Source organism: Brevundimonas vancanneytii, from assembly GCF_901421975.1.
Lineage (GTDB): Bacteria > Pseudomonadota > Alphaproteobacteria > Caulobacterales > Caulobacteraceae > Brevundimonas > Brevundimonas diminuta.
Genome location: NZ_LR588407.1, coordinates 835974 through 891737, shown reverse-complemented (window position 1 = coordinate 891737; position 55764 = coordinate 835974). Strand labels below are relative to the sequence as shown.

Below are 55764 nucleotides of genomic sequence, written 5' to 3'. Positions count from 1 at the left end.
AGCGCGTGGTCGTGGTCATGGAGCACGCCAACAAGCACGGCCAGTCCAAGGTGCTGAAGGCCTGCACCCTGCCGCTGACCGGCACGGGGCGTGGTCAGCCGCATCATCACCGATCTGGCGACCTTCGACGTCAAGCCGGACGGTTCGGGGCTGGAGCTAATCGAACTGGCCGACGGCGTCACGCTGGACGAGGTCGCGGCCAAGACCGAGGCCGACTACACGGTGGCGGCGGGCGTGGCTGACCGCCCTCGCCCCTCTGTAAAAACACAAACCCCGGCGACCGCGAGGCCGCCGGGGTTTTTCATGTCTTCCTTCTCCCCTTGAGGGAGAAGGAATTTAGTCCCGGGTCGCCTGGAAGCCCTGCTGGTCGGTCCAGAGGACGATCTGACGGCTGGTCTCGGCCGTGGCGCGGTCAAAGGCGGCGACGATGGCCGACTGGCGGTTCACGCCTGCGTTCTCGCTGACCGTGATGCGGTCCTCGGCCACGATCGAACGATCGCCCGGCCGGACCAGACGCAGCAGCACGACGATGGTCGCATCCGGCACGGCGCCCGGCGCGACGTAGGACGCCTCGAACCGGCGCACGTCCACGCTCAGCAACAGGCCGTCGCGCGTCAGCGGACCGCTGCTCAGCACGGTGCACGTCCCGCCGTCGAGGAAGGCGTTGCGCAGGGCTTCCTCAAACAGGGTCTCGGCCGGAGACACCCAGCGCGCGCCCTTGATATAGGCCGCCTCGGTCCCCGTCACGGCCAGGATGCGGTCGCCGCGCGCCGCTTCGGGAAAGTCCACCCGGCGCATGGAGACATGGACATCCGGGCAGGCCGAGGTCGCGCCCGTTCCGGCATAGGCCGAGGCGCCCCCGAAACGATACAGCTGAACCGGGTCCGGCGACGACAGCAAAGCGCAGCCAGACAGGGCGACCGACGCCCCCGCAATCATCAGTGTGGAACGGATCACGGCTGCACCTCGATTTCCTTGGACGGCGCCTTGGCGATGAACTCACGCGGACTGTCGCGCACGTTGTCAATGAGCGACTGCAGCGAGCGGGTCGCCCGATCCAACTGGCGAATGGTGTCGTTCAGCTGCGGCACGGTCTGCGTGCCGAATTCGCCCAATGGCCCTTCCAGTCCGGTCGCAGAACGGTTGATCGAGGCGATGGCGGCCTGCGCCTCGCGCGTCGCCTGGTTGATGTTGGCGATGGCCTGCTTGCCGTCGGTGTCGACCATCTGGCGCGCGCTGGCGCCCAGGGCCTGATATTCGCCGACAGCGGCGTTGGCCTTGGTGATGGTCTCTTCCAACTGCTGGAACATGCCCTTGCGGGCCTCCAGTTCGGCGGTCAGGGCCTCGACGTTCTTCACGCTGGTCGAGAAGCTGCGGATGTTGTCGTCCGACATCACGCGGTTGATGCGGTTCAAGGCGTCCACCGTCTGGGCCAGCACCGTGCCCGATCCGCTCAGCAGTTCGGCGATGGGGCTGGGCTGGCTCTGGATCACCGGCACGACGTTGTCCGGATACTGGTCCTTCAGCAGCGGGCTGTCCGGGGCGCCGGCGGTGATCTGGATGTAGTTCAGGCCGGTGATGCCCTGCGGCTCCAACTGGGCGCGCGAGGTCACGCGCACCGGCGTCGTGCCGTTCAGCCGCACGCGGGCGATGACCTGATCGCCCTTCTTCGGATCCAGATTCAGGTTGGTCACCTCGCCGACGCGGATGCCGTTGAAGTGGACCTCTCCCCCCTCCGACAGGCCGCGCACCGGACCGTAGAAGACGATGTCGTAGACGTCGAAATCCTTGTTGAACTGCAGCCGCGCCAACCAGATGGTGAACACCGCCAGCGCCAGCAGAAGGGCGACTGTGGCGATGCCGACGGCGGCGTAATGAGCGTCTCTTTCCATCGTTTCGCGTCCTCCTCAGGCCGCGCTCTTATGGGCGGCGCGTCCGCGCGGCCCCAGGAAGTATTCCTTGATCCAGGGGTGGTCCGAGCGTTCCAGCTCGGCGACCGGCGCCTTGGCCACCACATGCTTGTCCGCCAGCACGGCCACCTGGTCGCAGATGGCGTAAAGGCTGTCGAGATCGTGGGTGATCATGAAGACCGTCAGCCCCAGATCCTCCGACAACTGGCGGATCAGATCGTCGAACGCCGCCGCCCCGATCGGGTCCAGCCCGGCAGTCGGCTCGTCCAGAAAGACCAGTTCGGGGTCCAGAGCCAGGGCGCGGGCAAGGCCCACGCGCTTGCGCATCCCGCCCGACAGCTCAGCCGGCTTCAGATAGAGGGCCTCGGGCTTGAGGCCCACCATGGCCACCTTCATCTCGGCCAACTCGCGGATGGTCGTCCTGGACAGATCGGTGTGCTCGACCAGGGGCGAGGCCACATTGTCCAGCACCGTCAGCGACGAGAACAGCGCGCCCTGCTGAAACAGCACGCCGGTGCGACGCTCGACGGCGGCCGCTTCCTGCTTGGTCATGGCGCTGCGGTCCTGCCCGAACAGGCTGACCTCGCCGCCTTCCGGCTCCTTCAGGCCGATGATGGAGTTCAGCAGCACGGTCTTGCCGGTGCCCGACCCGCCGACGACGCCCAGCACCTCGCCGCGCATCACGTCCAGATCCAGATCCTGATGGATCACCCGCTCGCCGAACTGGCTGAGCAGGCCCCGCACCTGGATGACGGCCTCGCGGTCGTCGGGTTTGCGCGTCTCGGCCGTCATATTTTCAGCTCGATGAAGATCAGGGCGAAGACGGCGTCCAGCAGGATGATGGCGAAGATGGCCTGCACCACCGCCGCCGTCACCCGGCGCCCCAGGCTCTCGACGTCGCCCGCCACCGACATGCCCTGGCGACAGCCGATGGCCGCGACCACCAGGGCGAACACCGGCGCCTTGATCAGACCGACCATCATGTGGGTCGGCATATAGCCGTCCTCGACCAGCCGCTGGAAGAAGAAGGCCGGTCCCAGGTTCAACTGGCTCCATGCCACCAGGACGCCGCCCAGCAGCCCCCCCACCATGGCCAGGAAGGTCAGCAGCGGCAGCATGACCAGCAGCGCCGCCAGACGCGGAATCACCAGGGCCTGAAAGGGATCGACGCCCATCACCTTCATGGCGTCCACCTCCTGCGTCATGCGCATCGAGCCGATCTCGGCGGCGAAGGACGAGGCCGAACGGCCCGCCAGCAGCACGGCGGTGATGACCACGGCGAACTCACGGAAGACGGCGACGCCGATCAGCTGCACCGTGAAGACCCCCGCCCCGAACTGGGTCAGCAGGTCCACGCCGATGAAGGCCACCACGGCGCCGATGAAGAAGTTGGTCACCACCACGATCGGGATGGCGTCCAGGCCGGTGCGTTCCGCCTGGCTGAACCAGGCGGCCCAACGAATGCGGCCGGGGTGTTTCAGCGTGGTCAGCACCGCCGCCATCAGACGGCCCAGGAAGGCTAGGGACAGCATGGCCTCGGCGCCGAAATCATAGACCCCGCGCCCGACCTTGGCGAAGCCGCGCGTCATGGGAGCCGAGCGGCGCGGCGGCTCGGCCGTCATGCAGTCCAGCTTGGCCACCATGCGATACAGGCGCCCGGCTTCGGGGCGTACGGACCAGGCGGATTCCGGGATAGGCCGGCTCATGGCCTGGGCCACGGCCAGGGCGCCGGCGGTATCGAAACGGCCCAGGTCGTTCAGGTCCAGCGCAGTCACGGATCGACCGTCCAGCTCGGCCTTCAGCCGATCACCCATCCGACCGACGGCGACGGTCGACCAGTCGCCGGCCAACCGCAAGCGCGTCTGGCCGTCCTGGCTTTCATCAATCTGGAAGTCCGCCCGATTCATGAATCCGACACTGACACAGGCCCGTCCGCACGCATACGCCGCATAAAGCTCTGCTTTTCGCGTTGTGTCAACGACTGATGACTCCCGATCTCTTCCGGCGCTGCTCGACACACGCCAAGGCCCGCCCGTCACGGCGCAGCTTTCAGAACGTCGACCAGCCATTTTCGTTCAGCGGGCCGCGCCGAACTCAACCTCGGGAACGACCTAACGCAGATAGTCGAGCAGGGAGACCTGGCGAAGCTGGCTGACCACCTGGGCCGAGGCCTGCAGGGAGATCTGCGCCAGCTCCAGTTCGGTGACGGCTTCGGCCATGTTGGCGTCGGTCTTGCCGGACAGGATGGTGTCGATCGAAATCTTGCGCGCCTCCTGGGATTCCAGCAGGCGGTCGACGCGGTTCTGCATCCGCCGTTGGCGGCCTGCAGCTCCACCATCCCCTTCGCCGCCGCCTCGAAGCGGCCCATCTGAGTGGTCAGAAAGGTCTTCTGAGCGTCCGTCATCTTGCCGTCCAGCGGCGTCGTCTGATGCTCCAGCTGGATGTCGCGGAAGATGGCGAACAGCTCCGATCCCATGGCGTCGGCCAGGAAGCCTGTGTCCATCGAGACGTTCTCGTCCAGCCAGGACGACTGCTTCAGCTGGTCGTTGTGGAAAGCCGCGCTCTCATCGGGCAAGGCCGCCAGCTTGGCCATCATGCTGGCCCCAGGCTGACCGGGAATGTCGGGCAGATCCACCGGCGCGCGATCAGTGACCCCGCCGCCGAACAGATACTTGCCCTGATGCTTCATGTTCAGCCCGTCCTGAGCCTCCATGAACAGACTGTTCAGCGTCCCCATCAGGGTGTCCATCCGCCCGGCGGCGATGGCGTCGGCGATGGCCTGACGCGCCGCCGTCGAGGCGTCTGCGACCCGATCCATCGCCAGATCCTGGGTCTCCAGCCGAGCCGTGACGGTCTTGTTGGTGTCGATGAAGGTCTGGATGCGGGTCTGGCTGGTCATCAGCGCGCTGACCGTCTCGGAGCCTCGGCCGAAACCGACCAGGTCCGTGGCGTTCTTCTTGGTGTTCACCTTCTGCTGGGCGTCCGCCATGCGCGACTGGGCCGACATCAGGTCAAGCAGGGCCGACTGATAGTTTCCGTAGGTCGAAACGCGGGTCATCGCACCATTCCCAACAGGATGTCGTACATGTCCTTGGCCGCCTGAACCATGCGGGCCGAGGCGTTAAAGGCTTGCTGATAGGTCGTCATCAGCACCAGTTCCTCGTCCAGGTTGACCCCTTCGACCGAGACGCGGCGCGCCGTCGCCTCCTTGGCCAGGGCCGTGGCGCTGACGGCGTTGTTCTTGGCCATGGCGGCCCGACTGCCGATCTCGCCCGACAGTTCGGATGCATAGCGCGCCAGCGACATGGAGCCGCCCGCCGCCCCGCCCGCTGCCGAGAAGGTGGCGGCGTTCTCGCCCGCGCTGGCCAGCAGGCGCGCGCCGCGCGCGTCGTTCTTGCTGACCACGGCCGCGCCGACCCCGCCCGTCGCGTCGGCCTTGGCGAAGGCCATCAGGGACGGGTCGCGGGCGACGTCGGCCCGGACCGAAAAGGCGTCGGCCCGCGAAGCGCGCGCGCCGCCCAGACCGAACAGCTCGCTCATCGACACGTTCGAGGGAACCTGGGTGGTGCGGTCCTGAAGCACCGACAGGTTCGCGCCCGAGCCGGGTCGCGGCGTGAACGTCATTTCGCCCGTCGAGCTGAGGCTGAACGTCCCCATCCGCCCGGCGCCCGTCATCGGATCGTTCAGCGCGGCCAGCAGGCTGGTCATGTCGCCGCCCGCGGGCACCGCCACCTCGATGTCGCGCAGTTTGGCGCCCGCCGCGTCGCTGAAGCGGAAGGTGATGGTCTCGCCGGGCGTGAAGCCGTGCTGCGACGCGCCCGTCATGCCCGTTTCATAGATCGCCGGCTGCGCGCTGGTGATCAGGTCGTTCAGGCCGAAGAAGTGCGAGAAGCCTCGCCCGCCCTTGTTCGAGGGCGCGGCCGGATCGTCGACCACCACCACCCCCGTGCCGGGCGCGCCTTCTATCTTCAGACGCCCGTCGACGAAGCTGGCGCTGCCGTTGGCCCCCAGCTGGGCGTTCAGGTCGGCCAGGAAGGTCGCCGGATTCAGCGTCGCCAGGTCCAGGTCGATCTTCTGCAGGGCTACGCCCTGGTCATTGGTGATGACGATGGAGGTGCGGCCGGTGAAGCCCTGCAGGGCGGTCTCCAGCGACTGCCCGATGTTGCGGCCCGTCAGGCTGTTGGGCGGCGGCGCGGCGGATGAGGCGTTGTGCGCCCGGTTCAGTTCGTCGGCCAGACGCGACATCAGTTCGGCCAGGCGCTCGGCCGTGGCCGGCGCCTCGCCGTCGCGCAGCTCCAGCAGCCCCTTGATCTCGCCCGAGCCCAAGCCTTCAGCCAGAGAGCGCGCCTTTCCGGCGGGGGGCTCGATGACCATGACCTCGTTGAACACCGTCTCGGCCGAGACGGCGCCGGCGCGCACATAGTCCAGCTTGGCCGCCCCCTGCCCCGCCAGCAGGATGCCGGCGCCGGTGCGGATCTCGACCCCGCCGACCGCACGGCCGGTGATGCGAACGTCCATCAGGCCCGACAACTGATCGATCAAGGCCGCCTGAGCCGTCTGCGCGCCCGAAGAGTCCGCATTGATCACCGTGGCCTTGGCGATCTCGACGTTCAGCTTCTCGATCTGCTCCAGCAGGCTGTTGGCCGTCTCGACCGCACTCTTGATGCGGGCGTCGGCGTCTTCGCGCACCGACTGAATCTGGCTGTTGATGCGGGCGGCTTCATCGAACAGGGCCTGCGTCTTCCAGATGGCGTCCTGGCGAGCGGGGCCGGAGGTGGCGTTCTCGGCCGAAGCGGCGAAGGCGGCGAAGACGCTGTCGATCTGCGAAAAGAAGCCGCTGTTGGAGCCCGGATCGCCGAACATCGACTGGATGCGGTCGTAAAGCTCATAGCGCACCGTCTGACGGCCGGCGTCGGCGCTGGCGTTCAGGCTGGCGGCCTGCAGGAAGCGGTCGGTGGCCAGACGGATGCGGGCGATCTCCACCCCCGCGCCGACGCCCTGACTGGCCCAGGACTGCTGGTCGGCGATCTTGCGGACATAGCCGGGCGTGTTGACGTTGGAGACATTGTCCGAGACCACCCGCAGCTGCGTCTGGGCCGCGCTCATGCCCGAGGTGGCGATGTTCATGATCGAGTTGAGGGACATCAGACGTCTCCCACGCCGGAGCGCACGGGACGGCCGCTCGGCAAGCCTTGCAGGCAAGCGAGCAAATCTTGCCCGGCGAATTGAGCAGGTCTTCTGACCATCTCTTTGATTTTCCTCGACATCGGCGTTCAGCCCCTGTGCATTCGTCAGCAAGAGAGGCAAGCGACGGGCCAAGTCGAACGGCGCCGCCCGCGCCCGGCAAAAAGCGACAAGCGCGGCAAGAAGCGCCCGGCGTCACGTCCCTGCAACGGCGACCCAAAACACATCAATACCATTACATTTCAACGTATTAAGCTCGACACCTACACTTGGCCCAAGGCTTGCGAAGGCCCTGCCGAATGACCCAGGCGCAGCAGGCGCCGCCCCTCACCGACCGAAAGCGCCTGCCGCCCGCATGTCCGCCGTCAGCCTCATGTCCGTCCTGACGCCCGCCGCCCCCGGCGGCGCCAGCGTCGACGCCTCCGTCGAGGCGGCGACGGACAGCGCCGTCTTCGCGGACCTGATGCTGAAGGAAGAGACGCAGGCCGCGCCGCCCGTCGTCTCGGTCGTCCCGGTCGCCCAAGCGTCCGAAACCACCGCCCCGATCGAGGCCGCTCCGGTCGAGCCCGCAAAGGACGACATCGCCGTCGCCCCGGCTCCGCCCGCCTGGTTCGCGCCGCCCCCGCCGGTGCAACAGACTGCAGCTCCGACAGCCCCTGCCGATCCGACGGCGCCGACGACCGAAGCGACTCCTGCTGTCGCCGCCGCACCGTCTCCCGCTCCGTTGGCCGTTTCTGAGGCTGTAGAGGCGGCTCCCGTCGCCCCGACCGCCGAACCAGCAGCCGCCACGACCGCCACGGCTGCGCCCGTCTCAGCCGCGACGACACCCCCAGCAACCATTTCCGCCGCCCTCAAGGCGGCGCTCCCCGCCGTCCTTGCCGAGCCGGATGCGGCGCCCGAGCCCCCGTCAACCGAGAGCGACGAGCCGTTGGACGCGCCGCCGCCGTCGCGCCCTGGAGCGGCCCTTCCTGCACAGGACGCCGCCCTGCTGGGCGTGACCGGCTTCCGGTCGGGCGCGGGCGAACGCCTGGCCTCGGCGCGAGAAGCGATACAGGCCGCAGCCACAGCGACAGGCAACGCCAAAGCGACCGCCAACCGACCCGCCCAGGCCGACGCTCCCATTGATGCTGCAGCGTCAGCGCCCGCCGCCCGCCCGGCCGTTGCGCCCGCCTTGGCCGAAACGCCTGCGGCGGCGACCGTCGCCGCGCCCCCGGTCGACGGCGAAGCCCCGGCCGCGCCGCAACAAGGCGCCGTCGAAGCCCCCTCTCAGGCGCCCGGCGCTCAACGCGATCTGGGCCTGTCCCAGCTGTCGCGCGCCACGGTCGAGACCACGGCCCAGATCGCCGCCCAGATCGTCAAGAAGCTGGACGGCCGCTCGACCCGCTTTGACATGGCCCTGACGCCCGAAGGCCTGGGCCGCGTCGACGTCAGTCTGGAGATCGAGTCCGACGGCCAGGTCACGGCCCGCCTGGCCTTCGACAATCCGGCGGCGGCCGCCGACCTGCGCGCCCGCGCCGACGAACTGCGGCGTCAGCTTCTGGACGCGGGGTTGCAGCTTTCGCGCGATGACCTGGAGTTCGCCGAGCGCGATCCTTCGTCCGGCTTCGGCGGCGGCGCGTTCGAGCGGCAGCCTGACCGCCGCGCCTTCTCCGGCGCCGCCCGCCTGGCCGCCGAGGCCGATTCCGTCGTTTCGCCGCCCAGCGCCTGGACGTCCCTTTCCCTGACGCCTGACCGCGTCGATCTGAAGGTCTGATCGATGGTTGACGCCGTCTCTTCCAACAACGCCGCGGGCCGGGTGAACGCCGGGGGTCAGATGCTGGCCTCCAACTTCCAGACCTTCCTGTCGCTGCTGACCACGCAGTTGAAGAACCAGGATCCGCTGTCGCCGGTGGATTCCAACGAATTCACCGCCCAGCTGACCCAGATGGCGGGCGTCGAGCAGCAGTTGCTGACCAACGACCTGCTGACCGGCCTGCTGAAGGCCCAGCAGGGCGACGGCCTGACCGGCGCGGCGCAGTATATAGGCAAGGACGCCACCGCCGTCTGGGCCGCGACCCGCTTCGAGGATGGCGAGGCCAACTGGAGCTATGAGCTGGCCGCCGACGCGACCGACGCCACGCTTCAGGTGCTGGACGCCTCGGGCAAGGTGGTCTGGAGCGGCCCGGCCCCCGAAAAGACCAACGGCATGCACGACTTCAAGTGGGACGGAAAGACCACCGGAGGCGGCCAGGTCGACGACGGCGGCGTCTATACGCTGAAGGTCGTCGCCAAGGACGGCGCAGGCAAGGCCGTCGACAGCCAGGTGCTGATCCGCGGCCGCGTCACCGGCGTCGAGATGTACGACAACACGCCCTTCGTCATCATCGGCAACTCGATCATGCCGGTGTCCAGCCTGATCGCGCTGGAAGAACAGAAGGCCGCCGCCAAACCCGAGGACGACGCCGGCGCGGCCAGCGCCCTCGCCTCGAAACTCAACCCCTTCAATCTTCTCTCGTAAGGAACCCCAGACATGAGCATCAACGGCGCCATGATGGCCGGCGTGTCCGGTCTGACCGCCAACGCCGCGGCCCTTTCGACGATCTCGCAGAACATCGCCAACGTGAACACGGTCGGCTACAAGCGCGCGTCGACCGAGTTCGCGACCGTGGTCAACGCCCAGACGGCGGGCGTGAACTATTCCGCCGGCGGCGTTCAGGCCGCCGCCCGCCACTTCATCAGCCAGGCGGGCCAGCTTCAGCGCACGACCTCCGGCACCGACCTGGCCATCGCCGGCCAGGGCTTCTTCGTCGTCACCGAAAAGTCCGAGAACCTGACCCTGTCGGACGCGCGCCTGTTCACGCGCGCCGGGGCGTTCAAGATCGACGACCTGGGCTATCTGCAGAACACCTCGGGCCTGTATCTGCAGGGCTGGCCGGTCGACGCCGACGGCGTGGTCAACAGCGATCCGTCCGACATGAGCCGCCTGCGCACCATCAACGTCGGCTCCGTCGGCGGCGCGGCCGAGCCGACCACCCGCGTCGGCCTGAACGCCAACCTGAAATCCAGCCAGCCGGTCAATGAGGCCGCCCAGACCCCGCCCCCGACCGGCGTCACGGCCTATGACCCGGCCACCCACTCCATGTCGATGTACGCCAACGACCCGGCGACGGGCGTGAAGCCCGACTTCGAGATCACCATTCCGGTGTCGGACTCCAAGGGCGGCCAACGCAACATCACCGTCTCCTTCCTGAAGAGCAGCGTCGCCAACGAATGGCACGCCGAAATCCGCGCTCCCGAAGGCACGGTGACCAACACCGACGGCTTGCTGAAGTCCGGCCGCATCGCCTTCACCCAGGACGGGCGTCTGGACGTGGCCAAGATGCAGGGCTGGACCGCGGGCACCGGCCTGTTCGACGACCCCACCAACGCCAGCCTGTCGCTGGGTTCGTCCGACGGGGCGACGCCGGGCGCCGACGGCGCCTGGGATCCGTCGCTAGGCATCGCGGCTCAGACCATCGCCTTCGACCTGAACGCTTCGGCGGGCGGCCTGACGCAGTACGACAGCACCTCCATCGTCCAGGCCACCTATACGAACGGCACGGCCTTCGGGAACCTGACCGAGGTGAAGATCGACGAGACCGGCTTCGTCACCGCCATCTTCGACAACGGCGTGATGCGCAAGATCGCCCAGGTCGCCCTGGCCACCTTCCCCAGCGCCGACAGCCTGACCGAAGTGTCGGGCAACGCCTTCCGCGTCAGCCAGAACTCCGGCACCTTCAACCTGAAGGCCCCCGGCACCGGCGGCGCGGGCCTGCTGGGCGCGCAGCAGCTGGAAGCCTCGACCGTCGACCTGTCGACCGAGTTCACCGGCCTGATCACCACCCAGCGCGCCTATTCGGCCTCGTCCAAGATCATCACCACCGCCGACGAGATGCTGGCGGAGCTGATCAACATCAAGCGCTGATCGGCCAACGGGAATCCATGAGCAAGGTCTCGTTAGACTCGATGAATCCTTCCTTTAGCCGGCGCAGAACGCGCCGGACCGGCCGGATGCGTCTTAGCCATTCCTTCACCACGACGCTTAAACGCCCCTTAGCGGGCGGGGGCCTAGCCTGCGCGTCTATGGTGGTGGTGAGAGAGGCTTAAGCCCATGCTGCAAGAGCGACGCCTTAACAGTAACGGCGAACAGTACGTGGTCGGCCCGACGGGCACGCCCCTGACCCTGCGCGACCTTCCGCCGTCGGATACGAACCGCTGGGTCATCCGCCGCAAGGCCGAGGTCGTGGCCGCCGTCCGCGGCGGGCTGATCAGCCTTGAAGACGCCCTGGCCAAGTACCGTCTGACGGCCGAGGAGTTCATGGCCTGGCAGAAGGCCATCGACAAATGGGGCATGCAGGGGCTGCGCACGACGCGCATCCAGAGCTACCGCGACTAGGCCTTCGCCTGGACGCATGATCATGGGCCGCTCCCTGATGGGGGGCGGTCTTTTTCATTGGCGCACGCCTTCGTTTCGGGCCAGGCCTCGAAATCGCGCGCCTTAAGGCCTAAATGGCGGCGATGACCATGGACGCCCTGACCGACGACATCCTCTGCCCCGTTCCCGACATCGCCCCCATGTCGCAAGCTGACATGGACGCTGCGATCGAGAGCGTGCGACAGGCCGTCGGCCTGCCGCAAGGCGCGCGCGTGGTCGCCGCCATGTCGGGCGGGGTGGATTCCACCGTCGTCGCCGCCCTGCTGCACAAGGCGGGCTATGACGTCGTGGGCGTGACCCTTCAGCTTTACGATCACGGCGAGGCGCTGAAGAAGAAGGGCGCCTGCTGCGCGGGTCAGGACATTCACGACGCCCGCCTGGCCGCCGACCTGATCGGCATTCCGCACTACGTCCTCGACTATGAGAACCGCTTCAAGGACGCGGTGATCGACCAGTTCGCCGATTCCTATCTGAAGGGCCAGACGCCGGTCCCCTGCATCCGCTGCAATCAGACGGTGAAGTTCCGCGACCTGCTGGATGTCGCCCGCGACCTGGGCGCCGAGGCCATGGCCACTGGCCACTACGTCCGCCGCGCGACCCACGGCAACCGCTCGCAGATGCGCAAGGCCGTCGATCACTCGCGCGACCAGTCCTACTTCCTGTTCGCCACGACGCAGGATCAGCTGGACTATCTGCGCTTCCCCCTGGCCGATCTGGAAAAGCCGCAGGTGCGCGGCGTCGCCGCCTCCCTGGGCCTGCGCATCGCCGCCAAGCCGGACAGCCAGGACATCTGCTTCGTGCCGACCGGCGACTATCGCACCCTGATCGACCGCCTGCGGCCCCAGGGGCGCGAGGCGGGCGATATCGTTCACATGGACGGCCGGGTGCTGGGCCGCCATTCGGGCATCACCGACTACACCATCGGCCAGCGCCGGGGACTGAACGTCGCCGTGGGCGAGCCTCTGTTCGTGGTCAAGCTGGACCCTGACCATCGCCGCGTCATCGTCGGCCCGCGCGAAGCCCTGCTGACCGCGCGCCTGACGCTGGAGGAAACCAACTGGCTGGGCGACCAGGCCACGATCGAGGAAGCCGCCCGCGACGGAGCCCCCGTCCTGGCCCGCGTCCGCTCGACCCGCCAGCCCTCGCCCGCCCGCCTCGCTCTTGTGGACGGCGCCGTGCAGGTGGTCTTCGATCAGGGCGAGGAAGGCGTCGCCCCCGGCCAGGCCTGCGTCCTCTACGACCCGGCCGACGACGAGCGCGTGATGGGCGGCGGCTTCATCCATTCGACCGAGGCTGTGGCGGTCTGAAACGACTCACGCCGCCGCATAGACCCGCAGACAGTTGCCGTCGGGATCACGCGCCACAAAGCCGTGGCCGCAGTCCATGTCGGTGGGCGGCAGGACGATGCGCGCGCCCCGGTCCCACCAGTCGATGTGCAGTTCGTCCACCACGGCGGGGGCGGCCATGCGGACGTCCACCTGCGCCCCGCCTCGCCCGCGCCACAGGCTGAGCGTCCGCCCCGGCGCCAGCAGGAAGACCGCATGGTCCGGCCCCGCCTCCAGCGGCCGTCGCCCCAGCAGCCCGGCGTAAAATCGCGTGCTGGCGCCCGGATCGGCCACGTTCAGCAGAATGTCGTCGCTCGTCATCGTGGCCCCTCCGCCTGTCTGAACAGAAGGAGAACCTAGCCTTAGCTGCCGCCAGTTTCTGTCAGCATCAACGCGGCGGCCCGTGCCGCTCGCACGCCTCATGCCATCGTTTCAGCAACACGGCCTTGCGCGTGGGATAGCGGGCCTCAAGCACCTCGGCCTCGACGATGCGGTCGGTGCGGAAACTGCGGAAGTCGCCGCGCAGCTCGCACCAGACGATCAGCAGCCGCACCCGGTCGAAGAAGGCCAGGGCGAAGGGCCAGACAACCCGATCCGACGCCGCCCCCGCCTCGTCGCGATAGTTCAGCCTCAGCTTGCGCTCGATGCGGATCGCCTTGCGCAACTGGGCCGGATCGACCGCATCGGCAGGGATCGGCGCGCCCGGCCCGATGAACAGGGCCGAGGCCTCCATCTCGTCGCGCAGATCCGGCGGCAGCACCGCCGCGATCCGCGCCTGTGCGCTCAACGCCGCATCCCGCAATCGCGCATCCGCCCGCTCGGCCACCCAGCGTGAACCCAGGGCCAGGGCCTCGATCTCCTCCGGCGTGAACATCAGCGGCGGCAGCAGATAGCCGGGCTTCAGCACATAGCCCACGCCCGGCTCGCCCTCGATCGTCGCGCCCTGCGCCTGTAGGCTGGCGATATCGCGATAAAGGGTGCGCAGGGAGACGCCGGTCTCCTCCGCCAGCGCGCGGCCGCTGACCGGCCGACGATGCCGCCGCAGGGTGTTCAGCAGATCGAGAAGGCGTTCGGACCGGGACACGTCGGGAGCGTAGCAGAATTGCTGCCAGAAAACGGCAGCATCGAAGACGCCTTTGCATTAGGGCCGCCGCGCACGACGTAACGACGCTCACTTAATTTTCGACAGACCGCATCCGTACGCGCATGGTGCAGCCTCTATCGACCATCACGCTCCTCATGAGGCTCCGAATGCGCTCCTTCGCCTGCATGGTTTCCGTCCTGGCGCTTGCCGCCGCCGTCCCTGCCCTCGCCGTCGCTGAACCGGCCGCGCCTGCGCCGACGGCGTCGGCCCCGGTCACGCCCTACACCGCCGCGCAATTCTTCGAGACGACCAGCTTCTCCATGGCCAACCCTGACGGCCTGGCTTTCTCAGAGGGACGCACCCACGTCCTGATCTCGTCGGACAAGACGGGGGTGTTCAACGCCTACGCCCTGCCGGTCGCGGGCGGCGATCCCGTGCCGCTGACGGCTTCAACGACCAACGCCACCTTCGCGCAGAGCTATTTTCCCGACGGCCGTCGGGTTCTGGTGGCGGCGGACCAGGGCGGCAACGAACTGACCCACATCTATGTGCGCGAAATCGACGGGACGCTGCGCGACCTGACGCCGGGCGACAAGCTGAAGGCCGGCTTCGTCGGCTTCAGCGACGACGGCCAGACCTTCTGGCTGACCAGCAACGAACGCGACGCCCAGGTCTTCGACCTCTACGCCTATGACGCCGCCACCTACGAGCGCAAGCTGATGTTCCAGAACCCCGGGGGCATGGATGTCGCCGCCGTCTCTGGCGACGGACGGCTGGTCGCCCTGACCAAATCCCATACCAGCGCCAATTCGGATATCTACCTGGCCGACCTGCAGGCAGGGGGCGAGCCTTATCTGATCACCCCGCATACCGGCGACGTCGCCTATGACGTCAGCGGCTTCGGCCCCTTCAACGCCACCCTGATCTACACCAGCAATGAGGACGGCGAGTTCGCTCAGGCCTACGCCTATGACATCGCCGACAAGGCCCACAACCGCACGACCCAGGCCGACTGGGACGTCATGTATGTCTCCTATTCGCCCAACGGCCGCTATCGGGTGACGGCGGTCAACGCCGACGCTTCGACCGAGCTGACCATCGAGGATGCGCAAAACCGCGCGCCCGTGCGCCTGACCGGCCTGCCCCAGGGCGACATCACCGGCGTCCGCTTCGACCCCGGCGCAGGCCTGGCCGCCTTCACCGTGGTGTCCGACACCTCGCCCGCCGACGTCTTCGTCGCCGACCTGTCGACGGGCCAGACCCGCCGCCTGACCCACGCGCTGAACCCGGCCATCCAGGAGAGCGACCTGGTCGAGGCGACGATCGTCCGTTATCCGGGCGAAGGCGGGGTGATGGTCCCGGCGGTCCTCTATCGACCCAAGGGCGCCTCGGCGGCCCACCCGGCCCCGGCGGTCGTCCTCGTCCACGGCGGACCGGGCGGTCAGACGCGGCGAGGCTATTCGGCCATGGTCCAGCACCTGGTCAACCACGGCTATGCCGTTCTGGGGGCCAACAACAGAGGCTCGTCCGGCTACGGCAAGACCTTCTTCCACATGGACGACAAGAAGCACGGCGAAGCCGACCTGCGCGACATCGTCGCCGGCGGCGACTGGCTGCGGGCGCAGGACTGGGTGGCCGACGACCAGGTCGCGGTCATGGGCGGCTCCTACGGCGGCTACATCACCGCCGCGGCCCTGGCCTTCCACCCCGAAAAGTTCGAGGCCGGCATCGACATCTTCGGCGTGACCAATTGGGTCCGCACCCTGCAGTCCATTCCTGCCTGGTGGGGCGCGCAACGCGTGGCTCTGTACGACGAGATGGGCGATCCGGCGGTCGACGCCGAACGCCACCGCGCCATCTCGCCCCTGTTCCACGCCGACAAGATCCGCCGCCCCCTGCTGGTGGTCCAGGGCGCCAACGACCCGCGCGTGCTGCAGGTCGAGAGCGACGAACTGGTCGAGAAGGTCCGCGCCAACAATGTGCCGGTCGAATACGTCGTCTTCCCCGACGAAGGCCACGGCTTCCAGCGTCGCGAAAACCGGGTCACCGCACAGGAGGCCTATCTGGCCTTCCTGAACCGCTACGTACGCAAGGCGAACTGAGACCGCTCAGTCAGGCTGTTTCTTTCGACGTGCAGGACGACCCGGTTGCGGCCTTCCTTCTTGGCGCGATACAGCGCCGCGTCCGCCGCCTGCACCAGGGCGTCGCCGTCACGGTTCATGCCCTTGGACCATTCGGCGACGCCGAAGGACATGGTGCTGCTGCCCAGCGGCTGCTTGCCCAGGCGCAAGGCGATGGCGGCGATGGCCTGTCGCACGGTCTCGACCCGCGGCGCCAAGGTCTCGGCCTTGGTGCCGGGCGCGATCACAATGAACTCTTCGCCGCCGTAGCGGCAGACGATGTCGCCGTCGCGGAAACGGTGGCCCAGTTCGGCGGCGACGGCCTGCAGCACCACATCGCCCGCTTCATGGCCGAACTCGTCGTTGAAGCGCTTGAAGTGGTCGACGTCGCACATGACCACGCATAACGGCGCGCCCGAACGCGCGGCGCGCGCCACCTCCAGCGCCAGCGCCTCCTCCATGTAGCGACGGTTGAACAGGCCGGTCAGCGGGTCGCGGATCGTCTGTTCCTTCAGGTCGCGTTGCAGCTTCTGATTGACCATGGCCGAGGCGATGTTCTCGGCCAGGACGTTGAGGCGGAACTGCGTCTCGGCCTCGACCAGTCCGTCCAGATGCAGGACGCCGATCACCTCGCCAGAGGCCAGCAGCGGCTCGCAGTGATAGGGCGCCGCCAGAGGGCTCACATGGCCGCAGACGACGTCCGCGCCCGGTTCGGACACGAAATGGCTCTGCCCTCGACGCAAGGCCCAGCACTGATCCGGCGCAAAGCCTTCCGTCTCCGCCTCATGCCCGCCCCAGCCAGACAGCGGGACCAGCAGATTGCGTGAGTTGTTGTAGGCGTAGAGCGCCCCCGGCAGCCCCGGCAGGACGCGCGGCACGAAGGCGTGGATGACCTGGGCCAGTTCGTCGTCCGTGCGGGCCGCCTGCATCCGATGGGCCATCCCGCCCAGAAGCTCGATGACCTCGCCCCGCTCCCGCAGGGTCTGGGCGCTGGCCAGCAGTTCCTCATGCACGCGCTTCAGTTCGCGCTCGCTGCGGCTCTGATCTTTCGCCGCCGTCGCCAGACGGTCCGCCATGTCGTTATAGCCGCGCGCCAGCCGGTCGAACTCCCGCGACCCCATACGGCTGTCGATCCTCTGGTTCAGGTCGCCCGCGCCCAGTCCGGTCATGGCGCGTGTGATGACGCGCACCGGCTGGCGGATGCCGCGAATGACCATCAAGGACACCGACAGGGAGAAGAAGGCGATCAACGGCCCGCCGATCAGGGCCAGCCCTCGCACTCGCGCCAGCCGCCGCTCGGCCGCCTCGACGCGGCGCGACTGCACCACCCGCTCTTCGTCCAGAAGTTCTCGCGCCGCCAGCACGAAGGCGCTCATGGAATCGAAACCGCGCCCTTCGGCGATGAGCGCCTCGGCTCTGGCGAAGTCCCCGCTTCGCGCCAAGGTCAAAGGCTGGCGCATCAGTTCGATCCGGCCAGACAGCTGCGCGCCCAGAGCCTGCAGCCGCAGTTGCTGCGACGGGTTGTCCCGCGTCAGTTCCACCAACTCGCTGAACGCCCGCAGGGAGTCTGAAATCCGTGCGTCAAAGGACTGGGCGTAGGCCGCGTTCTGCGTCAGCACATAGGCGCGCTGCCCCGACTCCGCGTCGCGCAGCCCGGCCACGGTCTCTTCCATCGCCTGGATGACCTGGGCGGAGTGCGTCACCCAACGAAAACTCTCGCGGGTCTGCCGCGAAGCGTCGGCCAGGGCGGCCACGAGAACCAGTAAAGCGACCACCACCAGGGCGCTGACGGCGGCGATCCTGGACGTAAGGGACTGAAACATGCCCCACCGTTAACCTTCGACAGTTGACGGAGGTTGAATCGATCAGAGGGTTTTACGCGGCCTCGTCCTTGGCCGGCATGACCTCGCCGACGGTCGGGCGGTTCTCGGTGAAGACGACCTCCACCTCGCGCGGGCGGACCATCTCATTGCAGCAGCCGCAGGCGATGCGGGGCTTCAGGTCGTGCCCGCAGGTCTTGTGACGCAGCACGATGCCCGACGGCTCGTCGCCATAGACGTGCTTCTCGCCCCAGGCGTGCAGGGTGACGAGGACGCCGTACAGATCCTTACCCTTGGCCGTCAGCACATATTCGTTGCGCGGCGGGCGTTCGGAATAGGGGCGCGGCTCCAGCACCCCGTGATGCACCAGGGATTTCAGGCGCGCGGCCAGGACGTTGCGCGCGACGCCCAACCGCTCCTGCCACTGCTCGAAGCGACTGACGCCGTTGAAGGCGTCGCGGATGACCAGCATGGTCCACGGGTCGCCGATCACCTCGAGGGTGGCGGCGACCGAGCAGCTCTGGCGCGAATAGTCGGCGGTGCGTCCCATGAGCGGAAAGTGACCTCGCGTCAGGCTTTTGACAAGGGTTGCCAATCGCGACGGAGTCAGTCAGTTTCTATTTGCAACGGACATGGCCGCTCCCCGGCCGTTTCCTTCCCTCGACTCGGAGGCGGCGCCGTCGCAGGTTCCGCCTCCGCTTTTCGATGAGAGCCATGACCGAACCCGAGCTGATCCACGCCGCCTTCCGCCTGACGCCCGAGGACGATGGGGCCTTGGCCGCCCACCTTTCCGGCGAGTTCTCGAACGGCCCGATCAGCGCCCCGCCCGAGGCGGGCTTCCCTTTCGGCGGCCTGTTGGCGGCCCTGTGCGCCGGGGCCATGCGCCAGGGCCTGGGGATCGAGGCGCCGCTGCGCAGCCTGACGGTCCAGTATCTGGCCGCCGCCCGCTACGGCCAGTCCCTGCACTTCCGGCCCCGGATGCTGCGCGGCGGCCCGCAACGTCGCCTATGCCGTGGTCGAGGGCGGCCAAGGCTCGAAACTGACCCACCACGCCAGCGCCACCTACGGCGCCGACGGCGCGACGCCTGTCCCGTTGACGCCTCTGCTGGCGCCGCCGCCCTCGCTGGACGGCCTGAAGGACGCGCCGGGCATCAGCGGCCCGATGGCGCCGCGCTTCTCGCAGCACGTCGACTATCGCTTCGAGAACGGCCCCAACATCCTGGGCGGCAACGAGGGCAAGCCGGTCGTCGAGCGGGTCTGGATGCGGGTGAAGGACGGCGCGCCGCTGGACGAACTGCGGATGTGTTACCTGCTGGACGCCCTCTATCCGCCCGCCTGGACGGCTTTCAAGGCGCCGCCGATGATGACGACGGTGGACCTGCGCTGCGACTTCCTGGCCGATCCGACGCCGGACAGCGCCCCCGACGGCTGGGTCTTCTTCGAATACCGCCTGCTGGACCACGGCCTGGGCTGGTCGGTGGACGAAGCGATCGCCTGGGGCGCAGACGGCCGCCCCCTCGCCCTGGCGCGCCAGCGCCGCAAGCTGCTGTGAGGCGCCGCTTGCCAGCGGGCCTTCGCCTCCCCTAATCCCCCACGAAACGATTCACTTACGGAAACGCTCGCCATGACCGCCGCTTCTGATCCCGTCGTCATCTGCTCCTTCGCCCGCACCCCGATGGGCGGCTTCCAGGGCGCGCTGTCGCCGGTCAAGGCCACCGACCTGGGCGCCGCTGCGGTGAAAGCCGCCGTCGAACGCGCGGGCGTCGCGCCGGAGAAGATCGAGCAGATCTTCATGGGCTGCGTCCTGCCCGCTGGTCTGGGCCAGGCTCCGGCCCGTCAGGCCGCCATCGGCGCGGGCCTCGGCAAGCACGTCGAGGCGACGACGGTGAACAAGATGTGCGGCTCGGGCCTGCAGTCGGCCATGATGGCGCACGACGCCCTCTTGGCAGGCACGGCCGAGGTCATCGTCGCGGGCGGCATGGAGTCGATGACCGGCGCCCCCTATCTGATGAACAAGCACCGCGGCGGCGCCCGCATCGGCCACGACGTCATCGTCGACAGCATGATGATGGACGGTCTTGAGGACGCCTATTCCCCCGGCAAGGCCATGGGCGTCTTCGCCGAGGATGCGGCCGCCCAGTATCAGTTCACCCGCGAGGCGATGGACGAATACGCCATCGAGAGCCTGACCCGCGCCAAGAACGCCATCGCTTCGGGCGCCTTCAAGGCCGAGATCGTCCCGGTCGAGGTCGCCACCCGCAAGGGCCCGGTGACGGTCAGCGAAGACGAACAGCCCGGCAAGGCAGACGCCGCCAAGATCCCGACGCTGAAGCCCGCCTTCGTCAAGGACGGCGCCGTCACCGCCGCCAACTCCAGCTCCATCTCCGACGGCGCGGCCGCCATGGTCATGACGCGCGAAAGCACGGCCAAGGCCTTGGGCCTGCCCATCGTCGCCCGCGTGGTCAGCCCACGCCGCCCACGCCCATGAGCCGGCCCTGTTCACCACCGCCCCGGTCCCGGCCATGCAGAAGGCCCTGAAGAAGGCCGGCTGGTCGGTCGAGGACGTGGACCTGTGGGAGGTCAACGAGGCCTTCGCCGTCGTCGCCATGATCGCCCAGCAGGAACTGGGCATCGACCGCGCCAAGCTGAACGTCAACGGCGGCGCCACGGCGCTGGGCCACCCCATCGGCGCCTCGGGCGCGCGCATCCTGTCCACCCTGCTGGCGGCGCTTCAGGCGCGCGGCGGCAAGAAGGGCGTGGCCTCGCTGTGCATCGGCGGCGGCGAAGCCGTGGCCATGGCGGTGGAACTGGTCTGAGCCTGCGGCGTTGTCGGCGGCCAAGCTTACTGACTGTGGAGACCTCCCCCTTGAAACTCCCCGCCCTGCTCGCCGCCGGCGTCGCCGCCCTCAGCCTGACCGCCTGCGCCACCGCCCAGGCTGAAGGCGCCATGACCCAGAACAACTCCGCGACCGGCCAGGCCGGGTCCGCCGACCTCAAGGCCTTCCCGGCCGCGACGGCAGGTCAGACCCGCCATGTCATCAACCTGCCCGCCCAGTCGGACGAGGACGCGCTGAAGGTCGAACTGATCCTCGGCAAGACCAAGACCGTCGACTGCAATCGCCAGTTCTTCGGCGGCAGCCTGGAGACCCGCACGGCTCAGGGCTGGGGCTACGACTACTATGTCCTGCCCGCGCTGGGGAATGCGGCCAGCACCCTGATGGGCTGCCCGCCCGGCTCGGAGCGCGAAGCCTTCGTGACGACGCAGGAGCAGCCGCTGATCCGCTATAACTCGCGCCTGCCGGTGGTGGTCTACACCCCGTCGGACGTCGAAGTGCGCTATCGCGTGTGGCGTGCGGGCGAGACCCAGACCGCGCGCTGATCCGCGCCGTTCTTTGAGATCAGACGCGGGCGTCGATCGGATTCGATCGGCGCCCGTTTCGTTTCAGGCCCGCGCCTTCCATCCGCCTCCCGCTGCATCAGCGAGGCCAGTGAGGCGCATCCGGCGCTCAGGACGATCATGGGCCGACTCCTGCGTTTGCGAACCATTTGCAGGTTTGCGCAGAGTCGGCCTTCGTGCAAGCGTCCGCCTCCATTTCTCTCGGAGACTCGCCATGCGCGAAGACGGCAAGCTGGATTATCTCGAACTGCCCGCGGCAGACCTGACGGCGCACAAGGCCTTCTAAGCCCAGGCGTTCGGCTGGAGCTTCCAGGACTACGGTCCGGCCTATGCGGCGTTCAGCGAAGGGCTGGACGGCGGCTTCACGCCTGACGCCATGACGCCCAAGCCGCTGCCCATCCTGTACGCCAACGATCTGGAGGCCATGCAGGCCAAGGTCGAGGCGGCGGGCGGCGCGATCACCCACGCCATCTTCGCCTTCCCCGGCGGGCGGCGCTTCCACTTCCGCGACCCATCCGGCAACGAACTGGCCGTCTGGTCCGAGAAATAGGACTCTACTTCGGGTCGACGGTCTGGGCGATGCGCTCGGCCTCGTCACGGTCGGCGCCGTCCTGGGCCATCACCCAGACGTGGATTTCGGCGGGTTCAGTCGCGCGCTGGAACAGGTGCTCCATGGCGATGCGGCGCTGGCCTTCAGTCGTCACCACCGAAACGCGGCTGCCGACCGTCACATGGTCCCCGTCGTAGATGGGAAACTGCGACGTCGGCCCGGCGTAGATCATCAGATAGGTCTTGCCCGCCTTTCGCGCCGAATAGACCTGGGCGCCCGGCGCCGCACGGCCCTCGACCAGCTGGAAGCCCGGCGGCAGATCAATGATGAACGGCAGAGCGGCGCGTTCGGCGGCGCTCAAGCCTTGCGGCGTCGGCGCCGGAACGGGCTCAGTTCTGCGGATCGGCGCTGCCGGAGCCGGAGCTGGCGTCGGCGTTGCAACAGGCGCCGGCGCGCGCTGCGGCGCGGACGAAGCCGGTTGGGGCGCCGGTTGCGGTCTGGGCGCCGCGACGGGCGCCTGCTGAGCCTGTGTCGGCTGGGTCAAAGGAATCTGGGTCAGAGGTGTCTGGGCCGGAGGAGTCTGGGCCGGAGGACGCTGAGCCTGCGGCGGCCGAGACGGCGCGGCGGATGAGGGCGCAGTCGAACCGGCCGAAGGCGGCGCGCCGTTCAGACGACGCGTCAACTCCTCGATGCGGGCCCGTTCTGCAGGATCCTGACGGGCGGCGGCGGGCGGCGGGGCCGGTCGCTCCCGCCCCTGCGGCGCAACCGCGCGCTGCGTCGGCTGAGGCGTCGGCTGGGGCGCAGCCTGGCGCGCAGGTTGGGGCGTCGGCTGCGCAGCGGGCGTCGTCGCTCTTTGCGGCGCGGGCGGCGCGCCGTTCAGGCGGCGCGTCAACTCTTCGATGCGGGCGCGCTCGGCCGAATCCTGCTGCGCGGCGGCGGGCGTCGCGGACAGGGCCAGAGGAGCGGCGAGCGACAGGGCGGCGACGAATACGGCTTTCATGACAACGACATTGACGGCCGGGGCCGCACCGGGTCAAGCGGCCATCGCGCCCGCCGGATCAGGCGCCCGGCAGCTCCACCCAGAAGGTCGCGCCATGCCCTGGCGCCGAAATCACGCCGATCTCGCCGCCCTGCAGTTCGACCAGCCGCTTGGCCAGGGTCAGGCCGACGCCATGCCCCTCAATGGCCGAACGCTCGAGGCCCAGACGGTTGAAGGGCTCGAACAGTTGCGCCTGCTTCTCGTCCGAGAGACCTGGCCCTCGGTCCGTGACCTCGATACGGACGCGGTCGCCGCTCCAGGCCGCGCGCAGGACGACCAGCCCGCCCGAGGCGCCGTATTTGACGGCGTTGTTGGCCAGATTGCCGACCACCTGCGTCAGACGCTGGGAATCGGCCCGCGCCACCAGGTGATCGCCGGCGGCCACGACGTCGATCTTCACCGCCGCCGCCTCAGGATTCAGCAACAGGCTGCGGCGGACGTCCTCCAGCACGCCGGCGACATCGGTCGGGCGAATATCCACCTTGACCGCGCCCGCCTCGGCCCGCGCCACGTCAAGCAGATCGTGGGTCAGGGCCTCGACCTGGCGGGCCGTCTTGACCAGCATCTGCGCCATCTCGACCTGGTTGGGCGTGGCGGCGCCCAGGTGCCCTCCGGCCCACAGTTCGCCGATGCCGATGACGCCGCCGATCGGGCTCTTGATCTCATGGGCCACATTGGCCAGCAGCCGCGACTTGGCCGCCGAGGCGCGCTCGGCCCGCAGCCGTCCTTCCCTGGCGCGCTGCATCAGCCCGTCACGCTCTTCCAACAGGGCGGCGACCATCAGGATCGGCATATAGCCCAGCAGGATCAGCAACTGCGCCAGCAGGGCGCGATCCTCGGGATCGAACTGATGATAGGGACCGTGCCCGGCCATGGTGCCGCCGATGGCCACCACCGACACCACCAGCAAGGCCCAGGCCGCGCCGATCACGCGAAAGCGCACCGCCGCGAGCACGATCAACGGCAACAGCAGAAAGCCGTAAGGCAGGCTCATATGCGAAAAGATGGCGTAGCAGGCGCTGGCGAGCAGCACGCCCAGCCCGATGGCCTCGGCCAGGCGCGCGGGCTGCTTCAGCATCCTTAGATGCGTCTTGCGCAGGCTCAGTCCGAACACGCCGATCACGGCGAAGCCCAGGGCATGGCCGCTCCACCAGATACGCAAGGCGTCCAGGAAGTTCTGGTCCGCCATATTGAACAGGGCCACGGCGGCGATCAGGGCCGACGGCAAGGGCGCGATCGCGCATACGGCCAGGAAACGCGCCAGGCCTTGCACGCTGTCGACATGCAACCCCGTGACCACACGGCGCGTCAGCACGACCGCCAGCACGATCTCCAGCAGATTGGTCAGGGTGAAGAGGATCGACAGCGACGGACCGTTGCCCGCCAGTATCTCGCCGGCAAAGACGCCCGCCAGCAGCAGGACGCCGAAACCTAGGTCGTATTGCAGGCCGCGGCCGCCGCGCAGCCATACAGCCATAGCCAGGCCGCCGGCGCCCCACAGGGCGGCGACCAGACCGTTGGCGCGAGCGAAGCTGATCGCGAGAACCACCAGCACGGCCACGCCCAGCGCGGTCAGCATCGGAGCGAGCGGTCGGCGGAAGAAGTCGGCGTTCGGCGGCGCCAGGGTTTCAACCGGAGCGGTCCCCTTGCCCGTCGCGTCCAATGCGACTTCTCCTCTTTGGAGCGCGCGGCTCATGCTCATCAATCCGGCCTAGAACTAGAGTCTTAGGCCCTGATCTTCGCGCGCGTTCCTAAACATCCCCTGAAGCGTGACCCTAGGATCAATACGCGGTTCGCAGCGCCTCATCGAAAGCGCGCACGGCCGCCGCCGGGCCGTCAGGATGACGCCAGACCCCGGCGCTGACCGCCACGAAGTCGGCGCCGGCCGCTGCGATGGCCCCGGCGTTTTCGACCGTAACGCCGCCGATGGCGACACAGGGAACCTCCATCGTCTCCTGCCAGATGGTCAGGATCTCCGGTTCGGCGTGATGGGCGACGTCCTTGGTCTGCGTCGGGAAGAAGGCGCCGAAGGCCACATAGTCGGCCCCGCCCTCGGCCGCCTCCATCGCCAGGTGGCGGCTGTCGTGGCAGGTGACGCCGATCATGGCGTCCTCGCCCATGATGCGCCGCGCCTCGGCCAGGGAGGCGTCCTCCTGCCCCACGTGCACGCCGTCGCAGCCCGTGGCGCGCGCCAGGTCCGGGCGATCGTTCAGGATCAGGGCCACGTCATGCGCCTGGCAGATCGGCTTCAGCCGGGCGACGGCCGCACGAATCTCATCGTCCGAGGCCGCTTTCAGACGAATCTGCAGGGCGGCGCAGTCGCCTGCCGCCAGAGCGGCCTCCAGCTCTGCGGCGAACGCCTCCAGGTCCGGGATGGCGGTCGGCGTGATCAGGTACAGCCGGCAGGCCGGGCGGGCGGGAATTTGCGGTTGACGAGCCATGGCCGAGCCCTGCCCGTCGCCGCCGTCGTCGTCAATGTCGCACGTGCATGCGAATGATTTGCACCCGCCTTAATAAGTGCTATAGCGAGCCATTCTCAGTGTTCCGGGTGCCTCGCCTTGTACGTCTGCAACTGTAACGGTCTTCGCCAGCGTGACGTCGCCCTCGCCATCGAGGCGGGCGCCAACCGTCCCAAGGACATCTTCGCCAGCCACCAGTGCGCGCCTCAGTGCGCCAAATGCGTCTGCGAGATGCGCCAGATGATCCAGGAAACCCAGGCCGCCTTCGCCATCGCCGCCGAATAGAGGCGGATTTTGAAAGCGGATTTCACTCGCATTATCAATGCAGTGATAAGAACTCGCAAATAATCCACGGCGTTTCCGCCGTGTTATGAAGTCCTTACGGGCGGCCGAAAGGCCCTGTCGTCGCGCCGACGTCGCTTTCGCCGCCGCTGAAACAAGGACGACGACCATGAAGGGCGATCCCGCGATCATCCGCACCCTCAACGCGGTGCTGACCAATGAACTGACGGCGGTGAACCAGTATTTCCTGCACGCCCGCATGTTCGAAAGCTGGGGCCTCGCGCACCTGGGCAACGTCATCTACGAAGAATCGATCGGCGAGATGAAGCACGCCGACATGCTGATCAAACGCATCCTGTTCCTGGACGGCCTACCCAACCTGCAGGATCTGCACAAGCTGAAGGTCGGCGAAGACCCCATCGAATGCCTGGGCGCCGACCTGCAGCTGGAAATCGACAGCCGCGCCGCCACCCGCGACGCCCTGACCCAGTGCGAGGAAGCCCGCGACTACGTCAGCCGCGACCTGCTGCTGAAAATCCTGGCCGACACCGAGGAGCACATCGACTTCCTCGAGAACCAACACAGCCTGATCAAGTTGATGGGCGCGCAGAACTATCTGCAGTCGGCCATGAAGGAAATCACCACCGACGGCGCCGCCACCGGGAACTGATCCGAAGGCCGGGCGCGGCGTCGGAGGGCGGGAACGTCCGCCGCGCCCGGTTGTTCTTGGCTGCATGAGCAGCATGGACGACGCCCTCGACGCCGCCCGCGACCACGCGGCGGATTTTCTCAACGCTGAAGGCCGCGACTGGCGGCACGTCGCCCTGGGCGCCGCGCTGACTGTCGGCTTCGCCCTGGCGGCGACGGCCGTGGCGACCCGCGCCGTTCCCCCGCAGACACGCGGCCTGACCGGCGCCCGAAAACGCGAGGGTCCGATCACCGAGCGGCCGCGCGGACCGTTCAGCCTGATCCTGCCCGCCGTCTTCTCGGCCACCACCCTGTCGGCCCTGCGCGTGTGGAACGCCCCTGCCCGTCCCGGCCGCAATACTGCAATGGGTCTGTGGGCTGTCGCCCAGGCGGTCAACGCCGTCTGGCTGGCGGCGCGGCCTACTGGACGCTGGACCCAGATTCTGGCCGCCATGTCCTCAGCCGGTCTGGCCGCCGCCTTCGCTCATGAGGCGCGCAAGCTGGATCCCGGCGCAGGCAAGCTGGCCGCGCCCACAGGCATGGGAGTGCGCCTGGCCAATCAAGCGGAACGCGGCCTGGACGACGCCGCCTGAATCCGCGGGTCGCCGAGCAGCGCCATTGCCCTTTTTCGCTTGATCCTCTAGGGCTCGCCGCGATTTGGCGCGCCACGCCCTGGCGGTCGGCGCCTGCCGCCCCCCAGCAACGAGCCCTACGGTTCTCATGAAAATCAACGCCAACACCATCAAGCCCGGCATGGTCCTGCAACACAATGGCGGCCTGTGGGTCGTCACCAAGGCCAGCCACGTCAAGCCCGGCAAGGGCGGCGCCTTCGCCAACGTCGAGGCCAAGAACCTCGAAACCGGCAACAAGCTGAACGAACGCTTCCGCTCGGAAGACAAGGTCGAGCGCGTCACGCTGGAACAGCGCGACTACTCCTACCTGTTCGACAACGGCGAAACTCTCGTCTTCATGGACGACGAGTCCTATGAGCAGATCGAACTGCAAAAGGGCTGGGTCGGCGAAGACCGCATCCCCTACCTGCAGGAAGGCATGAAGGTCGTCATCGAGTCGCACGAAGAGCGTCCGATCGGCCTGGAACTGCCGGAACAGGTCGTGCTGGAAGTCGTCGAGACCGAGCCGACCGTGAAGGGTCAGACCGCCTCGTCGTCCTACAAGCCCGCCAAGGCCTCGAACGGCATCCGCGTCATGATCCCGCCCTTCATGTCGACGGGCGAGAAGATCATCGTCGACACCTCGACCGGCGAATACGTCCGCCGCGCGGACTAACAAACGCCGTCATTCCCGGCCAAGGCCGGGCGCTGTAAAGACTACAGGGGCGCGGATGGTCCGCGCCCCTTTTGCTTCTCCGTCCATCCGGGCCGCTGGCTTTTGAGGATCGACGGATCAGGAGAACCGCCTATGGCCCTCGCTTCCGCCCTGCTCCAGGTCATGATGGACGCCGTCCGCAAGACCGCCCGCCCGATGCTCCGGGATTTCGGCGAGGTGTCCCAGTTGCAGGTGTCCCGCAAGGGCCCCGGCGACTTCGTCACCGCCGCCGACGTCAAGGCCGAACAGACCCTGTTCGAACTGCTGCTGAAGGCCCGTCCCGGCTACGGCTTCCTGGGCGAAGAGCGCGGCATGGTCGAGGGCACCGACAAGACCCACACCTGGATCGTCGACCCGATCGACGGCACCACCAACTTCATGCACGCCATGCCCCACTTCGCCATCACGGTGGGCCTGGAGCGCAAGCATCCCGACGGCACGTCCGAGATCGTGGCCTGCGTCACCTACAACCCGGTCATGAACGAGATGTTCTGGGCCGAAAAGGGCAAGGGCTGCTATCTGAACGACACGCGCATCCGCATCGCCGGGCGCGCCGACATGGCCGAGTGCCTGATCGCCACGGGCCTGCCCTTCATCGGCAAGACGGGCCACGGCCAGGCTATCAAGGACATCCACGCCGTCGGCCAGCGCGTCGCGGGCATCCGCCGCCTGGGCGCCGCCTCGCTGGACTTCGCCTGGGTCGCTGCGGGCCGTTACGACGCCTATTTCGAGCGCAACCTTCAGCCGTGGGACGTGGCGGCGGGCATCCTGCTGGTCACTGAGGCCGGCGGCGTCGTCACCGCCATCGACCAGGACGGCGACCCGATGAGCGGCAAGCAGATCGTCGCGGGCAACCCCGAAATCCAGGCCAAGCTGCGCAAGATCCTGCGCGAGGCCTGACGTCACCCTCTCCCGCCGGGAGAGGGTCACGCGATCACGCGCCTGTCACGTCCGGCCCCTACCCTTCGGCCATGATCGCCGCCATCCTGACCGCCGTCCTCCTGTCGTCGAGCCAACCGGCCATGTCCGCTCCTCCCGCCAAGCCCATCGTCATCGCCCACCGGGGCGCCTCTGGCGAACGGCCCGAACACACCCGCGCCGCCTATGAGCTGGCGATCGAACAGGGCGCCGACTTCATCGAGCCCGATCTGGTCATGACCCGCGACGGTCATCTGGTCGTCCGTCACGAGAACGAGATCGACGAGACCACCGACATCGCCGACCGTCCCGAGTTCGCCGACCGCCGCACCACCCGCGCCGTGGACGGCGTGCCCATCACCGGCTGGTTCACCGAAGACTTCACCCTGGCCGAGCTGAAGACCCTGCGCGCCCGCGAGCGCCTGCCCGCCCTGCGCCCCGCCTCGGCCGCCTATGACGGTCAGGAGCCGATCCTGACCTTTGACGACGTGGTCGAGATCGCGCGTGAGGCCGGCGCCCGCGCCGGCCGCGTCATCGGCGTCGCGCCCGAACTGAAGCACCCATCCCACTTCGCCGCTCTGGACCTGCCGATGGAGGACGCCTTCGTCGCCGCGCTGGAGCGCCATGCCCTGACCAGCGCCGACGCCCCCATCCTGATCCAGTGCTTCGAGGTCGGGACGCTGGAGCGGTTGAAGGCGCGCATCGACGCGCCGCTGCTGCAACTGATGCAGGCGGGCGGCGGCCCCGCTGATCGACCCGGCGCGACCTATGCCGAGATGGCCACGCCGCAGGGTCTGGCGGAAATCGCCCGCTATGCCGAGGCGGTCGGCGTGCAAGATTTGATGGTCGTGCCGCGCGACGACGCAGGCCGCGCGCTGGCCGCCTCGTCCCTGACGGTCGACGCCCATGCGGCTGGCCTGGAGGTCGTGGTCTGGACCTTCCGGGCGGAGAACCTATTCCTGCCCGCGCAATATCGCGTGGGCGACGCGCCCGCAGATCACGGCGATCTGGAAGGCTGGCTGAAGATGATCTACGCGCTGGGCGTCGACGCCGTGTTCAGCGACTTTCCCGCCGCCGCCGTCAACGCGCGCTAGCCCTCTCCTGATGGGAGAGGGCTTGAGCCTCCAAGAGCGTCAGCGATTGGCTAAGGCGAAAGGGTGAGGGTTCGCGGGTGAAGTCGGCCGAAGGCCGTAGTGCGACGGCTCACGCCGACGGACAGGACAAGCCCCTCACCCTTTCGCGCAAGAACGATCGCTACGCTCTCGTGCGCTCAAGCCCTCTCCCGCCGGGAGAGGGTCTTACTCACGTTCCCTGAAACTGCAGCTTGGCCAGACGCGCATATAGGCCGCCCTTGGCTGACAGCTCCGCGTGCGTGCCTTCCTCGACCACCTGGCCGCCGTCCATCACCACGATGCGGTCGGCGCGCAGCACGGTCGCCAGGCGGTGGGCGATGACCAGGGTGGTGCGCGCCTCCATCGCCTGATCCAGCGCGGCCTGAACCAGACGCTCGTTCTCGGCGTCGAGCGCGCTGGTCGCCTCGTCCAGCAGCAGGATCGGCGCTTCGCGCACCAAGGCCCGCGCGATGGCCAGACGCTGACGCTGGCCGCCCGACAGGCTCTTGCCGCGCTCGCCCAGCGGGGTGTCGAACCCTTCCGGCAGGGCGTCGATGAAGCCGAGCGCCTGAGCCTCGGCGGCGACTGCTCGGGCTTCGTCCAGCGTGGCGGCCTCACGGCCGAAGCGGATGTTCTCCAGCGCCGAGCCCGAGAACAGCGGCGCCTCCTGCGACACCCAGGCGAAGCGGTTGCGCACGTCGACCGGATCGGCCGCGCGCACATCCACCCCGTCCACCGACACCAGACCGGACTGCGGGTCATAGAAGCGCAGCAACAGGCGGAAGACCGTCGACTTGCCCGCCCCCGACGGTCCGACCAGAGCCACCGTCTCGCCCGGCCGCACGGTCAGGCTGAAGCCTTTCAGCGCGGGCAGGTCCGGACGGCCCGGATAGGCGAAATCCACCGCCGACATCGACACCTCGCCGCGCGGCGGCTGAGGCAGGGCGACCGGATTGGGGGGCGGAGCGATGGCGGGGGTCGCCCGCATCAGTTCGTCGATCCGTTCCATGGCCCCTGCGGCCTTCTGGACGTCGCCCCAGCTTTCGCCTAGCGCCCCGACCGCGCCCGCCGCGAACACCGATAGCAGGACGAACTGCAGCAGGGCGCCCGGCGTCATGGTCCCGGCGATCACGTCCTGCGCGCCCAGCCACAGCACCAGGGTCACGCCGCCGAACATCACCATGATGATCATGGCGGTCATCACGCCGCGCGCCCGCATCCGCTTCAGGGAGACGCCGAACGCCTCCTCCACCGCCGCGCCGAAGCGGCCGATGGCGCTCTTTTCGCGACCGAAGGCCTGCACCGTCTCGATGGCGTCGACGCTTTCGCCCGCAAAGCCCACGGCCCCGGCGAAGGTATCCTGCGACTGCACCGTCAGGCGGCGCACCACCCGGCCGAACAGAAACAGCGGCACGATCAGCACCGGCACGATCAGCAGGACAAAGCCCGTCAACTTGGGGCTGACGAAGAACAGCAGGATCACCCCGCCGATCAGCGTCAGGAAGTTCCTCAGCGCATAGCTGATCGAGGTGGTCAGCAGCGTATCGACCAGTTGGATGTCCGTGGTCAGGCGCGACAGCACCTCGCCCGTGCGCATGTGGGCGAAGAAGACCGGGTCCAGCGTCAGGATGCGTTGGAACAGCGCCGTGCGCAGGTCGGCGATCATCCGCTCGCCCGTCTTGGTGACGTAGAAATAGCGCATCGCCGTCGCCAGCCCCAGGATCACGGCGTTAAGGCCCAGGATCAGGAACCACTTGTCGATATTGGCGCCGCCGTTCTCGAACCCCTGATCGATGGCGCCGCGCGCCGTCGCCGTCAGCGCCAGCGACGCAACCGTCGACCCGATCAGCCAGACCGTGGCGATGGCCGCGTCCATCTTGTGCCGCCCCAGGAAGGGCAGCAACCGTCCCAGGGGGCGGATGTTGCGGCTCTTGGCGCGCTTGCCGCCCGCCTCGTCCATCTGTTCGGCCAGAACGGCGCCGGCGCCGGGGCGGCCGGTCGGTTGGGCGTGACGTTGAGGTTCAGCTTGGGTCATGGTCGCGCTCTTGCCCCGGAACGCCCCCCGGTGTAAACGCCGCCCCTCGCTCCCGTCGCGCCCTGCGGCGGGATTCTCTATTTACGCGCAGTGACGGTCGGCATCGTCGTCGCGCAGAGACGGACAAGATCGATGAAAGCGGACACGCACCCCGACTACCACTTCATCACTGTTGTGATGACCGACGGCACCACCTACCAGACCCGTTCGACCTACGGGAAGGAAGGCGCCACGCTGAACCTGGACATCGACCCGACGTCTCACCCGGCCTGGACCGGCGGCAACCAGCACCTGATGGACCGCGGGGGCCGCGTCTCGCGCTTCAACAACAAGTTCGGCGGCTTCATCAAGAAGTAAGCCACGCTTGGTGCGACAAGTTCGCCACAAAAGCGCCGGTCCCAGGACCGGCGCTTTTTTGTTGCCCGGAACACCGTTAACATGGGCGCGTTCGATTACTCGGGGCGTGGACGTTGGGTCCGGGCCGATATCGGACCACAAGAGTTACAGACGATGAACCGACGGGAATTGGGCCTTGGCGTCGCCACGACGAGCCTGACGCTGGCAGCCGCGAACGGGGCGCTGGCCCAGACGCGCACCACGGACCCGCAAATCTTCATCGCCGGCTTCGACGCCCAGGCCGGCCGCCTGCCCGCGGCCCAGCAGGCTGACGTCCGCGCCGTCTATCAACTGACCGGCGGCAAGCCGATCTGGACCGCCGACCGCCTGCGCATCCTGCAGGAAGTCGCCCAGGGCGCCGAACGTCACGGCCTGCCTGCCGGGGACTTCTTCGACTTCGTCGGCCTGGCCGCCGACCGCGAGACCGCCGAGATCCGCACCACCGCCGCCGCCCTGGCCTACGCCAAGGTTCTGTCCGAGGGCCGCGTCCGGCCCGAGACGGTCGAAGAGCTGTGGGAGATGCAGAAGAACAGCGTGGACCTGCCGCGCGGCCTGGTCGACGCCGTGGCCGCCAACAAGCTGAGCCAGTGGTTCGACGCCCTGCCCCCGACGGACCTGGGCTACACCAATCTGTCGGCCGGTTACGCCCGCTATCGCCGCATCGCCCGCCAGGGCGGCTGGCCCGCCTTCCGTATCGGCGGCACCATCGAGCCGGGAACCAGCGACCCGCGCATCCCGGCCCTGACCGCCCGCCTGGCCGCCGAGGGCGACCTGAGCGCCGCCGCCGCCGAACGGTTGAAGGGCAACCTAGCCTACGGCCCCGAATTGGAGCAGGCGGTCCGCAGCTTCCAGACCCGGCACGGCCTGGGGTCCGACGGCCGCATCGGCGGCGCCACCCAGCGCTCGCTGACCGCCACCGCCGAGGATCGCGCCCGCCAGATCGCCTTGAACCTGGAGCGCCGTCGCTGGCTGAAGCGCGACCTGAATCCGGAGCGGATCGAGGTCAACACCGCCGCCGCCATCATGGTCTACTGGAAGGACGGCAAGCCGGTTCACTCCAACCGCGTGGTCGTCGGCACGGCCGCCAACCAGACCCCCAGCCTGGAGAAGCCCTTCGCCTCGGTCGTGGCCAATCCGCCGTGGACAGTGCCCATGGGCATCGCCCGCCGTGAAATCCTGCCCAAGGGCCCCGGCTACCTGGCCGCCAACGACATGTACGTCAACGCCGACGGCTGGGTGGTGCAACGAGCCGGTCCGAAGTCGTCGCTGGGCAATGTGAAGTTCGAACTGCAGGACAGCTACGCCATCTTCCTGCACGACACCCCGGCGCGGGGCGCCTTCAACCTGTCGGTGCGCCAGCGCAGCCACGGCTGCGTGCGGGTGCAGGACGCCATCGGCTTCGCTCGCCTGCTGCTGTCGCCCGATCCCGAGCGTCTGGCCCTGTTCGACGCGGCCCAGGCCAGCGGCGAGACCAAGCGCGTGACCACCGGCCGCAACATCGGCGTGCGCCTGCTGTACTGGACCGCCTTCGTCGACGGTCAGGGCCGCGTCGCCTTCCGCGAGGACGTCTACAAGCGCGACGCCAAGCTGGCCGACGCCCTGGGCATCGCCGTCAACCTGCCCAGGTCATAGCCGACGCCCCGATCGATCCGGATGAAGTGACGCCGTAAGGCATCCACCTCTCTCCTCTCGTTGCATGGGGAGGAGAAGCCTTATCCGAAGGCGGCGCGCAGCAGGTCCATCTGGTTCAGGACGGGATTGGCGGGCGCCTCGGCGGGCTCGACGTACATCTGGCGGTCCAGATGCAAGACGCGGTCGTAGAGCTTCTCGGCCCGCACCGCGTATTCGATCAGGGCGATGGGCAGGTCGCCGCGACGCGGCTCCGTTTCGATGCGGCGATCGGCGAGGCGATAGCGGGGGTCGCCCGCCGCCTCGGCGCTCATGTCCTGCTCCCGCACGGCGCGCTGCACCAGCAGCCAGGACGCAATCTGCATCAGCCGCGTCGTCAGCTTCATGCTCTCGCCCGCATAGGACAGGGCGGCCGCGCGCGACAGCAGGCGCGAATCCTGGCGTCCGTCGCCGTCCAGATAGGCGGCGGTCTCCTCGACCAGCTCCATGCCTTCGCGGAAGGTGCGCTCGAACAGCTCCGAGCGTGCGAAGTCCAGCACTTCGGCGCCGGCGAGGCGCGTCGGGGTCAGATCGGCTTCGATGGCTGTCACGGGCGTCTATCCATGCATCTCATGCATCCGCTGGGTGCAATCGTCATGCCACGGAAGCTGATTCTGCGGGAGAGGGCCGTCGAAACCGTCCCCAACCGCCCGCTCATCAGCGGAAGTTGAACAGCGCGTCGGCGGCGCTGCGCTGCGAGGACTTGCCGTCGATAGCCGCGCGGGATCGGGCGATCTCGGCCTCCAGGGCGGCGATCCGCTCCTGCAATTCGTCCACAGCGTAGAGGTCCAGGTCTTCGCGTCCCAGGGCGGCGATGGCCTCGCCGCGCTGTGGCCGGGGCTCCAGATCTTCGAAACTCATCCTCGCCTCCTTGGCCATTTCGAGCATGAACCCCTATGTGAACGCCGCATTGATCCGGAATGCAAGCCAAGGGAGCCGCCGTGCCCGCAACCATGAAGGCCATAGAGATCGAGAACGGACGCGGCCCCGCCGACGCCCTGCGCCTGACCACGCGCCCCCTGCCCGCTCCGGGCCCCGGTGAAATCCGCATCCGCGTACGTGCGGCGGGCGTGAACCGTCCCGACATCGTCCAACGCGAAGGTCGCTATCCGCCCCCGCCGGGCGCTTCGGACATTCTTGGACTAGAGGTCGCGGGCGAGGTCGACGCCGTAGGCGATGGCGTGGCGCGCTGGGCCGTCGGCGACCGGGTCTGCGCCCTGCTGGGCGGCGGAGGATACGCTGAATGCGCCGTGGTCGACGCCCGCCACGCCTTGCCGATCCCCGACGGCCTCGACTTCACCCAGGCCGCCGCCCTGCCCGAGACCGCCTTCACCGTCTTCGCCAACGTCTTCGAGGGCGGCGGGCTGAAGGCGGGCGAGACCCTGCTGATCCACGGCGCCACCAGCGGCATCGGCGTCATGGCCATACAGATGGCCAAGGCGGCGGGCGCCCGAGTCATCGCCACCTCTCGCGGCGCCGCCAAAGCCGAGGCCGCCCGCGCCCTGGGCGCCGACGTCAGCCTGGACGCGACCGAACACGATCTGACCGCCGCCATCCAGGAGGCGGGCGGCGCCGATGTGGTGCTGGACATGGTCGGCGCGGCCTACGCCGAGTTGAACCTCAACGCCCTGAAGCCCGGCGGGCGCTGGGTGGTGATCGCCACCCTGACCGGCGCCAAGGCCGAGATCGATCTGATGCGGATCATGCTGAAGCGGATTGTCCTGACCGGCTCGACCCTGCGCAGCCGCCCGGCCGACGAAAAGGCCCGCCTGGCCGCCGCCGTCGAGGCCACTGTCTGGCCTTGGGTCGCGTCCGGCGCCGTTCGCGCTCAGGTCGAGGCGACCTTCCCCCTGGCCGAAGCGGACGCAGCCCACGCCCATCTGGAGGCGGGCGCCCACGTCGGCAAGATCGTGCTTCTGCCCTAAAAGAAAAGGGCGGGAGGCCGCAGCCTCCCGCCCTTGTTTCCAGACAGGCCGGTGTTTACCAGCGACCGCCGCCGCGCGCCGGACGCAGCGACGAAATCCGGTCGTTCATGCCCGTATTGGCCAGGTTGCGCATATCGCCGCTGACGATCTCGCAACGGCCGCGATAATAGGCGTCTTCACAGACCTCCCAGGCGCCGCGCGACAGGCGGATCGAGCTGATCGCGTCGTTCATGCCCATGTTGCGCAGGTTCGGGACTTCCTCACGGAAGCTCATCGACTGGCCGCGATAATCAGAGTCGCGATAGACGGTGATCGAGGATCGGCCCCAGCCGCCGTTGCCGGGGCGACCGTCGTCCCAACCGCCGCCGGGGCGGCCTGGACGCCCGTCATCCCATCCGCCGCCCGGACGGCCGGGGCGGCCGCCGTTCTCGAAATCGCCCTGAAAGCGGCCGCAGACCAGGCGTCCGTCGCGGTTGACGATCTCCTCGCTGGAGCAGCGCGCCAACTCGATCGAGGTCTCGCGCATATTGCCCCGCATGTCACGGCAATCGGCGTAGAGGCGCCCCTGATTCACATACGACCCAGTGCAGCTCTGCGCATACGACCCGCGCGGCGCGCCGCGCTGCATCACCTGCGCCTCCGCCGTGCTCACATTGACGACGGAAAAGCCGCCCGCCGTCATGACCAGTCCTGCCGCTGCAATCACGAACTTCTTCATGACACGGTCTCCTTCGAGGTTTCTCTTGGCGCACAACGCGCTCTGGCCCCCAATGTTCATCACGACAGATGAACCTTCGCTGTATGAAGACGACAGACGACGTTTTCATTTGGGCCAAGATCACCTATAAAGGCCTTCTCGCGCCCGGCCGAAAAGGTCGGGCGCCGTCGATTCAAACGCCCGTTTTTCGGGCCGCAACCGCCGGGATCCATGCCCATGACCGACATCCTGATGCCCAAGGCCACCGCGGTCTGGCTGGTGGACAACACCTCGCTCTCGTTTGAGCAGATCGCCGACTTCTGCGGCCTGCACCCGCTTGAGGTGCGCGGCATCGCCGACGGCGACGTGGCGCGCGACATTCGCGGCGCCGACCCCATCGTCAACGGCCAGCTGACCCGCGAAGAGCTGGACAAGGCCCAGAACGACGAAAACTACCGCATGAAGGCCGTGGTCAGCCGCCACGCCGAACTGCTGAAGCCCGCCAAGTCGGGTCCGAAATACACGCCGGTCTCGCGTCGTCAGGATCGCCCGGACGCCATCATGTGGTTCGTCCGCAACCACCCCGAAGTGACCGACGCCCAGATCGCCAAGCTGCTGGGCACCACCAAGGCCACGATCGAGAGCGTGCGCAACCGCACCCACTGGAACTCGGCCAATATCAAGCCGGTCGATCCGGTGACGCTGGGCCTGACCGGCCAGCTGCAACTGGACGAAGTGGTGCGCAAGGCCGCCGACAAGAAGGCCAAAGACGACGCTAAGAACGGCGTCCTGCAACCCATCGAGCCCGAGGCCGAGCCGGAAGTCGTCCTGGAAGAGGCCGAAGAAGAATACGGCCTCGGCGCCGAACCCACGGCCGAATCGGTGTTCGGCTCGCGCGACTGATCCAACCGATCGACAAATACAAAACGGCCCCGGAAGATCGCTCTTCCGGGGCCGTCGTCGTTTCGGATGCTAGGCCCGCTAGTGGGTTCGGGCTTCCAGACTACTGATCTCTTCTTTAAGTCGCAGCTTTCGCTGCTTCAGCTCCCTGAGGTGTGTCGGGTCCGCGGTGGGGCGGCGCATCTCCTGCTGGATCGTTTCATCCAGCGACCGATGCCGATTACCCAGTTCGCGAATACGAGCCTCGATGGTCATGGCTTGCGCCTCCATGTCTAAGGGACCACTACACTGAGCGCCCGGTTCGGCGAGGTGTGGAATCACATTGCAGTGACCCCCGCCGCTCCGGACACGGACAGGTTGGAGGCGAATTTGGCCGATGTTGTGAACACGACCGTTCGGGCGCCGGCGCCCCCTCGGCTAGTCGTTGGAATCTCAGGCGCTTCGGGCGTCGTCTATGGTGCGCGCGTGCTGGACGCCCTGCGCGAATTGGGCGTCGAGAGCCATCTGGTCGTCACCCGCGCCGCCCTGCTTACTTTGTCGCAGGAGACGGATCTCAGCCCTGACGACCTGACGGCCAAGGCGGATGTGGTCCATCGGCTGAACGATGTCGGGGCCACCATCTCATCCGGCTCCTTCCGCACGCTCGGCATGATCGTCGCCCCCTGTTCGGTGCGGACCATGAGCGAGATCGCCACCGGCGTGACCTCGACCCTGCTGACCCGCGCCGCCGACGTGACTCTGAAGGAGCGCCGCCCCCTGGTGCTGATGGTGCGCGAGACGCCGCTGCACCTGGGCCACCTGCGCACCATGACCGCCCTGGCCGAAATGGGCGCCGTCATCGCCCCGCCCCTGCCCGCCTTCTACGCCAAACCCGACAGTCTGGGGCAGATGATCGACCAGTCGGTCGGCCGGGCGCTGGACGTCTTCGGCCTGGACTGGTCGGCCGTGCGCCGCTGGGAAGGACTAAAGGGCGGAGCCGAAGCATGAGCGACGATCTGTGGACCTGGGCCTGCGCCGCCTACGCCGCGCCGGGCGTCGCCGAAGCCTGCCTGTCGCTGCAGGACTATCACGAACAGAACGTCCCCCTGCTGCTGTGGGCCGCCTGGACCGCCGCCACAGGCCGCCGCCCGGACGAAGAGACGATCGAGGCCGCCTGCGACACCGCCCGCGCCTGGCAGACCACCACCATCGCCCCTCTGCGCGCCGTACGCCGCACGCTGAAGACGCCCGTGCCGGACCTTGAGACGGACGCCCGCCTGGCCGTGCGCGAGCAGGTGAAGGCCGCCGAACTAGCCGCCGAGCACCATCTGCTGAACGGGCTCGAAGGCCTGTCTCCCGCCCCGACCGAAACGCCTCGCCCGCCCGTCGACGCCATGGCCGATGCAGCGCGCCTGTGGGATCGCGTCGTGCCGCGTCCGGCGCTCAGAACCCTGTCCGACCTGCTTCCGACCTGACGCCAGCTCAGCTATAATCCCCCGGTCCGGGGCCTGATCATGAACGACGACGAACCTTACCTGTCCGAAGAAGACAAGGAGCTGCGCGCGCAGCTCTCCCTGCTGTTGCAGGAGCACGCAGACCTGGACGCCTCCATCGAAGCCCTGGCCCTGCTGCCCGCGCCCGATCAACTCATGATCGCCCGCCTGAAGCGCAAGAAACTGGCCCTGCGCGACGATATCGTGAAGCTGCAAGACCAGATCCTGCCCGACATCATCGCCTGAATCGCCCTCCCTGTTCCGGCAGGGAGGGAGAGCCAGGTCGTGCCCGCTACAGCGGCAGGACCGAGGTGTCCTTGACCTCTTCCATCACGGCGTAGGTGCGGGTTTCGCGCACGCCCGGCATGACGATCAGGGTGTCGGCCAGGAAGATGCGGTAGGCCGCCATATCCTTCATCCGCACCTTGACCAGATAGTCGAAGCCGCCCGCCACCATGTGGCACTCCAGCACCTCGGGCGAGCGGCGGATGCGCTCGGCGAACTGGTCGAAGATGTCCGAGGTCGTGCGGTCCAGCAGCACCTCGATGAAGATCAGCAGCTCACGCTCGGCGAACTTCGGATCAATGAGGGCGGTGTAGCCGGTGATGACCCCCCGCTCGCGCAGTCGCCGCACCCGCTCGAAACAGGATGACGCCGACATGTTGCAGGCGGCCGCCAGATCCTGATTGGTGATCCGTCCGTCCTGCTGCAGCACCCTCAGGATGCGGCGGTCGGCGTCGTCCAGCTTGTATTCCCCAGCGCTCATGCGCTCTCCCCCCTTACGCTTTACAGATTCCCGACACTGACAAAGCCGCAGGCGATCTGCAACGCGTCTGTCAGCGACGGATGGCCGACGCCCTCCGACGTCGGCCCGGTGTCGACTATTGCCCCGATCGCTTCGCCGCGGCGGCTTGCTTGCTCTGAGCGATGAAGGCTTCCATCTCGGCGGTCATGGCCGGGATGGTGGCCACGCCGATGGCCAGCAGGTGATCGTGGAAGGCCTTGATGTCGAAATCGGCCCCCAGCTCCGCCTCGGCCAGCCGGCGCAGGCGCACGATCTCGATCTCGCCCAGCTTGTAGGACAGAGCCTGCCCCGGCCAGGTGATGTAGCGATCGATCTCGGTGCCGACCTCATGGTCGGACAGGGCGGTGTTCTCGCTCAGGAAGGCCACCGCCTGTTCACGCGTCCAGCCCTGCGAGTGCACGCCGGTGTCGATCACCAGGCGCGCCGCGCGCCACATCTCATAGGTCAGGCGGCCGAAGTCCTCATAGGCGTCTTCATAGACGCCCATCTCGACGGCCAGCTTCTCCGTATACAGGGCCCAGCCCTCGCCGAAGGCCGAGATATAGGTCTGGGCGCGATAGTCGGGCATGGGCGGATGTTCGCGTCGCAGATTGCCCTGCCAGGCGTGGCCGGGGTTGCACTCGTGCACCGTCAGCGCCGGGATGTTGTAGCGCGGTCGCGACGGCAGGTCGTAGGTGTTCAGCAGGCAGACGCCATTGCCGCCTCGACCGGCCGTGTAATAGGGCGCGATGGCGTCCGGCACGGGGATCAGGCTGAAGGTGTCGCGCGGCTTCAGATTGAAATACTGACCGATCTTGCCGTCGACCTTCTTGATGACCCAGGCGCCGTGCCACAGCAGGTGCTCGGGCTTGTCATAGTGGAACTGCGGGTCGGTCTTCAGGAAGTGGAGGAACTCGGCGAAGGTGCCGGTCCAGCCGGTGCTGCGCATCACCGTCTCCATCTCGGCGCGAATGCGCGCGACCTCGCTGCGGCCGATGGCGTGGATCTGGTCAGGGGTCAGGTTGACGCTGGTGTATTGGCGAATCTGCGTCTGATAGAAGTCGTCGCCGTCCGGCAGGCGGTTGGCCCCCAGGGTGTCGCGCGCGCCCGGCATGTATTCGTCGCGGATGAAGCTCAGCAGAGTGCGATGCGCCGGCACGACCTGCTGCTGGATCGCCTGAACGGCGGCGGCGCGCAGACGCGCCTTGTCCGCCTCGGAAATGTTCGCCGGCATGGTCAGGAAGGGCTTGTAAAAGGGGTTCTGGGCGACGTCCGTCGGCTCCGTCACCGCCAGGATCGACACGTCCCGCCCGACCAGCGAGGCCTTGGGTTGGGTGAAGCCGCGCGCCAGGCCGGCGCGCATATTGGTGATCTGCTGGTCGAAGTAGCGCGGCACGTCCCGTATCTGGGACAGATAGCGCTCATAGTCCTCGACCGAGGTGAAGGTCGCATTGCCCATGCCCGTCAGCGACGACCAGAAGGCGCTGTCCGAGTTGAAAGGCATCTCATACAGGCGGTGACGGCCGTCATCGACGAAGTTGTCGATCTGGTGCCTGTAGACGGCGTAGTTGGTGCGCTGGTTCGGCGACAGCTGATCCGGAGAAATGGCGTCCAGACGACGCTGAACATCGGTCCAGTAGGCCAGCCGGCGTTGCTGGGTGGCGGCGCTGACGTCCGGCAGGGTGCTGGGCTTGGCGTTACGGCCCGGCAGCTCCTTCTGGCGCCAGGCCCACTCCTCGGCGGCGATGGCTTCGAACTGGGCGTCCAGAGCCGAAGGCGCAGCGGCGGCGGGCGCCGCGTCGGGCGCAAGAGCCAGGGTCGGCGTCGGGGCGGCGGCGAAGGCCAGCAGGCCGACGGCGACTGCAATGGCGCTATAGGCGGTCAGGGTCTTCATCGTCTTTCCCCCAAAAAACAGAAACAGACGCCTTGTCAGCGTCTCCAAGGTGAGAAGCCGCCCGAGACCGGACGGCTTCCCATTCTGGATTAGAACTGGGCGTTCACGCCAATGTACACGTAACGGCCAAGGTTATTGTAGATGCTGGCGTTGAAGCCGTTATATAACGACGTTCCAGTCCAGGTGAACGGCGTCTGCGGCGGCGCTTCATCGGTGAAGTTGTTCACCCCGCCGAAGACAGAGAAGCGATCGAACCGATACTCGGCGCGCAGGTCGTGGGTCAGCCACGACGGAGCCTTCCACACTTCGTACGAGCCGACAGAGTCCTGATTGCTGCGCACGACGCTGCTCAGGTAGCGGTTGGCGTAGGACAGCGACAGCTTGTCATAGTCCCACGACACGCGGAAGTTGACCCGGCGCTTGGGATTGGGCGCCTCACCGGCCTGTTCGTCGCGCACGCTGGCGTCGCCCGGCACCGGATCATAGGTCAGCTCGTCCAGGAAGCCCGCCGCCACGTTGAACGACAGGGAGCCGTAGGGCGGCAGACCCAAGGCTTCCAGATCCGTGCGGTAGGACGCCGTCACGTCCCAACCCGAGTTGGTGTACTCGGCGACGTTCATCACCTGGTTGATCACCCGGCTGATGTTGCCGTCGGCGCCGCGCATGACGTTGCCGCAGAACGGATTGTCCAGGGTCGGGCTGTCGACGCAGTTGTTGATGATCGTGCGCGCGCCGAACGAGGCGATGACGTCGCTGATCTTGATGTCGTAATGGTCGATGGTGACCGCCAGGCCCGGCAGGAAGGTCGGCGTCAGGACGACGCCCAGGGTCAGGGTTTCGCCTTCTTCCGGGTTCAGGTCCGGGTTGCCCTTGCTGACGGACGGCTTGGTCGCGATCGACTGGGTGAAGTCGGGCGCCAGGCCCAGGGCCGCGCAGTTCGCCTTGCGGTTGGCGGGATAGTTGCCCAGGTTCAACCGCGTCGCGTCGCAGGGATCGTCGAACAGGGCGAAGCCTTCACTGCCGCCGTCGAACAGTTCGCTGATGTTCGGCGCGCGCACGGCCTTGGCGTAGTTGGCGCGGAAACGGATGTTGCGGTCGACTGTCCACTCCATGCCCAGGCCATAGCTGCTGTCGCCGCCCGTGGTGGTGTAGTCCTGGAAGCGATAGGCCGCCGTGAGGTCCAGATACTGGATGAAGGGCACGTCGGCCAGCAGCGGCAGATTCACCTCGCCGAAGATTTCCTTGGACTCATAGGCGCCCTCGGTTCTGGCCTGAGTGTTCTGGAAGATCAGCGCCTTCTGCGAACGCATGTCCGGCACGGCGCGGCTGGCTTCCTTGCGCCATTCCACGCCCGCCGCGAAGGCGACCGGCAGGCTGGTTCCGCTGAACAGCGACGGATACGAGAACAGCTCGCCGTTGACGCTGGCCACCGCGTTCCACTGACGGATGCGATCATTGCGAACCGTGTAGATGTAGGAATAGTCGATCGCCTCCTGAGAGCCGACATAGGCGCCGAACAGGTTCAGCGGCTGGCAACCCCGCGCCCGCGCATCCGCGCTGCGGCAGACGATCTGGTTCGTCGACGGATCGCGCCAGGCGTCGATCGATTCATAAAACTCCTTCTGCAAACGGTCGAAGTTGGTGAACTCCGACTCGGTCTGGCCGTAGTTGACGTAGGCCTCGAACCGCCAGCCGTTGCTGAAGGCGCCGTCCACCCCGGTCACGAAGCGCGTGGTGTCGTAGACGCTTTGCGTGGTGCGGATGCCGAAGTCGGTGTCGATCCGGCTGATGTCGAAGAACGTCATATTGGCCTGCGCCAGCATGGTCTTCAGTTCATCAGGCAGGAAGGCGTTATCCGCCTTGATACGATAGGCGTTGCCCGTCGACATGCCCGGCGAACTGTCGGCGAAGGTGCCGTTCCGCGCCTGGCTGCTGGCCTCCATATGGAAATACTTGGCTTCGGCGAACAGATTCAGTTCGCTGATGAAGTCGCCCGAGGGCTGGAACTGGTGGCGCAGCTGCAGCTCGCCGCCGAAACGCTCGACCGGGGTGCGCAGCATGTCGTCGCGCAGCTTGAAGCCGTCGCCGCCGATCGACAGCTTCTGCTCGCGCCCGGCGCCGTCGTACAGGATTTGGCCGCGGTCGAACGGGACCAGCTTGCCGTCCGGCGTGAAGGTCAGGGCGAAGGCCTTGTTGGCGCCGATCGGCGTGACGATGACCGGGGTGAAGAAGTCGTTCTGGGTGTTGGTGTAGACGTCCCGCGCCATGATGAAGGACGGCAGGCCGTCGTTGGCGCTCTTCTTGTTCGGGTTCGGAATCTCGGCCAGAGAGCTCATGGCGTAGTCGCGCTCGTGGCGGAACAGCCCCTCGGACTTGTCATAGGTCAGAGCGCCCATGATGTTGGTCCGGTCGTCATTGAAGTTCCGACCCACGGCGACCGAGCCGTAGTAGGTGTTCGGACCGTCGGCCGAGCCGTACTGCGTCTGAACGGCGATGCCGTCGAAGTCCTGCTTGGTGATGAAGTTGACCACCCCGGCCACGGCGTCCGCGCCATAGACCGCCGACGAACCGCCCGTCACCGTGTCGATGCGTGCGATCGTCGTCTTGGAGATGGAGTTCACGTCCACCGCGCTGGTGCCCGCCGTGCCGGCGACATGGCGGCGGCCGTTGACCAGCACCAGGGTGCGGCTGGCCCCCAGATTACGCAGGTTCAGCGTGGCCAGCCCCTGGCCGGCGACGGTGTTGGTGGTGCTGGAGGCCGAGGCGCCCAGGCCGACCTGCGGCTGACGCGACATGGCGTCGATCAGGTTGGTGACGCCAGTGTTCTCGATCTCCTGGGCGTCGACGACGTTGACCGGCGTCGCGGCCTCGACGTTCGGGCGGCGGATACGCGAGCCCGTCACGACGATGTCGGCGACAGCGCTGGCTTCCGGCTCGGCGGCAGGCGTTTCGGATTGGGCCCAGGCAGGCTGGGCGGCGGCGGCGGCCGTGACGGCCAGACCGGCGATTATCGTGCCGGTCTTCAGATACGCAGACAGTCTCATTCGATCACCCCTCGTTTTTTGATCTGAAACCCAGGCGGGCCGTCCCCATTCGGCATCGCCTGCGTCGCTGTTTTGGATCAGCGCCCTCCTTGCGCCTCCCCTCGTTCGGCTTTTTGCCGATCGACCATCGCCTTGACGTCGGCCAGCAGAGCCGGCGCGTCGTAGGCGACCCCGCGCGCCACCGTCCAACGCACCCCGCCGACCGTCTCGATGCGGTTCTCGGGGCTCAGGCGCTCATGTCCGGTGCCGTACAAGGTCTTGAAATTCGCCAGCGGATTCTCGGTCGTGATGACCAGATCCGCGCTCATGCCCGGCCGCACGATACCGAAGGTCGGCGCCTTGCCGGTCGGCTCGGCCAGGGTCGTCGCCCCGTCCATCGTCGCGGCGCGCACGATCTCCAGCGGGTGGAAGCCCGCCTCCTGCAGCAGCTCCAGCTCCTCGATGTAGCCGAAGCCGTACAGCTTCCAGATGAAGCCGGAGTCCGATCCCACCGTCACCCGGCCGCCGACCTTCTTGTAGTCGTTCACCAGCCGCATGAACCGCTCGTAGAAGCGGCGCCACGCCACCTCGTTCGAAGTCGTCCAGTCGAAGAAGTAGCTGCCGTGATTGTCGCGCGTGGACTGGAAATAGTCCGCCAGCGCCGGAAGCGTATAGGTCTGGTGCCAGGGCGCGTTGCGCGCCCGCATCAGATCGCGCGACGCCGCATAAATGGTCATCGTCGGATCGAAGACGACGCCCGCCTTCTTCTGCGCCTCCAGATAGGCGTACCATTGCGCCGAACCCGGCTCGACCTCGTCCCAGATCTCGGCCGCTTCGCCGAAGCGCTTCTGCTCGTCGTAGAAGTTGTAGTCGGTCGGATAGTCCTGAATCGTCCGCCCGCCCAGCAGCGACTCGAAGTGGCCGTAAAAGTGGGTGATGCTCCCCAGGCCCGCCGCCGCCAACTGTTCGGCGTTCAACTGGGCCACGCCCGGCTGGGCGATGTGGGCCACCGTGCCCATGTGGTTCTTCTTGGCCTCGTCGATGGCGGCCAGGACCACCTCGGGCGTCTCGTCGCCGCGCAGGAAGAATTTGATGCCGTCCACCCCGTTGGCCGCGCCCCAGCGCACCCATTCCCGCGCCATCTCGGGATTGCGGATGCGGCCGCGCGACCAGCCTGAGCCGATAGTCTGATAGTTGAAGATGCGCGGGGCGACGATCTCGCCGCGCGCCGAACGGGCCTTCTCCGACACGGCGATGTCATGCGGCGCCAGGCTGACGCCGCGCACAGTGGTCACGCCGTGGGCCAGCCACAGCTTGTAGACATACTCCAGGTCCGGCGCCTTCTGCGGGCTGCCGCCGTGGGCGTGGGCGTCGACGAAGCCGGGCATGACGTACATGCCGCGCGCATCGATCTCATGCGCCGCGTTCAGCGGCGGGCGGCCCTCACGCTCGGGCAGGCCGGGCCAGCCGGCCTGAATGATGTCCGTGATCTTGTCGTTCTCGATGACGATATCGACCGGCCCCATGGGCGGCGCGCCCGTGCCGTCGATCAGCATGGCGCCGCGCACCACCATCAACGGATAGGGACCGAAACCCTCATCGGCGCGGCGCGGCGGCGCCGGATTGAGCGTGGCGCGCGCCTGAGCCGCCTGAGCCTGGCTCTGGGCCTGCGCCTGGGCCACAGCCGTGCTCGGCGCCCCCGTCGCCAACAACAGCGCCGCCGCGCAGACAGCCCCCGCCCCCATAAGGACAGCCTTCACCCCTAGCGTCGTCCGCAAGCTGCAATCCCTCCCAAGATTGGGGGCCGAAGCCCCTGCAAGCGCTTGTCCGGCGTTTGACCGGTCCTTGAATCGCTAGCACCCCGGAGGAAGCATGAGCTTCGGATATTGCCGGTACGACGAAATAAAATTCACACGATCGTCGAAAAACTGAGCCATCTTCGAAATGCGCTTTTTCAGGCCAAATGCAGGATCGAAACGTTGTTTCTGCGGCAAATCTGAATTTATGATCCAATGATCAGGATATGAAGCGGCCTTTCAGGGTCGTTTTTTCTGTTGCGGCATAGCTTGGCCACCCCAAGCCTTTGCCGAGAATACTACGGAAAAACACCGTTATTCCGAATATTTTCACATCCGCCGCCAAGAACCGTCTGGGGGAAGACGCATGAGTTTCATGACACGCCGCAAGGCTCTGCCTGCGCTGGGAGGGCCGCCCAAGGCTCATGGGCTGAAACCCACCCTGTCCTGGCCGCATCTGGTCGCCCTGGGCGTCGGCGCCATTGTCGGCACCGGCATCTACACCCTGATCGGCGTGGGGGCCGAACGGGCCGGACCGGCGGTCATGCTGGCCTTCGTCATCGCCGGAATCGTCTGCGTCTGCGCCGCCCTAGCCTACGCCGAGCTGGCGACCATGATTCCGGAGTCGGGCTCGGCCTACACCTATTCCTACACCACCCTGGGCGAGGGCGCGGCCTGGATGGTCGGCTGGAGCCTGATCCTAGAGTACACCGTCGTCTGTTCGGCCGTGGCCGTGGGCTGGGCGGGTTATTTCTCGGGCATGATGGAGGGCATCGGCATGGGCCTGCCCGCCATGCTGACCTCGGCCCCGTCGCAGGGCGGGATCGTCAACCTGCCCGCCGTCATCATCGTCGCCGCCGTGGCGGGCCTGCTGGTCGCTGGCACCAAGGAAAGCGCCTCGATCAACGCCGTGCTGGTGGTGGTCAAGATCGCCGCCCTGATCGCCTTCGTGGCGATCGCCCTGCCCCACTTCAATCCGGCCAACCTCAAGCCCTTCATGCCCTACGGGTTCTCGCACGGCATCGGCGCCGAGATGGGCGTCATGGCGGCGGCGGCCATCATCTTCTTCGCCTTCTACGGCTTCGACGCCGTGGCCACCGCGGCCGAAGAGACCCGCAACCCCGCCCGCGACCTGACCATCGGCATCATCGGTTCGATGGTGGCCTGCGTCGTCATCTACATGGCCGTGGCCATCGCCGCCCTGGGCGCCATGCCCTTCACCGACTTCATGAAGTCGCCCGAACCCCTGTCCCACATCATCCGCACCGTCGGATCGGACCTGTGGGCCACGCTGATCGCGGGCGCGGCGGTCGTCGCCCTGCCCACCGTCATCCTGGCCTTCATGTTCGGCCAGAGCCGCATCTTCTTTGTCATGGCGCGCGACGGCCTGCTGCCGCGCAGCCTGGCCCATGTGTCCGAGCGTTCGGGCGGGCCGGTGCGCGTGACGGCGGGTACGGCCGTCCTGATGGCGATCATCGCCGGCTTCATTCCGCTGGGCGACCTGGCCGCCCTGGCCAACGCCGGAACGCTGGTGGCCTTCGCCTCGGTCGGCCTGTGCCTGATCGTGCTGCGTCGTCGCGAGCCGGGCCGTCCGCGCGTCTTCCGTGCTCCGGTGTGGTGGCTGGTCGGCCCGGTGGCCATCGCGGGTTGCGTCTACCTGTTCTTCAGCCTGCCCGCCTCGACCCAGATCAACTTCGTCATCTGGAACGTGATCGGGGTGGCGGTCTATCTGCTGTACAGCCGCCGTAACAGCCTGCTGAACGGCTAAGAAAAGAAGGGCGCCGAGGCTGACCTCGGCGCCCTTTTCAATTCGTCAGCGCGTCGCCTCCGGCCGCGCCTTCTTGCGCAGCCACATGGCTGCATCCGCCTCGGACAGCCAGACCTCCGCGTCGGCCTGTTCAGCATAGGCCCGCACGCCGAACGAACCGCCCAGCGCCAACCGCGTCTCATCCCAGATGAAGCCTTCGCTCTGCAGCGCCTCGCTCAGCCGCCGCGCCTTCTCGCGCCCTTCCTCGGCGCCGGCGTTCATCAGCAACACGGTGAACTCGTCCCCGCCCATGCGGCCCACGGCGTCGGATTCGCGCACGTTCGCCAGCAACAGCTCGGCCACGGCGATCAGCGCCGCGTCGCCCGCCGCATGGCCCAGGCCGTCGTTGATGCCCTTGAACCCGTCCAGGTCGAGATACAGCAGCGCCGCCTCGACCCCGTGACGGCGGCAATAGGCCAGGTTGCGCGCCAGCACCGTCATGAAGCCGCGCCGGTTCAGCGCGGGCGTCAGCACGTCATGATCCGCCAGGGCCTCGGCCCGTTCTGCTCGCTGAATCAGCCCCGCCACTTCGGCGCGCAGGCGCGCGAGCTCGGCGTGCAGTTCGTCTTCCGAAACCGGAGCGATGGTCTGATCGGCCAGTGGATTCAAGGCGGGCTCCGGCGTCGCTTTTCCGGCCGACTCAAAGGCCCGCGACGCACCAGAGTCTAGCGTCCTCGGTTGCGGGCGCAACGCGGGTGCTGTAACGGGCCGCTTTCCGCTTGGGGAGCCTTTGCGCATGACCGCCTCCACGCCGCCGGCCACGACGCCTCCTGTCGCCATCATCATGGGCAGCCGCTCCGACTGGCCCACGATGAAGTTGGCCGCCGACCGTCTGGATCAGCTGGGCGTCGCCTGGGAGGCCAAGGTCGTCAGCGCCCACCGCACGCCCCAGCGCCTCTATGACTTCGCCACCATGGCCAAGGACAAGGGCTTCAAGGTCATTATCGCGGGCGCCGGGGGCGCGGCCCACCTGCCGGGCATGGCCGCCTCCATGACCGACCTGCCGGTGCTGGGCGTGCCGGTCCAGTCCAAGGCGCTGAAGGGCCTCGATTCCCTGCTGTCGATCGTCCAGATGCCCGGCGGCGTGCCCGTCGCTACGCTGGCGATCGGCGAGGCGGGCGCCGCGAACGCCGGGATTCTCGCGGCGCAGATCCTGGCCCTGTCCGATACGTCCGTCGCTGAGCGCCTATCGGCCTTCCGCGCCGCCCAGACCGAATCCGTCGCCGAAACCGTCGAGGACTGATGCCCCAGTTGCCCCTGCCCCCCGGATCGACCCTCGGCATTCTCGGCGGGGGCCAGTTGGGCCGGATGCTGAGCCAGGCCGCCTCGCGCCTGGGCTTCGACGTGGTGATCCTCGATCCCCAGCCGGACTGCCCGGCCGCCCGCGTCTCGCGCGCCCAGATCACCGCCCCCTATGACGACCCCGACGCGCTCCAGGCGCTGGGCCGTCTGTGCGACGTCGTCACCTTCGAGTTCGAGAACGTCCCCGCCGCCTCGGTCGAGACCCTGGCCGAAGCGGGCGCCCTGGTCGCGCCGGGACCGACCGCCCTGGCCGTCGGCCAGGACCGGGTGGACGAGAAGACCTATCTGAACGCCGTCGACGCCCCGACCGTGGCCTTCGCCGCCGTGACGACGCTGGATGACCTCACCAACGCCATCGAACGCCTAGGCCTGCCCGCCCTGCTGAAGACCCGACGCGAGGGCTATGACGGCAAGGGCCAGGTCTGGATTCGCGACGCCGCCGAGGCCGAGGCCGCCTTCGACGCCATCGGCCGCCGTCCCGCCGTGCTGGAAGCCGCCGCCGTCTTCCAGCGCGAGTTGTCGATCATCGCCGCCCGCGGCCACGACGGCGCGGTCGCCGTCTATCCCCTGGGCGAGAACGTCCACAAGAACGGGGTGCTGAAGACCACCATCGCCCCCGCCGCCGTCGATCCCGCCACGCAGGCGCGCGCCGAACAGATCGCCGCCGCGGTGCTGGACGGCCTCGACTACATCGGCGTCATGGGCATCGAACTGTTCGACATGGGCGACGGCGAACTGCTGGTGAACGAGGTCGCCCCGCGCGTCCACAACACCGGTCACTGGACCCAGGACGGCTGCGTCTGCGACCAGTTCGAGCAGCACGTCCGCGCCGTCGTCGGCTGGCCCCTGGGCCCCACACAGGCCCACGCCCGCATCGAGATGACCAATCTGCTGGGCGCCGAGGTCGAGGACTGGCGCGCCCTGGCCGCCCAACCCGACGCCCGCCTGCACCTCTACGGCAAGCACGACGCCCGGCCGGGGCGCAAGATGGCGCACATCAACCGCATCCTCTGACACCTTTTCACCGCCTTCCCTCTCCCAATGGGAGAGGGCTTGAGCCTCCAAGAGCAAAGCGATTGGTCAAGGCGAAAGGGTGAGGGTTGGCGATCAGCCGTTCATGCGCCGCGCGTACGCCTTCACCGCTTCAACCAAGAACTCCGGCGCCTCAAAGACCTGATCGTTCGTCACCCGGATCACGGTCCAGCCCAGCGCCTCAAGCGCCTGCTGCCGCTGAACATCACGCGCCGCCACGTCGTCCAACTGATGCACCCCGCCGTCGATCTCGATGATCAGACGCAGCCGGTCGCAGGCGAAGTCCGCAAAATACGGCCCGACAGGATGCTGGCGACGAAACTTGTGGCCTTCGATCCTTCCACCGCGGAGAGCCGCCCACACACGCTCCTCCGCGCGCCCGGCAGACTGGCGCAGCCCACGCGCACGGTCGGTTCGTGAGGATGCCATGAAGGGACTATGCGAGCGGCGAACGACAACGGCAAGCCGGGAACCCTCACCCTTTCGCCTTGCCAATCGCTGCGCTCTTGGAGGCTCAAGCCCTCTCCCATCGGGAGAGGGTCATCAGGCCTTGGCGCCGTATCTAAGCCGCCCCAGCACATCCGTGATCGTGCGGACCGGGGCGTCGAAGTCCTTGCCCGCCTTCCACTTCTCGAAGGCCATGACGTTGTCGATGCGGCGGGCGACGAAGGCTTCCGCCGCCTCGCGCCCGTCGAACCAGCGCATGGTCAAGGCGGGAATCAGGATGCCGCCCAGAATCGCTCGCTTGGAGTAGTGATTCTGGTCCGTCGCCGTATCCCCGGCCCAGCGCCACAGGTGATCCGCCGTCTCCCACGCCAGTTTGAAGCCCAGGTCGACGTTGGTCGGCAGGCTGAGGAAACCGGCGCAGCGCTTGGCCGCCTCGATGTCCTGCGCCCCCGCTTCCATTCGCGCCGAGACGGCGGCGGCGATTCGTTCGCGAATCTTCATCGTGGACGCGGGCGTGGCTTCCAGCGCCTTCAGCGCGCGGGCGTCATGGCGACGCGACAGCAGGACCGCCAGATCGCGCGGGCCGTTGGGCAGCAGCAATTCCTGGTCGCCCAGCGACAGGCCGCAGGCCTCGCACGCGGCGCGCGTCAGGCGCGCGTTCCAGCCCAGCGCGGGCGCGCGTTCTATGGCCGCATCCAGAACGGCTTGTTCTGTGCGGTCGGCCCAATCGCCTTTCGGAGCGGTGTCGGCTGTCTCGGTCATGGGCGGCACGATACGCCCATCCGGCGGGCGTTTCGACCCATCACGATTAGGCGCGACGATCTGGACACGCCCCCCCCGATCATGTATCAGCGCGCCTTCACTTGAGAGGCCTTCCTCTCGAGCGTGGTTTTGTTTTGTCTGCCCGTCTCCCTTGGAAAGGACGCGGCGGGCGGCCAAAGGAGAGAGACCCCTGGTTCAGATTTTCGTCCGCGACAACAATGTCGATCAGGCGCTCAAGGCCCTGAAGAAGAAGATGCAGCGCGAAGGCAGCTTCCGCGAAATGAAGCGTCACGTGCACTTTGAAAAGCCGTCGGAAAAGCGCGCTCGCCAAAAGGCTGAAGCCGTCCGTCGCGCCCGCAAGCTGGCCCGCAAGCGCGCCCAGCGCGAAGGCCTGCTGCCGGCTCCGAAGGGTCGCGGTCGCTAAGACCCGCTGACGCCTGAAAGATCAAAGGCTGCCCCGGATCGCCGGGGCGGCCTTTTTCTTTGTCTGTTTCGGCTCACGGCCCCGGCTTCCGCCGGGATGAACGGGAGAGAGGCAAGGCCTCCCTCCCCTAGACCTCATCGCCCCGTCACGGCGCCCATGAAGCTCTTCCAGCTCAGCTTCACGTCCGACAGGGCGCCCGCGCGGAAGGCGCGCCCCGCCGCCCAGACCATCAGAGCCGCGAACAGGAACATCCCGATCAGGCCGCCGATGATCTCGATCAGGGGCGGCCCGCTGGGCGCGCGCGCGGCCATGACGAAGGGGGTGAAGGGCGGGATCAGGCTGATGACCTTCACCACCATGGCGTCCGGGGTGCGGATGGCCATCTGCATGACCAGGATCGGCACGATCAGCACCATCATGATCGGTCCCATCAGGGTCTGGGCGTCACGCGGCGTGTCGCAGAAGGCGCCGATGGCGGCGAACAGCACCGCATACATCAGATAGCCGCCGACCAGGAACAGCAGGAAGTAGACGAACAGGCCGTCGGCCAGCAGCACCGAGCCGATGTCCCGCGCCACATCAGGCATGGCGGCCATCAGGCCGACGGCGCCGATGCCGCCCCAGGTTCCCAGCACGGCCAGGGTCAGCAGGGCCACGCCCAGCACCTTGCCCGTCAGGATCTCGGTCGCCGAAGCCGAGGACAGCAGCACCTCGAGGATCTTGTTCGACTTCTCCTCCATCACGCTGTTCAGCAGGATGGAGGCGCCGGTCATGATCAGCGACCACAGGATGAAGCCGACCGCCAGGCCGACGATCACCGGCAGTTTGTCACGGAACGACACCTCGCCCCCCGACGCGGCGCGCGGCGAGAAGACCGAGACGTCCGGTCGGAACATCTCCGTATCCGACACCACCGCCGGGTCGATGCCGCTGGCGACGAAGACGCGGCTGCGGTTGGCGGACTTCAGGGCGTCGCGGACGGCGTCCTCGACCACGTCGTCGGTGGCGCGTCCGGTCCAGACGCGGGCGCCCGGCTTGCCGTCCTTCTCGGTCAGGAAGACGACGGCGTTCAGCTTTTCGTCCTCGGGCGCGTCCTTGTCGACATAGCGGCGGGCCAGAGCGTCGCGCGCCTCGCCCGGCGCAGCGGCGGTCAGGGCGGCGGGCGCCTCGACCAGTTCGAACGCGCGCTTGGGCGTCTTGAAGCTTGCCCCAGCGCGCGGCGCCTCCTTCTTCAACGCCTCCAGCCCGGCGTCGAAGCCGCCCTTCTCGGCGGCTTCGCGCACGCGGTCGCCGCCCGCCGTCCCGGCTTCGGGCACGGCGGCCATGCGCAGGGCGGCGATGTCGGCGCGCCCGCGCTCCATCTCCAGCGCCTGACGCACGGCGGCGGCCAGACCGGACCCGGCCGGGGTCTCGTCAATGATGACGGCCTCGCGCACCGGCTCGGCGTGGTTCATCAAGGCGGGGATCGCCCCGCCCAGCACGGCGAACAGCGGAAAGGCCAGCAGCGACAGCCAGAAGCCGACCGTCTTGGCGTAGGCCAGGAACTCGCGGCGCGCGATCAGAAGAATCCGGTTCATCAGGCGGCTCCCGCTTTATCGGTCTTGGAGACGGACTGATCTTCGTCCGGGCGGTCGCCGGTCAGGGCGATGAAGGCGTCGTGCAGGGTCGGCTCCTTCATCTGGAACCGCCGCACGTCCAGTCCGCCCAGGAAGGCGGCGCGCAGGGCGCTTTGCGCCTCCGCTCCCGGCGTCAGGCCGACGCGCAGGGTGCTGACGGGGCCGTCCTCGGCCAGCACCTCGATGCCGCCGACGCCTGGCAGGGCGGCGACCGCATTGCGATCCAGCGCCCCTTCCAGCTCCAGAAAGCGTGGCGAAGTCGCCCGCGCCTCATCCACCGTGCCCTCGAACGCCTTACGGCCGCGGGCCAGCAGCACCACCTTGTCGCACAGACGCTCGGCGTGCTGCATGACGTGGGTCGAGAACAGAACCGTCGCCCCGTTGTCGGCCAGAGCGCGGATCATGGCCTCCAGTCCCTGCTGGTTCATCGGATCGAGGCCCGAGAACGGCTCGTCCAGGATCACGAACTCCGGCTGATGCACCACTGAAGCGATCAGCTGGACCTTCTGGGCCATCCCCTTGGACAGCTCCTTCATCTTCTTCTTGCTGGCCTCGCCCAGACCCATCTGCTCCAGCATCTCGCGGCCGCGACGGCGGCCTTCGGGCAGGGGCAGGCCCTTCAGCCCGCCGAAGAAGGCGATGGCGTCCACCGGCGTCATCTTTTTATAGAGACCCCGCTCCTCGGGCAGAAAGCCGATCCGATCGCGCACCTTGCGGCCGTCGTCCGCGCCCAAGATGTCGATGCGGCCGCTGGTGGCCGGTTGCAGCCCCAGGATCATCCGTAGCGTCGAGGTCTTGCCCGCCCCGTTCGGGCCCAAGAAACCGCAGATCGAGCCCTTCTCGACCTGGAAGCTCAGGTCGGAGACCGCCTGGAAGCCTCCGTATCTCTTACTGATTCCATCCAGCGTCAGCGCCGCGACCATTCGGTCCCCCTGCAAAAAGCCCAAGGATCGAATCTAACGGCAGCGCGCAGGCAATGGAAAGGGTATTTTACATTACGGTTTGGTCATGATGCCGCGCCGTCTGATGGGGTCAGACCGGGGCCTTCACCCGGATGTCGAAGCTCTGGCCGACGATCTTGGCTGGGTCGACCTGACCGCCGTTGCGACGCACCTCGAAATGCAGGTGGGGGCCGGTCGAATAGCCGGTCGAGCCGACCAGGCCGATGCGCTCGCCCGCCGTCACCGTCTTGCCGGAGTGAACGTCGATGCGGCTGAGGTGGGCGTACAGGCTGGTCATGCCGTTGGGATGCTGCAGCTCGATGAAGTTGCCGTAGCCGCCCGCCTGATAACCCGCGCGCAGCACCTTGCCCTCGGTCGTGGCGAAGACGCCGGCGCCGGTCGGGGCGGCGACGTCCACGCCCTTGTGGGCCCGCGCCTTGGCCTCGATCGCCAACTTGCGCAGGCCGAAGGGCGAATTGATGCGATACCCCTTCAGCGGGGCTTCAAAGACGATCTTGCGGGTGATGGGACCGGCAGGCTCCGCCACCGCCTTCACCGGCGGAGCGATGGGCGCCGAAACCTCGACGACCTTCTCGGGCGAGGCGGCGATCATGCCGACAGGGGCGGCCGCCATCGCCAGGATCGCCAGACCGGCCAGGGCGCCTGTCTGACCGAAACGGATCACATGCGGCCGCACGGCCGGGGGAACTAAACGCATACTCTAACGACTCATTTTGAGCGCATCGTCAGCGCGGAGGAGCCGTCAGAAAGGCGCGAAACACGCGCACAGGCAGCGAAAACTCAAAGTCGCCGACGGCCGGAATTGACCGTCTTTTGCAATTTCACCGGGACATGAATGGGGCGCTCCGAGGGCGACACGGGGTCGCACCTCGGAAACCTTCGTTTTCCAGACCTACAGCGGCAAGCTCAGTTTCACCGCCGCCATATGGCTGTCGGCATGGTCGCCGAAGCGGCCCTTGTAGCCGATCGACACCTTCAGCCGCTCCATGACAGTGCCCTCGATCCCGGCGGCGGCCAGCACCTGCCCCCCGAACGGCAGATCCACGTCGCGGGCCAGAACCTGGGCGGGATTGCCCAGGATGCCGGTGCGCACGGCGTCGCTGTCGTCGCTCAGGCTGTCGCGATAGCCGCCCTCGGCGTAGAAGCGGATCCGCTC

Annotated in this window: 55 protein-coding genes and 4 pseudogenes (2 of these 59 running past the window's edge); 30 read left to right on the top strand and 29 right to left on the bottom strand. The window is 67.7% G+C overall.

Translation table 11 applies throughout. From position 1 onward, the window contains the following. Window positions 1-237, top strand: a pseudogene (locus FGL25_RS04410) (3-oxoacid CoA-transferase subunit B) (its annotated part extends 409 nt beyond the left edge of the window); the annotation flags it as partial. A 99-nt stretch (window positions 238-336) separates the two neighbouring features. On the opposite strand, the gene FGL25_RS04405 reads toward FGL25_RS04410, so the two are convergent. The 5 genes from FGL25_RS04405 to FGL25_RS17910 form a co-directional block, all read right to left on the bottom strand. Next, window positions 337-957 (bottom strand): ABC-type transport auxiliary lipoprotein family protein, encoded by a 621-nt coding sequence (locus tag FGL25_RS04405; RefSeq protein ID WP_112999737.1) that lies wholly within the window; start codon window positions 955-957, stop codon window positions 337-339. Next, window positions 954-1892, bottom strand: coding sequence for an MlaD family protein (locus FGL25_RS04400; protein WP_003165649.1), 939 nt, complete (start codon window positions 1890-1892; stop codon window positions 954-956). The genes FGL25_RS04405 and FGL25_RS04400 overlap by 4 nt, the downstream gene beginning before the upstream one ends. 15 nt (window positions 1893-1907) lie before the next feature. Further along, a complete protein-coding gene (locus FGL25_RS04395; RefSeq protein ID WP_003165650.1) occupies window positions 1908-2702 on the bottom strand; it encodes an ABC transporter ATP-binding protein in 795 nt (264 codons plus the stop codon). After that, window positions 2699-3817, bottom strand: a complete 1119-nt coding sequence (locus tag FGL25_RS04390) for an ABC transporter permease (protein ID WP_138141056.1) — start codon at window positions 3815-3817, stop codon at window positions 2699-2701. The genes FGL25_RS04395 and FGL25_RS04390 overlap by 4 nt, the downstream gene beginning before the upstream one ends. 204 nt (window positions 3818-4021) lie before the next feature. Then, window positions 4022-4219 carry a flagellin gene (locus FGL25_RS17910; RefSeq protein WP_138141055.1) on the bottom strand — a complete coding sequence of 66 codons (198 nt, stop codon included), beginning with the start codon at window positions 4217-4219 and terminating at the stop codon, window positions 4022-4024. A gap of 119 nt (window positions 4220-4338) precedes the next feature. On the opposite strand from FGL25_RS17910, the gene FGL25_RS17905 reads away from it, so the two are divergent. Next, entirely contained in the window at window positions 4339-5013 is a 675-nt protein-coding gene (locus FGL25_RS17905; protein WP_138141054.1) for a hypothetical protein, read from the top strand. Here FGL25_RS17905 and flgK read toward each other — a convergent pair. Then, window positions 4965-7055, bottom strand: a complete 2091-nt coding sequence (flgK, locus tag FGL25_RS04375; protein WP_138141053.1) for a flagellar hook-associated protein FlgK — start codon at window positions 7053-7055, stop codon at window positions 4965-4967. The two genes, FGL25_RS17905 and flgK, sit on opposite strands and share 49 nt — an antisense overlap. A gap of 394 nt (window positions 7056-7449) precedes the next feature. Between flgK and FGL25_RS17270 the strand changes: the two genes are divergently transcribed. The 5 genes from FGL25_RS17270 to mnmA all read left to right on the top strand — a co-directional run bounded on the left by FGL25_RS17270 (window position 7450) and on the right by mnmA (window position 12854). Continuing rightward, window positions 7450-8847, top strand: coding sequence for a flagellar hook-length control protein FliK (locus tag FGL25_RS17270; protein ID WP_252970015.1), 1398 nt, complete (start codon window positions 7450-7452; stop codon window positions 8845-8847). A 3-nt stretch (window positions 8848-8850) separates the two neighbouring features. After that, complete coding sequence (locus tag FGL25_RS04365; protein WP_003165656.1) at window positions 8851-9591, top strand: flagellar hook assembly protein FlgD; 741 nt, start codon at window positions 8851-8853, stop codon at window positions 9589-9591. Window positions 9592-9603: 12 nt separating this feature from the next. Beyond that, window positions 9604-11037 (top strand): flagellar hook protein FlgE, encoded by a 1434-nt coding sequence (gene flgE, locus FGL25_RS04360; RefSeq protein WP_040345797.1) that lies wholly within the window; start codon window positions 9604-9606, stop codon window positions 11035-11037. Window positions 11038-11223: 186 nt separating this feature from the next. Next, on the top strand, window positions 11224-11508 hold the full coding sequence (gene sciP, locus FGL25_RS04355; protein WP_003165657.1) for a CtrA inhibitor SciP: 285 nt from the start codon (window positions 11224-11226) through the stop codon (window positions 11506-11508). A gap of 113 nt (window positions 11509-11621) precedes the next feature. Continuing rightward, a complete protein-coding gene (gene mnmA / locus FGL25_RS04350) occupies window positions 11622-12854 on the top strand; it encodes a tRNA 2-thiouridine(34) synthase MnmA (RefSeq protein WP_003165658.1) in 1233 nt (410 codons plus the stop codon). A gap of 6 nt (window positions 12855-12860) precedes the next feature. On the opposite strand, the gene FGL25_RS04345 is transcribed toward mnmA, so the two are convergent. Beyond that, on the bottom strand, window positions 12861-13193 hold the full coding sequence (locus tag FGL25_RS04345; RefSeq protein ID WP_003165659.1) for a VOC family protein: 333 nt from the start codon (window positions 13191-13193) through the stop codon (window positions 12861-12863). Between the two features lie 67 nt (window positions 13194-13260). Next, window positions 13261-13956, bottom strand: coding sequence for a helix-turn-helix transcriptional regulator (locus FGL25_RS04340; RefSeq protein ID WP_138141052.1), 696 nt, complete (start codon window positions 13954-13956; stop codon window positions 13261-13263). A 167-nt stretch (window positions 13957-14123) separates the two neighbouring features. Between FGL25_RS04340 and FGL25_RS04335 the strand changes: the two genes are divergently transcribed. Beyond that, entirely contained in the window at window positions 14124-16058 is a 1935-nt protein-coding gene (locus tag FGL25_RS04335) for a S9 family peptidase (protein WP_138141051.1), read from the top strand. Here FGL25_RS04335 and FGL25_RS04330 read toward each other — a convergent pair. Then, on the bottom strand, window positions 16037-17899 hold the full coding sequence (locus FGL25_RS04330; protein WP_138141050.1) for a diguanylate cyclase: 1863 nt from the start codon (window positions 17897-17899) through the stop codon (window positions 16037-16039). The genes FGL25_RS04335 and FGL25_RS04330 overlap by 22 nt on opposite strands. Window positions 17900-17951: 52 nt before the next feature. Then, a complete protein-coding gene (locus FGL25_RS04325) occupies window positions 17952-18446 on the bottom strand; it encodes a winged helix-turn-helix transcriptional regulator (RefSeq protein WP_003165664.1) in 495 nt (164 codons plus the stop codon). Window positions 18447-18601: 155 nt separating this feature from the next. On the opposite strand from FGL25_RS04325, the pseudogene FGL25_RS17900 reads away from it, so the two are divergent. The 5 genes and pseudogenes from FGL25_RS17900 to FGL25_RS04305 all read left to right on the top strand — a co-directional run. Continuing rightward, a pseudogene (locus FGL25_RS17900) lies at window positions 18602-18832 on the top strand (thioesterase family protein); the annotation flags it as partial. A gap of 76 nt (window positions 18833-18908) precedes the next feature. Next, window positions 18909-19448, top strand: a complete 540-nt coding sequence (locus tag FGL25_RS17265; RefSeq protein ID WP_252970014.1) for an acyl-CoA thioesterase domain-containing protein — start codon at window positions 18909-18911, stop codon at window positions 19446-19448. 72 nt (window positions 19449-19520) lie between these two features. Then, window positions 19521-20712, top strand: a pseudogene (locus FGL25_RS04315) (thiolase family protein). Between the two features lie 50 nt (window positions 20713-20762). After that, window positions 20763-21275 carry a serine protease inhibitor ecotin gene (gene eco / locus FGL25_RS04310; protein ID WP_003165667.1) on the top strand — a complete coding sequence of 171 codons (513 nt, stop codon included), beginning with the start codon at window positions 20763-20765 and terminating at the stop codon, window positions 21273-21275. A gap of 232 nt (window positions 21276-21507) precedes the next feature. Then, a pseudogene (locus FGL25_RS04305) lies at window positions 21508-21843 on the top strand (VOC family protein). A 4-nt stretch (window positions 21844-21847) separates the two neighbouring features. Here FGL25_RS04305 and FGL25_RS04300 read toward each other — a convergent pair. The 3 genes from FGL25_RS04300 to thiE form a co-directional block, all read right to left on the bottom strand. Beyond that, window positions 21848-22843 (bottom strand): hypothetical protein, encoded by a 996-nt coding sequence (locus FGL25_RS04300; RefSeq protein WP_138141049.1) that lies wholly within the window; start codon window positions 22841-22843, stop codon window positions 21848-21850. A 58-nt stretch (window positions 22844-22901) separates the two neighbouring features. After that, window positions 22902-24545, bottom strand: coding sequence for a sensor histidine kinase (locus tag FGL25_RS04295; protein WP_232624005.1), 1644 nt, complete (start codon window positions 24543-24545; stop codon window positions 22902-22904). Between the two features lie 118 nt (window positions 24546-24663). Next, window positions 24664-25323, bottom strand: a complete 660-nt coding sequence (thiE, locus tag FGL25_RS04290) for a thiamine phosphate synthase (RefSeq protein ID WP_138141048.1) — start codon at window positions 25321-25323, stop codon at window positions 24664-24666. A 117-nt stretch (window positions 25324-25440) separates the two neighbouring features. Here thiE and FGL25_RS04285 point away from each other — a divergent pair, with 117 nt between their 5' ends. The 6 genes from FGL25_RS04285 (at window position 25441) to FGL25_RS04260 (ending at window position 29648) form a co-directional block, all read left to right on the top strand. Further along, window positions 25441-25626: a (2Fe-2S)-binding protein gene (locus tag FGL25_RS04285; RefSeq protein ID WP_003165676.1), complete on the top strand. Its 186-nt coding sequence runs from the start codon at window positions 25441-25443 to the stop codon at window positions 25624-25626. A 166-nt stretch (window positions 25627-25792) separates the two neighbouring features. Then, window positions 25793-26293 carry a bacterioferritin gene (gene bfr, locus FGL25_RS04280; RefSeq protein WP_040345814.1) on the top strand — a complete coding sequence of 167 codons (501 nt, stop codon included), beginning with the start codon at window positions 25793-25795 and terminating at the stop codon, window positions 26291-26293. A gap of 73 nt (window positions 26294-26366) precedes the next feature. Continuing rightward, window positions 26367-26903, top strand: a complete 537-nt coding sequence (locus FGL25_RS04275; protein ID WP_223850832.1) for a TspO protein — start codon at window positions 26367-26369, stop codon at window positions 26901-26903. A 127-nt stretch (window positions 26904-27030) separates the two neighbouring features. Continuing rightward, on the top strand, window positions 27031-27597 hold the full coding sequence (efp, locus tag FGL25_RS04270; protein WP_125900057.1) for an elongation factor P: 567 nt from the start codon (window positions 27031-27033) through the stop codon (window positions 27595-27597). A 132-nt stretch (window positions 27598-27729) separates the two neighbouring features. Continuing rightward, complete coding sequence (locus FGL25_RS04265) at window positions 27730-28536, top strand: inositol monophosphatase family protein (protein WP_128115829.1); 807 nt, start codon at window positions 27730-27732, stop codon at window positions 28534-28536. A 71-nt stretch (window positions 28537-28607) separates the two neighbouring features. Next, window positions 28608-29648 carry a glycerophosphodiester phosphodiesterase gene (locus FGL25_RS04260; protein ID WP_138141047.1) on the top strand — a complete coding sequence of 347 codons (1041 nt, stop codon included), beginning with the start codon at window positions 28608-28610 and terminating at the stop codon, window positions 29646-29648. 208 nt (window positions 29649-29856) lie between these two features. Here FGL25_RS04260 and FGL25_RS04255 read toward each other — a convergent pair whose 3' ends face one another. Continuing rightward, window positions 29857-31701 carry an ABC transporter transmembrane domain-containing protein gene (locus FGL25_RS04255; protein WP_138141046.1) on the bottom strand — a complete coding sequence of 615 codons (1845 nt, stop codon included), beginning with the start codon at window positions 31699-31701 and terminating at the stop codon, window positions 29857-29859. Window positions 31702-31833: 132 nt separating this feature from the next. Between FGL25_RS04255 and rpmE the strand changes: the two genes are divergently transcribed. Further along, complete coding sequence (gene rpmE, locus FGL25_RS04250) at window positions 31834-32058, top strand: 50S ribosomal protein L31 (protein WP_003168899.1); 225 nt, start codon at window positions 31834-31836, stop codon at window positions 32056-32058. A gap of 153 nt (window positions 32059-32211) precedes the next feature. After that, window positions 32212-33729 carry a L,D-transpeptidase family protein gene (locus tag FGL25_RS04245; RefSeq protein WP_252970013.1) on the top strand — a complete coding sequence of 506 codons (1518 nt, stop codon included), beginning with the start codon at window positions 32212-32214 and terminating at the stop codon, window positions 33727-33729. An 80-nt stretch (window positions 33730-33809) separates the two neighbouring features. Here the strand turns inward: FGL25_RS04245 and rcdA are convergent, their stop codons facing one another. Beyond that, complete coding sequence (gene rcdA, locus FGL25_RS04240) at window positions 33810-34316, bottom strand: protease adaptor protein RcdA (protein WP_040345826.1); 507 nt, start codon at window positions 34314-34316, stop codon at window positions 33810-33812. A gap of 106 nt (window positions 34317-34422) precedes the next feature. After that, window positions 34423-34626 carry a DUF1192 domain-containing protein gene (locus FGL25_RS04235; RefSeq protein ID WP_040345829.1) on the bottom strand — a complete coding sequence of 68 codons (204 nt, stop codon included), beginning with the start codon at window positions 34624-34626 and terminating at the stop codon, window positions 34423-34425. Window positions 34627-34718: 92 nt separating this feature from the next. Between FGL25_RS04235 and FGL25_RS04230 the strand changes: the two genes are divergently transcribed. Next, window positions 34719-35690 (top strand): NAD(P)H-quinone oxidoreductase, encoded by a 972-nt coding sequence (locus FGL25_RS04230; protein WP_138142369.1) that lies wholly within the window; start codon window positions 34719-34721, stop codon window positions 35688-35690. Window positions 35691-35745: 55 nt separating this feature from the next. Here FGL25_RS04230 and FGL25_RS04225 read toward each other — a convergent pair whose 3' ends face one another. After that, a complete protein-coding gene (locus tag FGL25_RS04225; protein ID WP_040345832.1) occupies window positions 35746-36408 on the bottom strand; it encodes a beta/gamma crystallin-related protein in 663 nt (220 codons plus the stop codon). Window positions 36409-36624: 216 nt separating this feature from the next. Between FGL25_RS04225 and FGL25_RS04220 the strand changes: the two genes are divergently transcribed. Beyond that, window positions 36625-37290, top strand: a complete 666-nt coding sequence (locus FGL25_RS04220) for a DUF1013 domain-containing protein (RefSeq protein WP_088410059.1) — start codon at window positions 36625-36627, stop codon at window positions 37288-37290. A gap of 78 nt (window positions 37291-37368) precedes the next feature. Here the strand turns inward: FGL25_RS04220 and FGL25_RS04215 are convergent, their stop codons facing one another. Next, a complete protein-coding gene (locus tag FGL25_RS04215) occupies window positions 37369-37542 on the bottom strand; it encodes a YdcH family protein (RefSeq protein WP_081461894.1) in 174 nt (57 codons plus the stop codon). A gap of 114 nt (window positions 37543-37656) precedes the next feature. On the opposite strand from FGL25_RS04215, the gene FGL25_RS04210 reads away from it, so the two are divergent. Genes FGL25_RS04210 through FGL25_RS04200 form a run of 3 tightly spaced genes read left to right on the top strand, consistent with a single transcriptional unit; the run spans window position 37657 to window position 39005 of the window. After that, window positions 37657-38274 carry a UbiX family flavin prenyltransferase gene (locus FGL25_RS04210; protein ID WP_354702785.1) on the top strand — a complete coding sequence of 206 codons (618 nt, stop codon included), beginning with the start codon at window positions 37657-37659 and terminating at the stop codon, window positions 38272-38274. Beyond that, window positions 38271-38741, top strand: coding sequence for a TIGR02444 family protein (locus tag FGL25_RS04205; protein ID WP_138141045.1), 471 nt, complete (start codon window positions 38271-38273; stop codon window positions 38739-38741). Before FGL25_RS04210 ends, FGL25_RS04205 begins: the two co-directional genes overlap by 4 nt. A gap of 39 nt (window positions 38742-38780) precedes the next feature. Next, on the top strand, window positions 38781-39005 hold the full coding sequence (locus FGL25_RS04200; protein ID WP_046653338.1) for a YdcH family protein: 225 nt from the start codon (window positions 38781-38783) through the stop codon (window positions 39003-39005). Window positions 39006-39051: 46 nt separating this feature from the next. On the opposite strand, the gene FGL25_RS04195 is transcribed toward FGL25_RS04200, so the two are convergent. From FGL25_RS04195 to FGL25_RS04180, 4 genes are all read right to left on the bottom strand, one after another. Continuing rightward, a complete protein-coding gene (locus tag FGL25_RS04195) occupies window positions 39052-39525 on the bottom strand; it encodes an Lrp/AsnC ligand binding domain-containing protein (protein WP_003165692.1) in 474 nt (157 codons plus the stop codon). 115 nt (window positions 39526-39640) lie between these two features. Continuing rightward, the gene (locus FGL25_RS04190) at window positions 39641-41437 is read right to left on the bottom strand and encodes a DUF885 domain-containing protein (protein ID WP_138141044.1); all 1797 of its coding nucleotides are present in this window, start codon (window positions 41435-41437) and stop codon (window positions 39641-39643) included. 89 nt (window positions 41438-41526) lie between these two features. Next, window positions 41527-44481 carry a TonB-dependent receptor domain-containing protein gene (locus tag FGL25_RS04185; protein WP_138141043.1) on the bottom strand — a complete coding sequence of 985 codons (2955 nt, stop codon included), beginning with the start codon at window positions 44479-44481 and terminating at the stop codon, window positions 41527-41529. A 77-nt stretch (window positions 44482-44558) separates the two neighbouring features. After that, on the bottom strand, window positions 44559-46220 hold the full coding sequence (locus FGL25_RS04180; RefSeq protein WP_252970012.1) for an amidohydrolase family protein: 1662 nt from the start codon (window positions 46218-46220) through the stop codon (window positions 44559-44561). 403 nt (window positions 46221-46623) lie between these two features. On the opposite strand from FGL25_RS04180, the gene FGL25_RS04175 reads away from it, so the two are divergent. Further along, the gene (locus FGL25_RS04175; RefSeq protein WP_088410064.1) at window positions 46624-48024 is read left to right on the top strand and encodes an amino acid permease; all 1401 of its coding nucleotides are present in this window, start codon (window positions 46624-46626) and stop codon (window positions 48022-48024) included. Between the two features lie 45 nt (window positions 48025-48069). On the opposite strand, the gene FGL25_RS04170 is transcribed toward FGL25_RS04175, so the two are convergent. Beyond that, window positions 48070-48672 carry a GGDEF domain-containing protein gene (locus FGL25_RS04170; protein ID WP_138141042.1) on the bottom strand — a complete coding sequence of 201 codons (603 nt, stop codon included), beginning with the start codon at window positions 48670-48672 and terminating at the stop codon, window positions 48070-48072. Between the two features lie 127 nt (window positions 48673-48799). Here FGL25_RS04170 and purE point away from each other — a divergent pair, with 127 nt between their 5' ends. Together purE and FGL25_RS04160 are read left to right on the top strand one after the other, a co-directional pair. Then, window positions 48800-49306 (top strand): 5-(carboxyamino)imidazole ribonucleotide mutase, encoded by a 507-nt coding sequence (gene purE / locus FGL25_RS04165; RefSeq protein WP_138141041.1) that lies wholly within the window; start codon window positions 48800-48802, stop codon window positions 49304-49306. Further along, window positions 49306-50379 (top strand): 5-(carboxyamino)imidazole ribonucleotide synthase, encoded by a 1074-nt coding sequence (locus tag FGL25_RS04160; RefSeq protein WP_138141040.1) that lies wholly within the window; start codon window positions 49306-49308, stop codon window positions 50377-50379. Before purE ends, FGL25_RS04160 begins: the two co-directional genes overlap by 1 nt. 93 nt (window positions 50380-50472) lie before the next feature. Here the strand turns inward: FGL25_RS04160 and FGL25_RS04155 are convergent, their stop codons facing one another. Both FGL25_RS04155 and FGL25_RS04150 read right to left on the bottom strand, forming a co-directional pair. Further along, window positions 50473-50826, bottom strand: coding sequence for an endonuclease domain-containing protein (locus FGL25_RS04155; RefSeq protein ID WP_138141039.1), 354 nt, complete (start codon window positions 50824-50826; stop codon window positions 50473-50475). 114 nt (window positions 50827-50940) lie between these two features. Then, entirely contained in the window at window positions 50941-51606 is a 666-nt protein-coding gene (locus tag FGL25_RS04150; protein ID WP_138141038.1) for a COQ9 family protein, read from the bottom strand. 190 nt (window positions 51607-51796) lie between these two features. Here FGL25_RS04150 and rpsU point away from each other — a divergent pair, with 190 nt between their 5' ends. Further along, window positions 51797-52030 carry a 30S ribosomal protein S21 gene (gene rpsU / locus FGL25_RS04145; RefSeq protein ID WP_087139870.1) on the top strand — a complete coding sequence of 78 codons (234 nt, stop codon included), beginning with the start codon at window positions 51797-51799 and terminating at the stop codon, window positions 52028-52030. A gap of 134 nt (window positions 52031-52164) precedes the next feature. Here the strand turns inward: rpsU and FGL25_RS04140 are convergent, their stop codons facing one another. From FGL25_RS04140 to FGL25_RS04125, 4 genes are all read right to left on the bottom strand, one after another. Further along, window positions 52165-53607, bottom strand: coding sequence for an ABC transporter permease (locus tag FGL25_RS04140; RefSeq protein ID WP_138141037.1), 1443 nt, complete (start codon window positions 53605-53607; stop codon window positions 52165-52167). Next, window positions 53607-54569, bottom strand: coding sequence for an ABC transporter ATP-binding protein (locus tag FGL25_RS04135; protein WP_138141036.1), 963 nt, complete (start codon window positions 54567-54569; stop codon window positions 53607-53609). The genes FGL25_RS04140 and FGL25_RS04135 overlap by 1 nt, the downstream gene beginning before the upstream one ends. A gap of 109 nt (window positions 54570-54678) precedes the next feature. Further along, window positions 54679-55305, bottom strand: a complete 627-nt coding sequence (locus FGL25_RS04130; RefSeq protein WP_138141035.1) for a M23 family metallopeptidase — start codon at window positions 55303-55305, stop codon at window positions 54679-54681. A 195-nt stretch (window positions 55306-55500) separates the two neighbouring features. Beyond that, on the bottom strand, window positions 55501-55764 hold the end of the coding sequence (locus FGL25_RS04125; RefSeq protein ID WP_003165706.1) for an autotransporter domain-containing esterase. Its footprint extends 1539 nt past the window's final position; 264 of the gene's 1803 nt are visible here — the last part of the coding sequence; its start codon lies off the right edge, out of view — the gene reads right to left on this strand; it ends in the stop codon at window positions 55501-55503.

Coding starts and splice junctions, on each gene's coding strand:
- FGL25_RS04400 (WP_003165649.1), bottom strand. CDS start 1,892: ATGGAAAGAGACGCTCATTACGCCGCCGTCGGCATCGCCACAGTCGCC.
- FGL25_RS04395 (WP_003165650.1), bottom strand. CDS start 2,702: ATGACGGCCGAGACGCGCAAACCCGACGACCGCGAGGCCGTCATCCAG.
- FGL25_RS04390 (WP_138141056.1), bottom strand. CDS start 3,817: ATGAATCGGGCGGACTTCCAGATTGATGAAAGCCAGGACGGCCAGACG.
- FGL25_RS17910 (WP_138141055.1), bottom strand. CDS start 4,219: ATGCAGAACCGCGTCGACCGCCTGCTGGAATCCCAGGAGGCGCGCAAG.
- FGL25_RS17905 (WP_138141054.1), top strand. CDS start 4,339: ATGCTCCAGCTGGATGTCGCGGAAGATGGCGAACAGCTCCGATCCCAT.
- flgK (WP_138141053.1), bottom strand. CDS start 7,055: ATGTCCCTCAACTCGATCATGAACATCGCCACCTCGGGCATGAGCGCG.
- FGL25_RS17270 (WP_252970015.1), top strand. CDS start 7,450: ATGTCCGCCGTCAGCCTCATGTCCGTCCTGACGCCCGCCGCCCCCGGC.
- FGL25_RS04365 (WP_003165656.1), top strand. CDS start 8,851: ATGGTTGACGCCGTCTCTTCCAACAACGCCGCGGGCCGGGTGAACGCC.
- flgE (WP_040345797.1), top strand. CDS start 9,604: ATGAGCATCAACGGCGCCATGATGGCCGGCGTGTCCGGTCTGACCGCC.
- sciP (WP_003165657.1), top strand. CDS start 11,224: ATGCTGCAAGAGCGACGCCTTAACAGTAACGGCGAACAGTACGTGGTC.
- mnmA (WP_003165658.1), top strand. CDS start 11,622: ATGGCGGCGATGACCATGGACGCCCTGACCGACGACATCCTCTGCCCC.
- FGL25_RS04345 (WP_003165659.1), bottom strand. CDS start 13,193: ATGACGAGCGACGACATTCTGCTGAACGTGGCCGATCCGGGCGCCAGC.
- FGL25_RS04335 (WP_138141051.1), top strand. CDS start 14,124: ATGCGCTCCTTCGCCTGCATGGTTTCCGTCCTGGCGCTTGCCGCCGCC.
- FGL25_RS04330 (WP_138141050.1), bottom strand. CDS start 17,899: ATGTTTCAGTCCCTTACGTCCAGGATCGCCGCCGTCAGCGCCCTGGTG.
- FGL25_RS04325 (WP_003165664.1), bottom strand. CDS start 18,446: ATGGGACGCACCGCCGACTATTCGCGCCAGAGCTGCTCGGTCGCCGCC.
- FGL25_RS04300 (WP_138141049.1), bottom strand. CDS start 22,843: ATGAAAGCCGTATTCGTCGCCGCCCTGTCGCTCGCCGCTCCTCTGGCC.
- thiE (WP_138141048.1), bottom strand. CDS start 25,323: ATGGCTCGTCAACCGCAAATTCCCGCCCGCCCGGCCTGCCGGCTGTAC.
- bfr (WP_040345814.1), top strand. CDS start 25,793: ATGAAGGGCGATCCCGCGATCATCCGCACCCTCAACGCGGTGCTGACC.
- FGL25_RS04275 (WP_223850832.1), top strand. CDS start 26,367: ATGGACGACGCCCTCGACGCCGCCCGCGACCACGCGGCGGATTTTCTC.
- efp (WP_125900057.1), top strand. CDS start 27,031: ATGAAAATCAACGCCAACACCATCAAGCCCGGCATGGTCCTGCAACAC.
- FGL25_RS04265 (WP_128115829.1), top strand. CDS start 27,730: ATGGCCCTCGCTTCCGCCCTGCTCCAGGTCATGATGGACGCCGTCCGC.
- FGL25_RS04260 (WP_138141047.1), top strand. CDS start 28,608: ATGATCGCCGCCATCCTGACCGCCGTCCTCCTGTCGTCGAGCCAACCG.
- FGL25_RS04255 (WP_138141046.1), bottom strand. CDS start 31,701: ATGACCCAAGCTGAACCTCAACGTCACGCCCAACCGACCGGCCGCCCC.
- rpmE (WP_003168899.1), top strand. CDS start 31,834: ATGAAAGCGGACACGCACCCCGACTACCACTTCATCACTGTTGTGATG.
- FGL25_RS04245 (WP_252970013.1), top strand. CDS start 32,212: ATGAACCGACGGGAATTGGGCCTTGGCGTCGCCACGACGAGCCTGACG.
- FGL25_RS04235 (WP_040345829.1), bottom strand. CDS start 34,626: ATGAGTTTCGAAGATCTGGAGCCCCGGCCACAGCGCGGCGAGGCCATC.
- FGL25_RS04230 (WP_138142369.1), top strand. CDS start 34,719: ATGAAGGCCATAGAGATCGAGAACGGACGCGGCCCCGCCGACGCCCTG.
- FGL25_RS04225 (WP_040345832.1), bottom strand. CDS start 36,408: ATGAAGAAGTTCGTGATTGCAGCGGCAGGACTGGTCATGACGGCGGGC.
- FGL25_RS04220 (WP_088410059.1), top strand. CDS start 36,625: ATGACCGACATCCTGATGCCCAAGGCCACCGCGGTCTGGCTGGTGGAC.
- FGL25_RS04215 (WP_081461894.1), bottom strand. CDS start 37,542: ATGACCATCGAGGCTCGTATTCGCGAACTGGGTAATCGGCATCGGTCG.
- FGL25_RS04205 (WP_138141045.1), top strand. CDS start 38,271: ATGAGCGACGATCTGTGGACCTGGGCCTGCGCCGCCTACGCCGCGCCG.
- FGL25_RS04200 (WP_046653338.1), top strand. CDS start 38,781: ATGAACGACGACGAACCTTACCTGTCCGAAGAAGACAAGGAGCTGCGC.
- FGL25_RS04195 (WP_003165692.1), bottom strand. CDS start 39,525: ATGAGCGCTGGGGAATACAAGCTGGACGACGCCGACCGCCGCATCCTG.
- FGL25_RS04190 (WP_138141044.1), bottom strand. CDS start 41,437: ATGAAGACCCTGACCGCCTATAGCGCCATTGCAGTCGCCGTCGGCCTG.
- FGL25_RS04185 (WP_138141043.1), bottom strand. CDS start 44,481: ATGAGACTGTCTGCGTATCTGAAGACCGGCACGATAATCGCCGGTCTG.
- FGL25_RS04175 (WP_088410064.1), top strand. CDS start 46,624: ATGAGTTTCATGACACGCCGCAAGGCTCTGCCTGCGCTGGGAGGGCCG.
- purE (WP_138141041.1), top strand. CDS start 48,800: ATGACCGCCTCCACGCCGCCGGCCACGACGCCTCCTGTCGCCATCATC.
- FGL25_RS04160 (WP_138141040.1), top strand. CDS start 49,306: ATGCCCCAGTTGCCCCTGCCCCCCGGATCGACCCTCGGCATTCTCGGC.
- FGL25_RS04155 (WP_138141039.1), bottom strand. CDS start 50,826: ATGGCATCCTCACGAACCGACCGTGCGCGTGGGCTGCGCCAGTCTGCC.
- FGL25_RS04150 (WP_138141038.1), bottom strand. CDS start 51,606: ATGACCGAGACAGCCGACACCGCTCCGAAAGGCGATTGGGCCGACCGC.
- FGL25_RS04140 (WP_138141037.1), bottom strand. CDS start 53,607: ATGAACCGGATTCTTCTGATCGCGCGCCGCGAGTTCCTGGCCTACGCC.
- FGL25_RS04135 (WP_138141036.1), bottom strand. CDS start 54,569: ATGGTCGCGGCGCTGACGCTGGATGGAATCAGTAAGAGATACGGAGGC.
- FGL25_RS04130 (WP_138141035.1), bottom strand. CDS start 55,305: ATGCGTTTAGTTCCCCCGGCCGTGCGGCCGCATGTGATCCGTTTCGGT.